The sequence below is a fragment of the Stenotrophomonas sp. ZAC14A_NAIMI4_1 genome (assembly GCF_003086915.1).
Taxonomy (GTDB): domain Bacteria; phylum Pseudomonadota; class Gammaproteobacteria; order Xanthomonadales; family Xanthomonadaceae; genus Stenotrophomonas.
The window spans coordinates 114,765-172,435 of the sequence record NZ_CP026002.1 but is presented as its reverse complement, the minus strand read 5'-3'; the positions used below and the strand labels follow the sequence as shown (position 1 = coordinate 172,435).

Sequence of the window (57,671 nt, the reverse complement as noted above, 5' to 3'; positions counted from 1 at the left end):
CTAAACGTTACTACCATGCCGATCCAGTCGTTCGCCTGCAAACGCACGCAGGCGCTGTTTGATGGCCAACGCGTGCCGAGGTGGCGCCACATCGAAGCCGCTGCTCTGCGTAAGTTGGCGATGCTCAACGTTGCGGCCGATCTGCGGGATCTGCGCATACCTCCGGCCAATCGCTTGGAGCCATTGCACGGAAACCGGTGCGGCCAGTACAGCATCCGCATCAATGATCAGTTCCGGTTGTGCTTCGTCTGGACCCGAGAAGGCCCGGCTGAAGTTGAAATTGTCGATTACCACTGAAGGAGCCGCGCGCATGCGAACCGTCCCCTACCCCGCTCCCGGCGAGATCCTGCTGCATGAGTTCTTGCAGCCGCTGGGTATCACCCAGTACCGCCTGGCCAAGGCAATCGGCGTGTCGCAGCGCCGGATCGGCGAGATTGTTACCGGCCAGCGTGCCGTGACGGCAGACACCGGACTGCGGCTGTCCCGTTATTTCGGCGTGTCCGACAAGTTCTGGATCGGACTGCAGGCGGATTTCGATGCGGCCATGACCAAGGAGAAGCTGGCCGAGGTGCTGGCGCGGATCGAGCCTTACAACGCGGTGGCATGAATCTGCCCGGGGTCGGATCCCTTTCCGTCAGGCAAGGGATCTGACCCCTGCCGCAGGTCGAGCAAGCTCGACCACTACCGGATGCGTGGCCGGGTTACAGCTTCATGTTCAGGCCGACGAACACGCTGCGGCCCGGGGCCGGCGAGAACATCGGGTGGGCGCTGTCCCAGAAGAAGCTGTCGTACCAGGCGTAGGCGTATTCGCGGCCAGTGACGTTCTTCAGCTGCAGGTCCACGCTCCAGCGCGGGTTGATCTGGTACGCGGCGCTGAGGTCGAGCACGGCGAAGCCACCGAACTTGCCGGCCTCGTTGCGCTCTTCCAGGTAGTAGTCGCCCTGCGCGCGTGCCTGCAGGCCCAGGCGCAACGCGTCGCTGGCGCGATAGTCCACACCGAGGTTGCTGATGTGGCGCGGGGTGGCGGCCACTTCCCTGCCCTGCAACGAAATGCCGGCATCGCGGTCGTCGCGGGTGATCTTCGCTTCCTGGTAGGCGTGCGAGGCCCACACCGTCCAGTCGTCGCCCAACTGCAGGCTCAGCTGCGCATCCACGCCGCGGCGGCGGGTCTTGCCCAGGGTGACCGTGGTGCCGGTGGCCGGCATGTTCGACACCTCGTTTTCCGCGTCCTGCTGCCACACCGCCAGGCGCGCCTGGCTGCCATGGAAGGGCTGGAACTTCAGGCCCAGCTCCATGCCGGTATTGGTGGACGGCTGCACCGGCGCCTGCCCCGGGGTGAGATAGGCCGGTGCGGTGGAGCCGGTGAGCACCTGGAAGGTGCGGCCCCAGTTGGCGTAGACGTGGGTGGTGTCGCCCAGGCTGTGGATGACGCTCAGCTTCGGCTGGCCGATGGTGCCGTAGTCCTGCAGGCGGCCGCTGATGCCGTTCATCAGGTGCGTGCTGCCACTGAAGCTGTCGATACGGTAGGCCGGCACGATTTTCCACGCCTCGGCAGGCTGGTAGATGGCCTGCACATAGGCACCCCAGTTGTCGAAGCTGTGGCGGTCGTCGTTCTGCACGCGCGCCGGTGCCTGGCTGAAATCGGTGGGTTCGGCGTAGGCGTAGCGCTCGCGGATATAGCCGTTGTCCTGCTGCTCGTAGTTCAGGCCGCCTTCGACGGTGAGCGCGGAGCTGGCCTGCCACGTAAGCGTGCTGAGCAGGCCGGTCTGGCGTTCATCCCAGACGCGGCGCTGGCGCGGCAGGTTGCCGGTGGGCAGATCGCTGAAGGTCACGCGGCGGTCGTCTTCATAACGGTTGTAGTACAGCCGCGTGCCGAAGGTGAGCGCGTCGGACAGCTTCAGGTCGACGTGCGCGGCGATCTGCCGCATGTCGCGGTCATCGCCATCGTTGCCGTTGCGCAGGTCGCTGCCACGGCGATGCGCGTGCAGTTCGTCTGCGGTCATGAAACCGGGTTCGTCGGCTTCGTGGTGGTACGCGCGCGCGGTCAGGCCCACGCGCAGGCCGTCGTCCAGCGAGCCGTAGAACCATTTGCCGCCCAGCGAGTACTTCTTCGAGGTGTCGTGGTCGCGGTAGCCATCGCTGGCCTGGGTGCCGACGAAGTAGTTCTGCGCAAAGCCATCCGCTTCGCGGCCCACTGCCAGCTGCGCGTCGCGGGTGTTGTAGCTGCCGTAGGCCAGCCGCGCATCGGTGTAGTTGCCGCCCTGGCGCGTGCCGAAGTTCACGTTGCCGCCGATGTTGTGCAGCCCGTAGCGCGGATCGTTGGTCCCGCGCACCACTTCGATGTAGCTGATTTCCAGCGGGAACAGCATGTCGATGAAGCGCTGGTTGCCGCTGTTGACGTTGCTGGGGATGCCGTCGATGAGGGTCTTGATGGCGTTGAGGTAGCCCTCGCCGTTGAAGGCGCGGAAACTGACCTTGCCCGATTCGGCACCCTGCCGCGTTTCGGTGAGCTGGATGCCGGGCATCTGCCCCAGCAGCTCCCAGCTGTGCGAGACGTTGCGGTCTTCGATCTGGTCCGCGCCCAGTACGTCCACCGAAGTCAGGACCTGGTGGGCGCTCAACTGGCCTTCGCCATGCTGGTGCACCTGCACCTTGCCGAGGGTGAGCGCGGCATCGGCCGACTGTGCGAAGGCTTCAGGGGCGAACGGGGCGGTCGCGAGGGCGGCCACCAGCGTGGAGGTTTTCATGGGGGATGGAAGGGCGCGGATGAAATGTAATCATATAACATTTCACGCGTCTGCCATGTAGAGTCGAGCCATGCTCGACTGCTCCTGGCAAACAGCAGTCGAGCATGGCTCGACTCTACAAGGGCGATAGGGCAGTCGAGCATGGCTCGACTCTACAAGGGCGATAGAGCAGTCGAGCATGGCTCGACTCTACAAGGGCGATAGAGCAGTCGAGCATGGCTCGACTCTACAAAGGCGGTGAAGCAGTCGAGCAAGCTCGACGCTACAAAAGCGGGGTGGAGCGGCGGCTTACACCGGGTAGCCGGTGGCTTCCCTGGCCTTCTTCCAGGCGCTTTCAAACTCGCGCGCGGAGATTTCGTCGTCCTCGTCGAAATCCAGGAACGACACCGGCTGGTCGGCCAGCAGGAAACGGTCATCGCTCTGGCCGTGCTCGTCGGCCCAGACCAGCTTGGTGCCGTAGATCTCCACCTGGCGCACGATCTTCTCGCCGCGGGCTTCCATCAGCACGTTGCCCTTGCCCAGGCCCGATTCGGCCCAGTGCTTGTAGTACTTCTTGGCGGTGTTGTTCTTGATGTTCTTCATTGCAGGGGTCCTGGCCGCAGCGGCGGCCGGAGAGTTCGGAATGGCGCCATTATCAGGCATCCGGGGTCAGAGCCCTTTCCTTCGGAAAGGGATCCGACTCCTGCCGGTTCAGTTCGGCAGGGGGGTGCCCTTCGGCCACAGCATCCAGAGGTTGCCCTGCTGCTTCATGTCACCGGCCAGCTTGCCGGCGGCATCGCCACTGCCCCAGTACAGGTCGGCGCGCACTTCGCCAGCGATGGCACCGCCGGTGTCCTGCGCGGCCACCGGGCGCACCACCGGGCTGCCGTCCGGGCGCGTGGTGGACAGCCACAGCAGGCTGCCCAGCGGCACCACGCTGCGGTCCACGGCCACGCTGTAGCCGGCGGTGAGCGGCACGTTCAGCGAACCACGCGGGCCTTCCGGGCTGTCGGCGCTGCGCACGAAGAACACGTAGCTGGGATTGCTGCGCAGCAGCTCCGGCACGCGCGCGGGGTGCGCCTTCGCCCAGCCGCGGATCGCGTCCATGGTGACGTCTTCCTTCTTCAACTCGCCCTGGTCCACCAGCCAGCGGCCGATGGCGCGGTAGGGGTGGCCGTTCTGCTCGGCGTAGGCCAGCCGCACCTGGGTGCCATCGGCCAGGCGCACGCGCCCCGAGCCCTGGATCTGCAGCAGCTGCAGGTCCATCGGGTCGGTCAGCCAGGCCAGCACGGGCGCTTTGGAACCCTTGCTGGCGATGGTGCCGGCGTCGTCATACGGCTTGAGCACCTTGCCGTCGAGGCGGCCGCGCAGGCGCTTGCCCTTCAACTCGGGGTAGAGGCTGTCCAGCTGCACCACGACCAGGTCATCGGGCGTGCCGTACACCGGCACCGTCGCGGTGGCCGTGCGGGTCAGGCTGCCGGGATAGATGGGTTCGTAGTAGCCGGTGATCAGGCCATCGGCCTGATGGCCGCCGGCGCGCAGTGCGTACACCTCGAGGTCGCGCTGCAGGAACTGGCGGATCGCCACCGGGTCCTGGTCGGACACCGTGGCGGCGGTCGCGCAGGGCCCGGCCCAGACCGCATCGTTCTTCAGCCGCGTGCAGCTGCTGCGCCAGGCGCTGAAGCCGGCCAGCAGGTCGGTATCGGAAACCGCCGGCAGCGCCTTCCAGTCCACCTTGGCGTAGGTGGCGGCAGCGGGTTTGGCCGCAGCCGGTGTTGCGGGGCGGGTGCCGGTGGTGGCGCAGCCGGCCAGCAGGGCAACGGCCAGGAGGGTGAGGAGCGCGCGCGGCGACGACGGAACAGTGATCATCGTCGCAATGTAGTGGGGCCGATGGTGGCGGGGCAACCTTTGGCAGCGCCGGGCCATGCCCGGCGAAAAGCAGATCCCGCGCAATGCGCTCGCCGGACATGGCCCGGCGCTACCATCAGATGGCTACGGCGTCTGCAGCAGCAACGAATGCAGGATGCGTGCGTCTTGGGCGTCCAGTGTCTTCGGCAGGTCGTCGCTGCCGCGGAAGCGGCGATGGAACGCCGCGACGGCCGCCTCGCGATCCTCCAGCGGGTAGCCGAAGCGGGCCATCGCGTTCCAGGCGTCGAAACCTTCCGGTGCGGGGCCATCGCTGGCACGGGGCCACACGCCGAAACCAGCCTGCGCCAATTGCTGCCACGGGAAGAAGCGGCTGGGATCGGCCTTGCGCGTCGGCGCCAGATCGGCGTGGCCGATCACCTGCCGCGGCGGGATGTTCAAGCGCTCGGTGAGGTCACGCAGCAGCAGGATCAGCGAGGCGATCTGCGCGGGTGGAAACGGCGTGCTGCCGTTGTTGTCCAGCTCGATGCCGATGGAGGCCGAGTTGAGATCGGTGATGGTGCCCCAGCGGCCGGCGCCGGCATGCCAGGCGCGGCGCTCGTCGCTGACCAGCTGGTAGCGATGGCCATCGGCACCGATGAGGTAGTGCGCGCTGACCCGGCCGCCACTGTTGGCGGTGCGCAGCGTGTGCAGGCTCTGCTGCACCGAATCCTGTTCGGTGTGGTGGATGACGATGACCACCGGATCGCGTGCGTTCTGGTTCGGCGACGGGACCCAGGTGGCCAGCGGATTGCGCGGCTCCTGCGGGGTGGAAGCACAGGCAGCCAGCAGCAGGCAGGCCGAGAGCATCAGGGACGTGCGGATCGGGTGCATATGCCCGATTGTGCGCGATCAGGCGCGACGATGCATGCCGCGGTACCGACGGCTGCAGTAGAGCCACGCCATGCGTGGCTGGAGGGCTGCAGTGCCGACCAACGGTCGGCACCCACCAGGGCAAGGGCAGTGCCGACCAACGGTCGGCACCCACCAGGGCTCATGGCACCCACCCGGGCAGAAGGCTGCCCGCCGTCACCTCAGGCCTCGTAGGCCGATTCGCCGTGCGAGGTGACATCCAGGCCGGTACGCTCGGCCTCTTCGGTCACGCGCAGGCCGACCACCACCTTCACCAGCAGCAGGATGGCCGCCGTCACCACCGCCGACCACACCACGGTGAGGCCGACGCTGACCACCTGCACCCACACCTGGTGGCCGATATCCAGATCAGCCTTGGTGCCGCCCAGCGACTGCGCGCTGAACACACCGGTGAGGATGGCACCGACGATGCCGCCGACGCCGTGCACGCCGAACACGTCGGCGGTGTCGTCCACCTTCAGCAGGCGCTTCAGGCCAGTGACGCCCCACACGCAGACCACACCGGCGACGAAGCCAATGACGATGGCGCCGAGCGGGCCCACGGTGCCGCAGGCCGGGGTGATGCCGACCAGGCCGGCCACCGCACCCGAGGCGGCACCCAGTGCCGACGGCTTGCCCTTGGTGATCGCTTCGGTGAGGGTCCAGCCCAGCACCGCCGCGGCAGTGGCCAGCACGGTGTTGAGGAAGGCCAGCGAGGCGACGGTGTCGGCCGCTGCGGCCGAGCCGGCGTTGAAGCCGAACCAGCCCACCCACAGCAGCATCGCGCCGATGTAGGTGAACGGCACGTTGTGCGGCTTCAGCGCGGTCTGGCCATAGCCCAGGCGCTTGCCCAGGAACCAGGCACCTACCAGGCCGGCCACGCCCGCGTTGATGTGCACCACGGTGCCACCGGCGAAATCGATCGCGCCCATCTCACCCAGGTAGCCGCCACCCCAGACGATGTGCGCCATCGGGATGTAGCTGAGGGTGAACCACAGCGCCGAGAACAGCAGCACCGCGCGGAACTTGATGCGTTCGGCGAAGGCGCCGACGATCAGCGCGGTGGTGATGCCGGCGAAGGTCGACTGGAACGCGACGAACAGGTAATCCGGCAGGCCCTTGATGGGCGTGTTGCCAACCGAATCGGGGCTGAAGCCCTTCAGGAAGGCGAACTCGGTGAACGAACCGAAGAACGGATTGCCGGCACTGAACACCGCGCTGTAGCCGTAGGACACCCACAGCAGCAGTACCAGCGAGAACACCACCAGGATCTGGCTGAGCACCGACAGCACGTTCTTCGAACGCACCAGGCCGCCGTAGAACAGGGCCAGGCCGGGCACCACCATCAGCAGCACCAGCAGGGTGGAGGTGAGCATCCAGGCCACGTCGCCATGGTCGAAGGCAGGGGCGGCGGCTTCAGCGGCGGCGGGCGCGGCGGCGACCGGGGCCTGCAGCGGCTCGACCGCGACGGTTTCGCTGGGCAGCGGTGAAACCTCGGCCTGGGCGTGGGCAGTGCCCGGCCAGGCACCGGCGGCGAGCGCGCTGAGCAGCATCAACAGGCACACGAGATGGAACCGGGCTTGCCACCCGGTGAGAAGGCGCATCTTCATTGGGGGAGTCTCCGGAAGGGGTTACAGCGCGTCGGCACCGATTTCGCCGGTGCGGATGCGGATGACCTGCTCGACGGCAGTGACGAAGATCTTGCCGTCGCCGATCTTGCCGGTGCCTGCAGACGACTGGATCGCTTCGATCACCGCGTCGGCACGCTCGTCGGTCACGACGGTTTCGATCTTGATCTTGGGCAGGAAATCGACGACGTACTCGGCACCGCGATACAGCTCGGTGTGGCCCTTCTGGCGACCGAAACCTTTCACTTCGGTCACGGTGATGCCCGACACGCCAGCGTCGGAGAGGGCCTCGCGGACCTCGTCGAGCTTGAACGGCCGGATGATGGCGGAGATCAGTTTCATGCGCATGTCCCGATGGTGGATGGGGCCAACGCGCGAGCGCGCGATGGCATCAGGCAACCACGGGCCATCGTGGTGATGGCCATGGCTGTTGCACCGGACACGCAATGGGCCGGGACGGCCGTGCCTCTCTCCTTGCACGACCGACGCGGGAGGGAGGGCGGCCCATGTCGCGTATCCGGTCTCTCTTGCCCCTGTTGCAGCGGGCCAGCGGCCCGCGTTTCCAATGCAGCGGACCAACGGTCCGCTCTACCACGACGGGCCTGGGCCCGCCATGCGGCTCCCCAGCCGCGACGAACGGAGGCGATGGCGGCGGGTGGGAGGGAGGTCCCACCGCCATCGCCGCCCGATCAGTTGGCGTAGTACAGCTGGTATTCCAGCGGGTGGGTGGCCGCGCGGAACTTGGTCACTTCCTGCATCTTCAGCGCGATGTAGCCGTCGATGAAGTCATCGCTCATCACGCCGCCGGCCTTGAGGAACTCGCGGTCCTTGTCCAGCGCTTCCAGGGCCTGGTCCAGCGAGGAGCAGACCTGCGGGATCAGCTTCTCTTCTTCCGGCGGCAGGTCGTACAGGTCCTTGTCGCTCGGTGCGCCCGGGTCGATCTGGTTCTTGATGCCGTCCAGGCCGGCCATCATCAGCGCGGTGAAGGTCAGGTAGCCCGACTGGATCGGATCGGGGAAGCGCATTTCGATGCGGCGCGCCTTCGGGTTGGACACCCACGGAATGCGGCACGAGGCCGAACGGTTGCGGGCCGAGTAGGCCAGCATCACCGGGGCTTCGAAGCCCGGCACCAGGCGCTTGTAGCTGTTGGTGCCCGAGTTGGCGAAGGCGTTGATGGCCTTGGCGTGCTTGAAGATGCCGCCGATGTACCACAGCGCCATCTGGCTCAGGCCGCCGTAGCCGTCACCGGAGAACAGGTTGGTGCCGCCCTTGGACAGCGACTGGTGCACGTGCATGCCGCTGCCGTTGTCGCCGACGATCGGCTTGGGCATGAAGGTGACGGTCTTGCCGTTGCGGTGCGCCACGTTCTTGATGACGTACTTCATGCGCAGCAGTTCGTCGGCCTTCTGCACCAGGGTGCTGAACTTGGTGCCGATCTCGCACTGGCCGGCGGTGGCCACTTCGTGGTGCTGCACTTCCACTTCGATGCCGACCTGTTCCAGCGTCTTGCACATTTCAGCGCGCAGGTCGTGCAGGGTGTCGGTCGGCGGAACGGGGAAGTAACCGCCCTTCACGCCCGGACGGTAGCCGCTGTTGGCGCCGTCGTACTTGGCGCCGCTGTTCCAGGCCGCTTCTTCCGAATCGACCTTGAAGAAGGTGTTGCCCATTTCATTGGCGAAACGGACCGAATCGAAGATGAAGAATTCCGGCTCCGGGCCGAAGAACGCGGTTTCGGCGATGCCGGAGGACTTCAGGTAGGCCTCGGCGCGCTTGGCGATGCCGCGCGGGCAGCGGCCGTACGGCTGCATGGTGGCCGGGTCGAGGATGTCGCAGCTGATCACGATGGTCGGATCGGCGTAGAACGGATCGACATAGGCGCTGGCCGGGTCCGGCAGCAGGACCATGTCCGATTCGTTGATGCCCTTCCAGCCGGCGATGGAGCTGCCGTCGAACATCTTGCCTTCTTCGAACAGCGACGGTTCGATGATGCTGACCGGGAAGGTGACGTGCTGTTCGACGCCACGCATATCCACGAAACGCAGATCGACGAACTCGATCTGGTTGTCCTTGATCAGCTTCTCAACGGTTTCCACGGACATCGGTACGACCTCGGATGGGGATGAATGCCTACTGAGGTGGAGCAATGACCGTGCCAACTTTTTCTAAACTGCAAGTTGTTGATTTCAAAAAGCCCGCACCGGCGGGGTGCGGGCCGGTGCGCACCAAAGGGGTGCATGCACGCCCCCGCGCACCCGTTTGGTGCGGCAGGGATCGTCTATCCTCTCGACCTTCTTCCTTCCGCTGCCGGCGCCTATTCCACCCATGTCCGATCTGCTCTCCGCCCTGTTGCTGGGCATCCTCGAAGGCCTCACCGAATTCCTGCCGATCTCCAGCACCGGCCATCTGCTGATCGCCCAGCACTGGCTGGGCGCGCGTTCGGACTTCTTCAACATCATCATCCAGGCCGGCGCGATCCTGGCCGTGGTGCTGGTGTTCCGCCAGCGCCTGCTGCAGCTGGCCACCGGCTTCGGCCAGCGCGAGAACCGCGAATACGTGTTCAAGCTGGGCGCTGCCTTCCTGGTGACCGCCGTGGTCGGCCTGGTGGTGCGCAAGGCCGGCTGGTCGCTGCCGGAGACCGTGGGCCCGGTGGCCTGGGCGCTGATCATCGGCGGCGTGTGGATGCTGCTGGTGGAGGCCTACACCGCACGCCTGCCCGACCGTGACCAGGTGACCTGGACCGTGGCGATCGGCGTGGGCCTGGCGCAGGTGGTGGCCGGCGTGTTCCCGGGTACCTCGCGCTCGGCCTCGGCGATCTTCCTGGCCATGCTGCTGGGCCTGAGCCGCCGCGCGGCGGCCGCCGAGTTCGTGTTCCTGCTGGGTATTCCCACCATGTTCGCCGCCAGTGCCTATACCTTCCTGGAACTGGCCAAGGAAGGAAACCTCGCCAGCGAGAACTGGACCGACGTCGGCGTGGCCTTCGTTGCCGCCGCCATCACCGGCTTCGTCGTAGTGAAGTGGCTGATGGGCTACATCAAGTCGCACAAATTCACCGCGTTCGCCGTCTACCGCATCGCCCTGGGCGCTGCACTGCTGCTCTGGTTGCCTGCCGGTAGCTGAACAGCGCCGGCGCCGGGCAACCCCATCGCCGGCGCCGGTCCGTTTTCCCTGGTTCCTCAAGGAGACTCATCACCATGAACCGCAAGCTCACCCTGCTCCTCCTCCCGCTGGCCCTGCTGGCCGCGTGCAGCCAGACCCCTGCCCCCGCCGGCACCGGCGGCGACGACGTGGCCCCGGCCGCGACCAAGGCGGCGGACCAGCAGACGCTGGCGCATCTGGATGCGCAGCGCCTGCAGAGCCAGCACTGGTTGCTGAAGCAGGCCACCGCGGCCGACGGCAAGCGCATCGATGCGCTGTTTGCCCGCGATGACAAGCCGGTCACCCTGGACTTCGCCGACGGCCGCCTGTCGGTGAGCAACACCTGCAACCGCCTGGGCGGTGGCTACACGCTGGAGAACGGCACGCTGAAGGTGGGCGCGATGGCATCGACCATGATGGCCTGCACCGACAAGGCGCTGATGGCGCTGGACGAAGCGGTGTCCAGCCGCCTGCAGGGCGAGTTGAAGGCCGCGCAGGATGCCGACGGCACGCTGACCCTGACCACCGCCAAGGGCGACGTGCTGGTGTTCGCGCCGGAGCCCACCGCCGAAACCCGCTTTGGCGGCCCGGGCGAAACCGTGTTCCTGGAAGTGGCCGCGAAGACCGAGAAGTGCTCGCACCCGCTGATTCCGGATTACCAGTGCCTGCAGGTGCGCGAAGTGAAGTTCGACGACAAGGGCCTGAAGCAGGGTGAGCCCGGCAAGTTCGAGAACTTCTACGGCACCATCGAGGGCTATACCCACGAAGACGGCGTGCGCAACGTGGTGCGCGTGAAGCGCTTCGCGGTGAAGAACCCGCCGGCCGACGCCCCCTCGCAGGCCTACGTGCTGGATATGGTGGTCGAGTCGGCCACCGAGCGGTAAAGCCGACGATAGCGCCGACGGTTGGTCGGCTGGCTAATGGTAGAGCCGACTGCTGGTCGGCTTGCTTCTGGAGGGCGGAACGCAGCCGGCCAGCGGCCGGCTCTACCCACCACGGAGGGATCGTGCCGACCAACGGTCGGCACCTACCAGAGCGGTAGATCCACGCCATGCGTGGATGGATGCCGACGGGTGGCCGGCTCTACCACCCGACGCGGTTGCGTAGCGTCCGGAAAGGCAACGCCGGCCAGCGGCCGGTGCTACCTGGGTTACAGCGCCGGGTTCAGCGTGTAGGTGCCGTGCAGCGTAGCTTCGGCAAGCACGTGGCCGTGCATGGCGCGGTAGGCATCGGCGGCGGTGAAGCGCTGCGGCAGATCGAGCGTCGCCACGTCCAGCGCGAACATGCGGAAGAAATAGCGGTGCAGGCGCTCGTCGTTGAACGGCGGGTACGGGCCGTCGTAGCCCAGGTAATCGCCAGCCATGTCCGGGTTGCCGGCAAACCAGCCGGTGAAGTCGTTCACGCCCTGGCGGCTGCCCGCCGGGCCGGCCGGTGCCGGCTTGCCCTTGGCAACGAAGCCATCGCTGCAGCTGCCCGCGGCGATCTCCTGCACCGAGGCCGGGATATCGGCCATCACCCAGTGCACGAAATCGCAGCGCGGCTGGTCGCGCGGCACGGTCATGTCGGTGCGGCCGACCGTGTCCGGCACGGTCGGCACGTCCGGGTCGACGCACACCAGCAGGAACGAGCGCGTGCCATCGGGCACGCCACTCCACGCCAGGTGCGGGTTGCGGTCCGGCGCGAAGCCGTCGGCATCACCGGCCGCGAACTCGCGGTCGATCGGGGCTCCTGGGGTGATGCTGTTGCTGTTCAACTGCATGCAATGGCTCCTTACGCTTCGGGATAGCCCAGTCGCACCGCGACCGGGGTCAGCAGATCGAACGCGGCACTCATGACGTCGCTGTAGTGGCGCCAGTGACCGGCCGGGAAACGCGGCGGACCGATACGCTCGGCCGGCGGGATGGAGGTGTTGAACAGCTCCTGCAGCATGCCGGCAACCACGCGCGGGTCATCGCCCACGTCGTCCATGCGCATCAGCAGGTGCGGGTACAGGTCCTGTTCGTGCAGGGTGGCCACCTGGGCCATCGAACGGGCCAGCCACTCCGCCACTTCGGCCACGTTGTTGACCGCGAACGGGGCCGGCGCGCCGTAGGCGATCCAGTCCAGCAGCATGTCGCGCGGGTCGCGCAGCACCACCAGCAGGCGGCCCTGCGGCAGGTGCGGGCGCAGCGACCACAGCAGGGCGTTGTCCCACCACAGCAGCCAGTCGATGACGGTGTCGTTCTGCAGGCCGCGCTTGCGCAGCGTGTCACGCCAGCCGCTCACCAGGCCGTCCGGGCTGAGGTCGCCCGAGGCCAGCTTCTGCAGGGTGAAGTAGTTCTGGAAGGCATCGTCCGGCGGGGTATGGCCGAAGCGGTCGCTGCGCATTACCGGGCTGGCCCCGGTGAGGGTGACCGCCACGCGTTCCACGCCCGAGCCCGGTGCGCCCCACAGGAAGATCGGCGCGGACGCAGCGCTTTCTGCGTCGACCTCGCCAAGGTCGGGCCAGCTCGGCGGTGCCTTGGCCTGCGGCGGCAGCGGCAGGCGCTGCGCACTCTGTTCGGACTGCAGTTCCAGCCAGGTGCGCAGCGCGTCACGCGGCTGGCCGGCCTGGTCCAGGATTTCGCCCAGCCAGGTGCGCAGCTCGATGCGGCGGCCTTCAGGCGCAGTGTCGATCAGGCCCTGCACGTGGGCGACGGCTGCCGCCGGATCACGCGCCAGCAGCGCGGCGACCAGGCGGGTTTCTCCACTGATGCGGCCCGGCTCCACGGCGATGATGCGACGGGCGATCGCCTCCACGGCGTCACCTTCGCCGGCCGCTTCATGCAGGCGCAGGCGCGCTTCCAGGGCAGGCACGAACTCGGGCATGGCCTCGATCCAGCGATCGGCCACGGCCACCGCGCCCGGGCTGCCGAAGCCCTCCGGTGCCAGCCGCGCCAGCCACAGGTGCGGCAGCTGGGTGTGCTCGGCCAGTACGGCGTCCAGTTCGGTGCGGGCTTCTTCTTCGCGGCCCAGGCGCTGCCAGCAGGCCAGCAGCAGCTCCACCGTGCGACGGTCGTCCGGGTTGGCCTTCAGCATCGGCCGCAGCTGCTCCAGTGCCTGCATCGGCTGGTCGGCCTGCAGCGCGATCTCCGCGCCCAGCCGCTGCAGCGCCGGCGTATCCAGGCCCGGCACCTGCAGCGCCTGCTGCAGCTGCTGGTGGGCGGCTTCGACATTGCCCTGGCGCAGCGCCAGCTGCACCACCTGGCCATGCAGGCTGGTCATCTTCGGGTTGATCTCGATCACGCGGCGGAAGGCCTGCTCGGCGAAGGCCAGCATGTCCTTGGCCTGGTAGGCCGAACCCAGTGCATACAGCACGCGCGGATCGTTGGGCATCTGCCGGGCGGCTTCGGACAGCAGCTGCACGGCACGGTCGGCGTCGTCGCGGTACAGGGCCACCATGCCCTGCAGCGCCATCACTTCCGGATGTTCCGGCTCCAGCCTGGCAGCCATCGTGGCCTGCCGCGCGGCGGTATCGATGTCGTTGCGGCCGATCGCCAGATGCGCCTGCATCAGGTAGGCCTCGAAGGCGTTCGGGTTGAGTTCGGTGGTGCGCAGCAGTGCTTCGTCGGCGCCTTCGTAGCGATGCTGGGCCAGCAGCAGGCCGGCCTGCTGCAGGTGCAGCTGTGCATCGTCCGGGGCCAGCTGCAGTGCCTGCTGCAGGGCGTCCATTGCGGCTTCGGGCTGGTCCTGCTGCTGCAGCGCAAGCGCCAGCCAGCGGTGGGCCTGGGCCTGGCCGGGTTCGTCGTGCACCCACGCCTGTGCCAGCTGCACGGCCTGTGCGGCATCGTTCTGGCGCAGGGCCTGGAGGATCTGGTCTTGCATGGCAGTCCGCTTCAATGGCAAACCCGCATTGTAGCGGGCTGCGCGCCGGCGCCGGTTCAGCCCGCCAGCACCCGCTGCAGGCGCTGGGCCACCCAGCGTTCGGAGAAGCCGTCGCCGCGCCAGTTTTCCAGGAACCCGCAGTGGCCGCCCCAGCAGGCGGTTTCCAGCCGCGCCTGCTGCGGCAGCTGCCAGTTGCTGAAGGTGGCATAGGGAATGACCGGATCATCCTGGGCCATCAGGATGTCGGCCGGCACCTGCAGGGTGGACAGGCGGTCGCCCGCGATCGAGTAGCCATCGAAGTACGCCTGCAGCGAGCCGAAATCGGTATGCCGTTCCACCAGCCACGCGGTCAGCGCGCGGATGTCCAGCTTCAGCACGCGGTCGTCGCAGTCGCTCAGTTCGGGGAACAGGTCGCGCTTGCGGCGCAGCGAGCCGGCCCACTTGCGGCGGAAGTACCAGTCGTACATCGCCGGGCCGCTCTCGATGCTGTCCATGGTCAGCGCCGGGTCCAGCACCGGGCACACCGAGGCCACCCGCTGCAGCGGCACGCCGGCCGCCGGCGCGCGCAGGGCCAGGCGCAGCACGAAGTTGCCGCCCAGCGAATAGCCCGCCGCCACCAGCGGCAGGTCCGGCCAGCGCCGGGCGATGTCACCGGCCGCCTGCACCACTTCGTCGATGCGGTTGGAGTGGAAGATGCCGGGGTTGAGGTGGTGGGTGTTGCCGTGGTCGCGGAAGTTCAGCCGCACCACGTCGAAGCCCTGGTCGATCATGCGCGCGGCCGCCATGCGCATGTAGCTGGATTCGGCGCTGCCCTCCCAGCCATGCAGCAGCAGGGCCATGCCCTTCGGCTCGCGGCCTTCGATGTGGCTGTGCCAGCCCTGCAGGCGCACGCCGTCGCCGCCATCGAGGATCAGTTCTTCACTGACCGCACCGGTGGCGGCCAGCAGCAGCAGGCCGCGCTGGAGGCGCATGCGGCTGGAGCTGAGCATGGACTGCAGGTGCGGATTCCGCAGCCAGCGCGGCGGCTGGTAGTCAGCCGCATGCAGCGTCGGCGTGCCGGCGTCCAGCAGGGGTGGCGGGATCAGTGCCACCGCACGCTCACTCCCCGCTCATCGCCGCCACGATGCGCGCGCGCGAGGTTTCCGCGATGCGTCGACGGCCTTCCAGGTCCTGGGCACCGATCGGTGCCAGGAAGTGCACTTCCGCACGTCGCGCCGGCTCACCGAGCAGGCGCAGGAAATTGGCGAAGAAACTCTCGCCCGGCCCGAAGGCCACGATGGTCTGGGCATCGCCACCGGTGCCGTAGACCAGGGCCACGGGCTGCACCGGCACGCCGGTTTCAACCGCGGCCTGGAAGATGCGCGCATGGAACGGACCCACTTCGTGGCCGCCACGGGTACGCCCTTCCGGGAACACGCCCACCGCCTTGCCATCGCGCAGGCGGTCGGCCATCACCTGCATCACCCCGCCGAGCGATTCGGTGTTGCCACGCTGGTGGAAGATGGTCTGCCCGCGCGCGGCCAGCCAACCCACTACCGGCCAGCTGGCGATCTCGCGCTTTGCGACAAAGCCCATCATGCGCTGGCTGTGCAGGATGGAGATATCCACCCAGCTGACGTGGTTGGCGACGAACAGCACCGCGCCCGGCAGCGGCGTGCCGATCTGCGCCAGGCGGAAGCCGAAGATCCACATCAGGCCGCCCTGCCACCAGTTGACGACCTTGGCACCGAAGGTGGCGTCGCCCACGCGCAGTTCGCCCCACGGCGGAAGCATGCCGATCAGGATCAACGGCAGGAACACGAGGATGTGGACCAACAGCAGCGGTACGCGGTACAGGTAACGGCACACACGCGCCACGCCGCCACGGGGGGCCGGAGTGGGGGAAGTCATCCGCGCACGATACCGGAGGGCTGCAGCGGCTGCCAGCCGATTCTGGCCATAAGTCCTATTGACCGCGGCCATGGGCGGGAACACGGTGTCCTGTTGGCGGGTCTGGCGGGGGGCGTAGAGCCGACCTTGCCTTGGCATTTTGTAGAGTCGAGCCACGCTCGACTGCTCTTGGCGCCACATCAACAGCCGTCGAGCATGGCTCGACGCTACAGGGTCGCGGCGGGCCGCCACTGGCCGCAATGGGCCGGCACCAGCTGCAGGTCGCTGACCTGACGCTGGGTGTGCTGCAGCCGCTGCAGGGTCTGCCGGTAAGTGGCGGTGTGGCCCAGCAGGGCAGTGACCAGGCGCGGTGGTGGCACGCCATCGGTGATGGCCGCGCTGGACCAGGCCGCGTCGGCCACCAGGAACACCGGGCGGCCATCGGCACCTTCGAACAGCAGGCCATGCTGGCCGACCGCGTGGCCCGGCAGCGGCACCGCCAGCAGGCTGCGGTCACCCAGTACGTCGCGTCCGCGGCCAAAGGCATCGAAGGGGCGCGGCAGGTCCACCTCCGGCAGGCTTTCCAACCAGCCCATGCGTGGCGCCGCATCGCGGGTCAACGCCGGCAGAAGGCCCACGCTGAGCGCGCGCAGGCGCCCGCGCGCGGCCTGGTCCTGCCATGCCGCGCGCGAACACAGCAGCGGCACCCCGGGGAAATCGAGCACGCCACCAACGTGGTCACCATGCAGGTGCGAGAGCACCACCAGGCCGATGTCGGCTGCGGCGATGCCGCGCTGCTGCAGCTGCGCGCGCACGCTCTGGCCCGGGCCCAGGTGCACCGGCGTGACCCAGCGGTAGAGGCGCTCCGGGAAGCGCGCGGTCGCCTGCAGTAACGCGTCCGAGTAGCCCGTATCGAACAGGATCGGCCCGCGCTGCGGGTGGTGCAGCAGGGCCACCAGCGCGGGGAATTCGCAGCGGTGCCAGCTGGCGCCCTGGCGGACGGCGCGCTGCGGGTGCACGCAGTGGCCGGCCTCGATCAGTTCCCACTCAAGCCGTGCCATCGGTGCCCCCGTGCTGGTTGCAGGCGTGCTGCTTCCAGTGCGCGGCGAAGGCCTGCAGGGCCGCCTGCACGCCGGTGCGCGGGTCGTAGCCGAGGTCGCGCCGCGCCGCGCTGATATCCAAGGTCTGCGAGTAGCCCAGCACGCCCACGCCATAGCGGGTCAGGCGCGGCTCGGGGCGCCCGGGCCGCAGGCGGGCCACGGTCTCGGCCAGCCCCGCCGCTGCCAGTGCCAGCGTGCGCGGCACCGTGCGCAGGCGCACCTGCAGGTCCATCGCCTCGAACAGGCCGTTGACCAGCGCATGCACGTGCAGCGGCGTGCCGGCACTGATGTTGTAGGCGCGCCCGCTGCAGCGCGCATCGGCCTGCAGCGCCAGGCCCACCGCCTGCACTGCATCGTCGATGGGGGTGACGTCGATCAGCGCGCGGCCGCCGTGGATCAGCGGGAAACGGCCGCTGGCGGCCACCGCCAGCAGGCGCGGCAGGATCGCGCGGTCGCCCGGCCCGAACACCGCGCGCGGGCGCAGCACCACGGTGTGCAGCCCCTGGCGTGCGGCAGCGGCCACGGCCACTTCCGATTCCCATTTGCTGCGGGCGTACTCGGTGATCCAGCGGCGTGGCGGCTGGAAGCGTTCATCCACGCCGTACTGGTCGGCAAAGCGGAAGTAGATGCTGGGCGAGCCCAGGTGGACCAGGCGGGCGACGCCGGCCGCCTGTGCGGCCTGCAGCAGGCGGGTGGTGGCCAGCACGTTCGCCCGCTGGAAAGCGGCCGCCGTGCCCCAGGGTTGCGACATCGCGGCGCAGTGCACGACCGCATCGCAGCCCTGCAGCAGCGGCCCCAGCGCATCGTGGGCGAGATCGGCGCTGGCGGTCTCGATACCGTGCGCGGCCAGCGCCTGCAGCCGGCGCGCATCGCGCCCGCTGCCACGCACCTGCCAACCCTGCGCCGCCAGCGCGAGCGCGACATGCTGGCCGATGAAGCCACTGGCGCCGGTGACCAGGACCGTGCGCATCAGTAGCGCAGTACCGCGCCGCCCAGCGCCAGGCCGGCGCCGGTGCCGATCAGCAGGGCCTGGCCGCCGCGCGGCAGGCGACCGTCGATGAGCGCCTGGTGCAGGGCCATCGGCAACGACGCTGCCAGCTGGTTGCCGTGCTCGCGCAGGATGCGCACCAGCCGCTGCGGCGGCAGGCCCAGCACGCGCTGCAGGTGGTCCAGGGCCTGGCCGCTGGCCTGGTGCGGCACGATCACATCACACGCGTCCAGCGCGGTGCCGGCGCTGTCCAGCAGGTCCTGCAGGAAACCGGGCAGGCGCCGCGCGGCTTCGCGGTACAGCGCCTTGCCCTGCATCTGGAAATGATGGGCCGCGCGGTAGGCATCGACATCATCGAACAGGCGCATGCCGGTGCCACAGGTCGGCACCTGGCACAGTCCGGCGCCGTCGCCATAGGTGCGCAGGCGGGTCGCCAGCAGCGCCGAGGCCTGGCCGTCGGCGGCGCGTTCAACCAGCATCGCCACCGCGCCATCGCCGAACAGCGGTGCGGTCAGCGGGTCGTCCGGGTCGAGGCCGGCACTGGGAACATCGCTGCAGACGATCAGCACGCGGCGGTAGCGGCCCAGCGCCAGCAGGCTGCCGGCCATTTCCAGCGCCACCACGAAGCCCAGGCAGGTGGCGTTGACGTCGAAGGACGGGATCCCGCTGTCGCCCAGGCCAAGGGCGCGCTGCACCAGCACGGCCTGGCAGGGAATGGCCTGCTCCATCACCCCGCAGGCGGAGACGATGCAGTCGATATCGGTGGCGACCAGCGCGGCCTGCTGCAGGGCCTGCCGTGCCGCCTGTGCGCCCATCCATGAGGCGCGCTCATCGGCTTCCGCATGGCCGCGGCTGGCTACGCCACTGTGCCGCTCGACCCAGCCGGCCGGCTTGTTCCAGCGCCGGTCGAACTGCTCCGATGGCAAGCGCTGGCGTGGCAGGTAGGCGCCGCTGGCGATGATCCGCAGCGGCAGCGCAGCAGGGGCAGCCGGGCCAGGCATCGGCCTCAGCCGTGGCCTGCGGCCACCACCGCCAGGGTCAGCCGCGAGATGCACACCAGCCGGCCCTGTTCGTCTTCAATGCGGATTTCCCACAGCTGGGTGCTGCGGCCCACGTGCACTGCACGCGCGGTGCCGGTGACGGTGCCGCTGCGCACGGCGCGCACGTGGTTGGCGTTGATCTCCAGGCCCACGCAGACCTGCTTGCCGGTATCCACGCAGAGATTGCCCGCGCTGCTGCCCAGGGTCTCGGCCAGCACCACCGAGGCACCGCCGTGCAGGATGCCGTACGGCTGGCGGGTGCGCTCGTCGACCGGCATGGTGGCCTGCAGCCAGTCATCGCCGGCGGCGGTGAAGGTGATGCCCAGGGTATCGATGGCCGTGCCACGGCTGAGCGTGTTGAGCTGGTCGATGGAGACGGCTTCGCGGAACACCTGGGTCATGCGGGTACCTTCAGAGGATGGGGACGAGGCCGGCGCCGAATGCCGTCAGCATGCGCACCAGCAGCCACTTCGGGCCGACGTTCACTTCGGGGAAATCACCGACGGGCACGTAGCAGCGGTGGAAATCCGGGCTCTGCCGCGGCAGCGGCTGCGGGCAGTCCACGCCGGGCTGGAACTCGTAATCGGTGGCGTAGCGCCACGGCCAGAAGTCGAGGATGGGCAGCGCCTCGGAGGCCTTGCCCACGCTGTAGTTCAGCCCGGACAACACCGGCGGCTTGGCGCGCGGCGCCACCGTCCAGGAGTTCTGCGGGTGGGTATCGCGCAGGATGCTCTGCGCCAGCTGTTCGGCGAACACCGGGTCATCGATGATCACCGCGCCTTCGGTGTTGTAGTTCTCGCTGCGCGGATCGAAGTTGTGCGTGCCGACCACGCCGATGCGGCGATCGACCACCAGCGACTTGGCGTGCAGGCCCATGCGCGCGCCCTTGCGGGTGACCGGCAGCGGCTTGTTGACGGCCTTGCTGCCCAGGAACGACGGTCGCGTCTCGGTACGCAGCAGGCGCGTTTCCACTTCACTGCCGGCGGCACGGCGGCGCGCGCGGCTGTTTTCGTAGGCGCTGCCCAGCCGCGGGTGCTCCACTGCCGGGCGCGTGTCCTGCGCGTCCACGTCATCGCCTGGGGCGGCCAGCGGGGCCGGTGCCGCGTCATCGCCGCCGCCGGCATTGCTGCCGGCCGCACTGCCGCCGATCAGCGGGTTGCGCACGCCCTGGCCGGCCGTGGCGCTGCCACCGCTGCCCAGCGGATCGGGCAGCAGGTTGCGGTAGTCCACCGGCGCATCCAGCGGGAACGGCTTGTATTCGAAGATGTTGAAGCCCAGTTCGCGCATGTTGCGCCGCTTGTACTTGTACGACAGCGCATACACGATCGGGTTGTCGGTGGCCGCCAGGCTGTTGCTGGACACCACCACGCGCGGCGGCTCGGGCCGCTTGCGCAGCTCGCGGAACAGCTTCTGCGCCGGCTTGGACAGCACCAGGTACGGCGTCTGCAGGATCACTTCCTTCTGCGCGCCGGAAATGAGTGCATCCAGCTGCGGTTCGGTGACGTGCTGCCCGGCCAGCGGTGCATCCGCGCGCTCGCGGCGGTGCTTGCGTGGCAGGTCGGCCACATAGCGCACCGAGTGCACCGGCAGCGCGGTATCGACGAACGAACGGGTGACGAAATCGCTGTCGTTGGCCTCCTCGCTGACCCGCTCCACCCGCTCGGGGCGGCGGAACTGCGCCGGCGGCATGGTCGGCACGCCCTGCTTGAGCAGCGTACGGCCGACATCGTTGAGGCGCTCGGCGGGCACGCTGCGCGGCGCGCGCCAGAACGCATCGAAGTTGGCGGCCATCGCGCGCGCTTCCGGGCCGGCGATCAGCACGTCGCGGTCGCGGAAGTTGTACTCGCGGTCCCAGTCGTAGTAATCGTCCTGGTAATTGCGGCCACCGACCACGCCGATCGCGTCGTCGATGACCAGCAGCTTGTTGTGCATGCGCTGGTTGAAGCGGCGGAAGCAGCACAGCACGCTGCCGGCATAGTCGAAGTAGTTCAGCCGGGCCTTGCCGAAGGTGGGGTTGTAGACCCGCAGTTCGAAGTTCTGGTGGGCGCCGGACAGCGCCCCCAGGATCTCCAGGTCGGAAATCGCCGAGAGCTGGTCGATCAGCACCCGCACCTTCACCCCGCGGCGCGACGCGGCCAGCAGTTCGTCGATGATCAGCCGGGCGCTGTCGTCCTTGTCGAAGATGTAGGTCTGCAGGTCGATGCTGCGGGTGGCACTGCGCAGCAGGTTCAGGCGGGCGACCAGGGCGCCCTCGCCTTCATCGAGCAGGGTGGCGTAATGCAGCGGCTGCGCTTCGGTCGATTCGCTGAATGCGCGGCCGGCCAGGGATCGCAACGGTGAATCCAGCGCACAGCGGTCGGCGCGCTGGCAGTCGACCTGGGCCGAACGGGCCTGCACCGCGATCGCCTGGGCACGGTCGCGCTCGGCGTGCGACAGCGACGCGCAGCCGCTGCCCAGCAACACGGTTGCCAGCGCCAGTACACGCAGCAGGAGGTTCACGGTTTAGGCGCCTCGCTCAGGCGGGCTCGTAGTACGAAGGTCACTCGGTCACTCAAGGCAAGCTGCCAGCTGTCCATGCCGTACCGGCCTCGTTGCACGGTACCGCGGCTGACGACGTCGCAATCATAGCCGGGTCGGGAACATTCCGCTTTCTCCACCCGCAGGGTCTCCGGGTGGCTGACCCCGCGCAGGGTGAGCCGGCCCTGGATGTCGCCGCCGTCACCGATGGTGTCCGGCCAGTAGGGCAGCGAGTCGAACTCCACCGACGGGTAACGCCCGGCGTCGAAGAACTCCGGCCCGCGCATCCAGCCGGTGTAGCGCTCCTTGCCCGGGATCTCCACCGAACGGGTGAACATCTTCAGGTGCACCTGGTGGCGGCCATCGGACAGCACTTCGACGCGCCCGTCGAAATGCGGGAACAGCCCTTCGATGCGTTGGCCGAAGCGGGTGCGCACCTCGAAGCCGATCCGTGAACGCTGCAGGTCCAGCTGCAGCACGCGCGCCGACGCGGCCGACGCCAGTGCTTCCACCGGCGGCAGCGGCGTGGGCGGTGGCGGGGCAGCCCAGGCCGGGCTGCAGGCCAGCAGCACCGGCAGCAGGCAGCGGCCGGGCCGTGCCAGGATCATCGACTCACGGCCACCAGAAGGCGTTCAGGCTGGCCACGCCCGGCTCGATCGCCGCCTCGCGCGGGAACCCGAGCACGGCCACGGCGGCCGGCGGCATGCCCCGGTAATCGCTGCTGGTGCCTTCGGTCATCAGCGCCACCAGCCGTTCCAGGCCGGGGTTGTGGCCGACGATCAGCACCCGGTCGAGGTCACGGCGCTCATCCACGAGCGCGGCCAGGGTGCCGGGGGTAGCTTCGTAGATACGGTCTTCGAGGCGCTTTTCCACGTAGCCGATGGTCGCCAGCACCGCTTCCAGGGTCTCGCGGGTGCGCCGCGACGGCGAGCACAGCACGCAGTCCGGCAGCAGGTTGTTTTCCTTCATCCACTTGCCGGCAGCCTCGGCTTCGGCAAGACCCACCGGCGACAACGGCCGATCGAGGTCGGCCTGGCCGGGGGTGGCCGGTTCGGCATGGGCATGGCGCAGCAGGATCAGTTCACGCATCGCGAGGTTCCATGAAAGTGAGGGTGCAGTAAAACGGGTGACGTACGCGTCACAGCTTCAACCAGGCCAGCAGCGGCTCCCAGTCGGCCTGGTGCTCGCGCACCTGGGCCGAGCGGTAATCGAACAGGCTGCGGCCGAGGCCGGTCATCACCACGTAGCTCTGGCTGTCGCGCAGCTGGGCAACCACCGGGTAGGGCCACTCGCCCAGCATCTGCAGCGCCTGCTGCGAGGTCTGGGTCCACGGCTTGGTGCGGTTGAGGACCAGGCCCACCGGCAGCTTGCGGCTGTGCACGCGCGGGTTCTGCGCCAGGCTGTTGAGGAAGCCGACGATGGCTTCGATGTCCAGCGCCGAGGGCAGCACCGGTACCACCACGGCGTCGGCGGCATCGAGGAAATGGGGGATATCGTCGGCCAGCGCGCCGGCGGGTGCATCGATGATGACGGTATCGGTGCCGTCCGGCAGCTTCTGCGCCCACTGCTTCTTTCGATATACGTCGATGGGCAGGACGGCGCTGTCCAGCCCGGCCCGGCGCTGCGCCCAGCGGGTGCTGGAGCCCTGCGGGTCGGCATCGGCGATCACCGTGGCCTTGCCCTGCAATGCCGCGTAAGCGGCCAGGTGGGTGGCGACGGTGGTCTTGCCCACCCCGCCCTTGGAACCGGCCACCAGGATCGTCTTCATGCCAGCCTCGCTTCCGGGTACGTGCCCCGAGCGTACACCGCCGATGGTGACGGAAGGTAGAGACGGCCTGAATCAATCTGCCACGGCTTTGCTATCGTGGCGCCCCCGAAGGATCGAACCGGCATGAGCGAACTGCAGGACCTGAGCGCGTTGATCCGCGCCAATACCCCCCTGATCGTGATCGAGACCCAGGACGAGGCTCGCATCGTCGAACTGTTCCGGCAGACGCTCATGCACGTCTGGCGCGCCCTGCACCGCTGGTCGATCACCGAGGGCCTGCGCCGCATCGACCTGGAACGCGAGGACGATGCGATCGGCCCGCCCGATGCCAGCGCCGCCCTGCAGATGATCCGCCACGCCGAACAGCGCGGCATCTACCTGCTGCTCGATTTCCACCCCTACCTCGGCTACGCCAGCCACCAGCGTGCGCTGCGCGACCTGATCCAGCGCCGCCACAGCCAGCCGCACGTGCTGGTGCTGATCGGCGCCAAGGTCGAGCTGCCGGCCGAACTGGAAGCGCTGGCGGTGCGGTTCAACCCGCGCCTGCCCGATGCCAACGCCCTGCTGAAGATGCTGCGCGAGGAGGCCGACGCCTATGCCCGCGAGCATGGCGGCCGGCGCGTGGAAGTGGACAGCGAAGCGGTCAAGAAGATCCTGAAGAACCTGCAGGGCCTGAGCCTGGTCGATGCCCGCCGCATCGCCCGCCAGCTGATCTATGCCGATGGCGCGCTGCGCGACGACGACCTGCCGCAGCTGGCGCGGCTGAAGTTCGAGCTGCTCAACCGCAGTGGCCACCTGTTCTTCGAACATGACAGCGCGCGTTTCGGCGACGTGGCCGGCGCCAACCGGCTCAAGCGCTGGATCAACCAGCGCCGGGTGGCCTTCATCGCCGGCTCGGCCCCGGCCGGGCTGGACCCGCCGCGCGGCATGCTGCTGCTGGGCGTGCAGGGCTGCGGCAAGTCGATGCTGGCCAAGGCCACCGCGGCCGGCTTCGGCGTGCCGCTGCTGCGCCTGGACGTGGGCGCGCTGTACAACAAGTACCACGGCGAGACCGAAGCCAACCTGCGCCAGGCGCTGGCCTCGGCCGAGCAGCTGGCCCCGTGCGTGCTGTGGATGGACGAGATCGAGAAGGGCCTGGCCAGCGGTGGCGACGATGGCGGCGTGTCGCGCCGCGTGCTGGGCCACCTGCTGACCTGGATGGCCGAGCGCAAGGCGCCGGTGTTCATCGTGGCCACCGCCAACCAGGTGCACGAGCTGCCGGCCGAGCTGCTGCGCAAGGGTCGCTTCGACGAGATCTTCTTCGTCGACCTGCCGCCGCCGGACGTACGGGTGGAGCTGCTGCGGCTGCACCTGGGCCGGCGCCAGCTCAACGCGGATGATTTCGCCCTGCCGGCGCTGGCCGCGGCGGCGAACGGGTTCTCCGGCGCGGAGATCGAGCAGGCGATCGTGGCGGGGCTGTATTCGGCGCATGCCGAAGGCCGGCCGCTGGATACCGAGCTGCTGATGACCGAGATCCGCGCGACGCGGCCGTTGTCGGTGTTGATGGCCGAGCAGGTGGCGGCATTGCGCGAGTGGGCGTCGGGGCGGACGGTTTCTGCGGACGACTGAGGGGGTTTTCGGCCAACGGCGGAGCCCCTCGTGGCTGGCGGTTGGTCGCCAACGGCGGGTCATGCGCGTGGCCGGGCGGGTAGGCCGCGCGGGGGACGCCGTGAATCCGTCCCTGGAGGCTTGTGAGCGCCATCCATGGCGCTCGCACCCCCGCGCAACCTACCCGCCCGACCCCTGACAGTTTCCGTGTGCGGTCAGCCACGGAGAAGAAAAGAAGAGCAAGAGCAGAAGCCGGTCGCTTCGCTCCGTGCCGACCAACGGTCGGCACCCACCAACAGCAGCAAGTTCCGACAGATCGCGGAAGTCTGTCGAAGGCGGGGTGGGTCCGGTTGAGGGGGTGTGAGCGGCATGGATGCCGCGACCAAGCCCCCATGGATGGGTTTACGGCGTCCCCCTCAACCGGACCCACCCCGCCATCCCACGGAATGCAGGCTTTTGACGTTGATTCGGCGGGTGCAGGGCTGCAAGCCCTGCAGATGAACCATCACCCCAGTACCCACATCCACGCCGGCAGCGTCACCAGCGACAGCACGATCCCATACCCCACCAGCGCCGCCGCCAACCGTGGCGCCAGCCGGTGCGAGATCGCCAGTGCGGCAGCGGTGATCATCGTCGGCATCGCCGATTCCAGGACGTTGGCCTTCAACATCAGGCCCTGCATGCCCAGCGCCCACGACAGCGGCAACGCCAGCGCCGGCAGCACCAGCAGCTTCAACAGCAGGCCCACCGCCAGCGGCCGCAGCTCCTCGCGGCGCAGGCGCAGCTGGATCGACAGCCCCACCGCCAGCATCACCAGCGGCAGCATCGCATCGGCCAGCTGCTTCAGGGCGGTACCAATCCACAACGGTGGCTGCGCCGGCATCAGCACCAGGGCGAACAGCAGTGCCCACAACGGGGGGAAGCGGCCAATGCGGGCCATCACCTGCAGGGCGGTCGGCGGGCGGTCGCCGCTGTAGCGCGCCAGCACCAGCAGGCCAAAGGTCGACAACAACAGGAAGGTGCCGAACTGGTCGTAGACCACGGCATAAGGCAGCGCCGCATCACCCAGCAGCGCACGCACCATCGGGTAGCCGATGAAACTGGAGTTGGCCAGGGCCACGCAGATCAGCAGCACCGCGTGCACGTCGCGGGCGAAGCCGAACACGCGGGTCGCCAGGCTGACCAGCGCCCAGGTGGCCAGCATCAGCAGCCACGGCGTGGCCATCAGCCCCAGCAGGCTGGCATCCAGCTGCAGGCGCGGCACGTAGGTCAGCACCGCCGCGGGCAGGCAGACGTACAGCACCACTTTGTTCAGCGTCTCGGCGGCGTTGTCCGGCAAGGCGCGCAGGCGGGCGAACAGCATGCCCAGCCCGAGCATGGCCAGGATCAGGGCGAAGGCATCGAAGGCCATGGGCATCTCCCCCTCAGGCAGATGCCTGCGACCTTTTCGATTGTGCGATGCAGCACCGCAGGCGGCAAGCGCCTGCGGTCGTGGCTCACGGCCAGGCCGGCGGCGCCGCGACCCAGGCCTGCTGCACTTCAGCCAGGCTGGCCCGCTCATCATCGCGCCAGCCCGGCAGCAGCTGCGCATAGCGGCTGCTGTCGCTCCACTGGCCAGGCTCGGTGCGCACGGCGGCGGCATACCACTTCACCGCTTCCTGCTGCTGGCCGGCCCGCCACAACGCCAGCGCGTAGGTCGGTGGGATCCAGGCCGCGTTGCTGCGCAGGTTGTTGGCCACCGATTGCCACTGTTCCAGCGCAGCCAGTGCCTGGCCCTGGCGCAGCAGGTCCCAGCCGTAGTTCCAGCGCACGCTGCGGCCCAGGCTGCTCTGCACGGGGGCTTCGGCCAGCGCCTCGCGGTAGAGCTGCTCGCCCAGCTCCGCACGGCCCTGCGCGATGGCCACCGAGGCCAGCTGCACCGAGGCCTCCAGCGTCTTGCGCCCACGCTCGCGCTGCTTCAGCAGCTGCGCGACCAGGTCGTCGCCGCTGCCGGCCACCACGATGATCGGCGCGGCGGCAGCATCATTGTCGAAATAGAACTCCTGCGGTACCGGCAACGCCGGTGCGGCCCACGCGCACGCCGCGCCCGAGACCAGCAGCACGCCGGCCACGAACTTTCCTGCAACTGACATCAAAAATCCCCCAGGTTTAAACACCAACCTCCCCTCTCACCCCGATCCTAACCCCAGCACGGCCACCGATGCGAGTGCCGGGCCTTCCGGGCCCCACTGTTACAATCCGCGCCTTTCCCGCCGCGTGCCCGCACGCGGCCGGTGCCAGCCGATCCTACCGGGCCAGCCATGACCAGTACCGCGCAACTCACTTCGCCCTCTTCCGCCGACCTGATCGACCGTGATTACACGCTCGACCACAAATACACCCGCAACGAGGGGCGGATCTACCTGAGTGGCGTGCAGGCGCTGGTGCGGTTGCCGCTGATGCAGCGCCTGCGCGATGCGCACGAGGGCATCGACAGCGCCGGCTTCGTCAGTGGCTACCGCGGCAGCCCGCTGGGTGGCTTCGACCTGGAGCTGTGGCGCGCGCGCCAGCACCTGGAAGCGGCCAAGGTGAAGTTCACCCCGGGCCTCAACGAGGATCTGGGCGCCACCATGGTGTGGGGCACGCAGCAGACCAACCTGTTCCCGGGCGCCAACGTGCAGGGCGTGTTCGGCATGTGGTACGGCAAGGGCCCGGGCGTGGACCGCTGTGGCGACGTGTTCAAGCATGCCAATGCCGCCGGCACGTCGCGATACGGCGGCGTGCTGGCGCTGGCTGCCGATGACCATGCCTGCCGCAGCTCGACCCTGCCGCATGGCAGCGAGGACGAATTCGTCAGCGCGATGATGCCGGTGCTGAACCCGGCCGGCGTGCAGGACATCCTCGACATGGGCCTGCTCGGCTGGGCGATGAGCCGTTACACCGGCCGCTGGGTCGGCTTCAAGACCATCGCCGAGACGGTGGAATCGTCGGCCTCGGTCGAGGTCGATCCGCTGGCCCGGCGCATCGTGCTGCCCGAAGACTTCGACATGCCCAGCGGCGGCCTCAACATCCGCTGGCCGGACCCGCCGCTGGACCAGGAAATGCGCCTGCACCGCTATGCGGTGAAGGCCGCGCAGGCCTTTGCCCGCGCCAACGGCATCGACAAGGTGGTGATGGACGCGCCGCGTGCGCGCCTGGGCATCGTCACCACCGGCAAGAGCTACCTGGACGTGCTGCAGGCGCTGGAATACCTGGGCCTGGACGAAGCGGCCTGCGCCGACATCGGCATCCGCGTGTACAAGGTCGGCATGACCTGGCCGCTGGAGCCGGAGGGCATCGCCCGCTTCGCCCAGGGCCTGGAAGACATCATCGTGGTGGAGGAGAAGCGCGCCTTCATCGAGCGCCAGATGAAGGAACAGTTCTTCAACTGGCCGGTGAGCTGGGGCCAGCGCCCGTCCATCGTCGGCAAGTACGACGAAAGCGGCGAGTGGATCCTGCCGTCCACCGGCGAACTGACCCCGGCCACCATCGCCGGGGTGATCGGCCGCCGCATCCAGAAGTTCTTCAACAACGAATCGATCGAACAGCGCCTGCAGTGGATGCAGGAAAAGGAAGCCGAGCTTGCGTTGCCGCGCGCCAGCTTCCCGCGCGTGCCGCACTACTGCTCGGGCTGCCCGCACAACACCTCCACCCAGGTGCCGGAAGGTTCGCGTGCGCTGGCCGGCATCGGTTGCCATTACATGGTGACCTGGATGGACCGCAGCACCGACACCTTCACCCACATGGGCGGCGAAGGCGTGACCTGGGCCGGGCAGGCGCCGTTCACCGACACCGCGCACGTGTTCCAGAACCTGGGCGACGGCACCTATTTCCACAGCGGCTCGCTGGCGATCCGCCAGGCGGTCGCCGCCGGCGTCAACATCACCTACAAGATCCTCTACAACGATGCGGTGGCGATGACCGGCGGCCAGCCGGTGGACGGCCCGCTGAGCGTGCCCGACATCGCCAGGCAGATGCGCGCCGAGGGCATCCACACCATCGTGGTGCTGTCGGACAACATCGGCAAGTGGACCGGCCAGCGCGAGCATTTCCCCAGCGACGTCGAATTCCACGACCGCAGCGAACTGGATGCCGTGCAGAAGCGCCTGCGTGAAGTGAAGGGTGTTTCGATCCTGATCTACGAACAGACCTGCGCCACCGAGAAGCGCCGCCGCCGCAAGCGCGGCAAGCTGGAAGATCCGCAGAAGCGCGTGCTGATCAATTCGCTGGTCTGCGAAGGCTGCGGCGACTGCGGCAAGAAGAGCTTCTGCGTGTCGGTGCTGCCGAAGGAAACCGAGTTCGGGCGCAAGCGCGAGATCGACCAGTCCAACTGCAACAAGGACTATTCCTGCGTGAATGGCTTCTGCCCGAGCTTCGTCACCGTGCACGGTGGCCAGCCGCGCAAGGGCAGCAAGCGCGATGCCTCCACGCTGCTGGACAACCTGCCGGCGCCGACCATCCGCGGCACGCTGGAACAGCCCTGGAACATCCTGATCACCGGCGTCGGCGGTACCGGCGTGGTGACCATCGGCGCGCTGCTGGGCATGGCCGGCCACCTGGAAGGCAAGGGCGCGACCGTGCTCGACCAGACCGGTCTGGCGCAGAAGGGTGGCGCGGTGACCACGCACATCCGCATCGCCCGCCGCCCGGACGACATCCACGCCGTGCGCATCGCCGCCGGTGAGGCCGACCTGGTGCTGGGCTGCGACATGGTGGTGGTGAACGATTACTGGGCGCTGTCGAAGGTGCGCGCCGGCCGTTCGCAGGTGGTGCTCAACACCTATGAAGCGATGCCGGGCACCTTCACCACCCGCCCCGACATGCAGTTCCCGGCCGCCGACATCGTGGCCGGCGTGCGCGTGGCGCTGGGCGGCCAGGAACCGCTGCAGCTGGACGCCACCCAGCTGGCCACCGCGCTGCTGGGCGATGCCATCGCCGCCAACCTGTTCATCCTCGGCTACGCGTGGCAGCAGGGCCTGGTGCCGCTGTCGTTCGACTCGCTGATGCGGGCCATCGAACTGAACGGCGCCGCCGTGGCGATGAACCAGCAGGCGTTCGCCTGGGGCCGCCTGGCCGTGGTCGACCCGCAGGCTGTGCAGCAGGCGGCCGGCCTGGTGCGCAACCGCCACACCGATACCGAATCCACCCCGGGCCCGCTGCACCCGCTGCCGCCGGGCGAATGGGAAGGCAACGAATGGGGCGCCACCGCCGCACCGCGCAACACCGCCGACGAACGCGAACTGCGCGGCCTGCCCTCGCACGGTGGCGACGTGGCCTTCCTGCCGCTGGACGACGCGCGGCTGTCGCGTTCGCTGGATGAAATGATCGAGCGCCGCAGCGCGTTCCTGGTCGAGTACCAGGATGCTGCCTATGCCAACCGCTACCGCAGCCTGGTCGAGCGCGTGCGCGCCGCCGAGGCCGAGCGCATCGGCGGTTCCACCGCGCTGACCGAGACCGTGGCCCGCTACCTGTTCAAGCTGATGGCCTACAAGGACGAGTACGAAGTGGCCCGCCTGTACACCAGCGGCGATTTCCAGCGCCGCCTGCAGCAGCAGTTCGAGGGCGATTACCAGCTGCGCTTCCACCTGGCGCCGCCGCTGTTCGCCAAGAAGGATGAGCAGGGCCGCCTGCTGAAGAAGGAATACGGCCCGTGGATGTTCAAGGCCTTCGGCCTGCTGGCGAAGCTGAAGTTCCTGCGTGGCGGCCGCCTGGATGTGTTCGGCCGCACCGAAGAACGGCGCATGGAGCGCCAGCTGATCGCCGACTACGAAGCCACTGTGCAGCAGCTGCTGGAAGGCCTGGAAGACGGCCGCCTGGCACTGGCGGTGGAAATCGCCAGCGTGCCCGAGCATATCCGCGGCTTCGGCCACGTCAAGGAAGCGCACTACGCACAGGCCAAGGCACGCGAAGCTGCGCTGCTGGCGCAGTGGCGCAACCCGAAGGCGCTGCACATCGTGCAGGTGGCTTGAAGGCCGCAGAACAGGTAGTGCCGGCCGCTGGCCGGCATCCCTCCAGGCAATCGGTTGCCGGCCAGCGGCCGGCACTACCCGCGGTTCAGCCCAACCGCCACAGCAGCAGGCGGTTGTTGGCCGGCATCGCCACGTCGCGCAGGCGGGTGAAGCCGTTGTCCTCGGCCAGCGCCTGCACCGCTTCGCTGTCGCGGATGCCGCTGCGCGGGTCGCGTGCCTTCAGCCAGGCATCGAACTGCGCGTTGCTGTCGCTGGTGTAGCGGCCGCCGTAGTTGAACGGCCCGTAGACCGCCAGCAGCGCACCGTGGCGCAGCAGCGGCGGCAGCGCGGCGAACAACGCCTGCACGTGCTGCCAGCCCATGATGTGCAGGGTATTGGCACTGAACGCCGCATCGAACGTGCTGCCTGCGGGCAGCGCCAGGCCCGCTGCGGGCGGCAGTTCCACCTGCAGCGGCACCGGCGGCAGCAGGTTGAGCAGCGCGGCCTCGGCGCGCCAGGCCTCGATGCCGGACAGATGATCCGGGTGGTCGCTGGGCTGCCAGCGCAGCCACGGCCAGCGCTCGGCGAAAAAGGCCGCGTGCTGGCCGGTGCCACTGCCGATCTCCAGCACCCTATGGCGGTCGCCCATCCACGGGTCGAGCGCCGCCGCGATGGGTTCGCGGTTGCGTTCGCAGGCTTCTGAATACGGCTTGCTCGACATCGGGGAACGTCCAGGCGGGGTCGGCCCATTGTGCACGAGGGGGGTGTTCTGGGCAGGGCTTGCAGCCCTGCACCTGCTTCAAGCCAGGGCAACGTCAACGTCAAATGCCTGCATTCCGTGGGTTGGCGGGGTGGGTCCGGTTGAGGGGGACGCCGTAGACCCATCCATGGGGGCTTGGTCGCGCCATCCATGGCGCTCACACCCCCTCAACCGGACCCACCCCGCCTTCGACAGTTTTCTGCGGCCTGTTGGAACGGCATTCTGCTTTGGTGGGTGCCGACCGTTGGTCGGCACGGGGTCGGATATCGATATCTGACAGATGTGCCGACCAAGGTCGACACCCACCAACAGCCGCACGTCCCAGTAGATCCACGCCATGCGTGGATGAATTCATTCGATATCCGACAGATGTGCCGACCAAGGTCGACACCCACCAACAGCCGCGCGTTCCAGTAGATCCACGCCATGCGTGGATGAATTCATTCGATATCCGACAGATGTGCCGACCAAGGTCGACACCCACCAACAGCCGCGCCCCAGTAGATCCACGCCATGCGTGGATGAATTCATTCGATATCTGACAGATGTGCCGACCAACGGTCGGCACCCACCAACAGCCACCGGCCAACTGTCAGAGGTGGGGTGGTGTGGGTGGGCAGGACCGTTGGCGCCATGGATGGCGCCATCGAGCCCCCATGGACGGGTTTACGGCGTGTCCTGCCCACCCACACCGCCCCGCCATCCCACGGAACGCCGCTATGGCTTTGGCCGTTGCCGTTGCATTGAGCAGGTGCAGGGCTGCAAGCCCTGCCGAAACCCTCCCCTACCATGACTGCAGTCACTTGCCCGATTGCCCCGCGCTGGCGAAAGTCGAGCAGTTGACGTGATCGGAGCGGTCCTTTGCCCTCCGCACGGTTGTGAGAAGAGAGAGAGACGCTGTGCAACGACGTGAGTTCCTGGCTTATTCCGGTCTGGGCCTGGCGGGCCTGGTGCTGCCGCATTCGCGGCTGATCGCGGCCGAGCAGCTGCTTGCGCCCGTGCATACCGCGCAGCGCCGGCGGCTGGCCGAGGTCGCCCTCGCCGCCGCACGCACCGCCAAGGCCAGCTACTGCGACGTGCGCATCGGCCGCTACCTCAACCAGTCGGTCATCACCCGCGAACACCAGGTCGGCAACGTGACCAACCGCGAGTCGTCCGGCGTGGGCGTGCGGGTCATCGTCAACGGCGCCTGGGGCTTCGCCGCCACCCACCAGCAGACCGAGGCAGCCGTGCGCGGCGCGGTCGAGCAGGCCACGGCCATCGCCCGCGCCAATGCCGGCATCCAGACCCGGCCGGTGCAGCTGGCGCCGACGCCGCCGGTCGGTGAGGTGCGCTGGCAGACCCCGGTGCGCAGGAACGCCATGGAAGTGCCGATCCAGGACAAGATCGAACTGCTGCTGGCGCTCAACAGCGCCGCGCTCGATGCCGGCGCCGACTTCATCAATTCCACCCTGTTCCTGGTCAACGAACAGAAGTACTTCGCCTCCAGCGACGGCTCCTTCATCGACCAGGACATCCACCGCATCTGGCTGCCGTTCACCGCCACCGCCATCGACAAGGCCAGCGGCAAGTTCCGCACCCGCGCTGGCCTGTCCTCGCCGATGGGCATGGGCTATGAGTTCCTCGACGGCGATGCGCGCGGCAAGGTGCAGCTGCCCGGCGGCATCACCGCCTACCGCGATTCCTATGACCCGGTCGAGGACGCCATCGCCGCCGCCCGCCATGCGCGCGAGAAGCTGAAAGCGCCGTCGGTGAAGCCCGGCAAGTACGACCTGGTGCTGGACCCGTCCAACCTGTTCCTGACCATCCACGAGAACGTCGGCCACCCGCTGGAGCTGGACCGCGTGCTCGGCTACGAGGCCAACTACGCCGGCACCAGCTTCGCCACGCTGGACAAGCGCGATGCCGGCTTCCGCTGGGGCAGCGACCTCGTCACCTTCTTCGCCGACAAGACCCAGCCGGGCAGCCTCGGTGCGGTCGGCTACGACGATGAAGGGGTGAAGACCCAGCGCTGGGACCTGGTGCGGGATGGCGTGCTGGTCGATTACCAGGCTACCCGCGATGAGGCCCACATCCTTGGCCGCGACGCCTCGCATGGCTGCAGCTATGCCGATTCCTGGTCCAGCGTGCAGTTCCAGCGCATGGCCAATGTCTCGCTGGCGCCGGGCAAGGCACCGCTCAGCGTCGAGGACATGATCAAGGACGTGGAGAACGGCATCTGGATCCACGGCCGCGGCTCCTATTCCATCGACCAGCAGCGCTACAACGCGCAGTTCGGCGGCCAGCTGTACTACCAGATCAAGGACGGCAGGATCGCCGGCATGGTCGAGGACGCGGCCTACCAGATCCGCACGCCGGAGTTCTGGAACGCCTGCACCGCGATCTGCGACCAGCGTGATTTCCGCCTCGGCGGTTCCTTCTTCGACGGCAAGGGCCAGCCCGCGCAGGTATCGGCGGTCTCGCACGGGTCGTCCACCACCCGCTTCAACGGCATCAACATCATCAACACCGCGCGCAGTCTCGGCGCCTGAGTCGTCCCATCCTTCGACGTGGAGAGCTGCCTTGCAGAGACGTGACTTCCTCGCCCTGACCGGGCTTACCGCGGGCGGCCTGATCGTGCCGTCATTCTTCGGCAAGGCCATCGCCGCCGAGCAGCTGCAGTCCAGCCTCGACCTGGGGCTGAAGAAGCGCCTGGCCGACGCCGCGCTGCAGGCCGCTCGCAGCGCCGGCGCCACCTACTGCGATGTGCGCATCGGCCGCTACCTCCGGCAGTTCGTCATCACCCGCGAGGACAAGGTGCAGAACGTGGTGAACACCGAGTCCACCGGCGTCGGCATCCGCGTGATCGTCAACGGCGCCTGGGGCTTCGCCGCCACCAATGCGCTGGGCACCGCCGACGTGGCGCGCGCCGCGCAGCAGGCTGCTGCCATCGCCAAGGCCAATGCCGGCGTGCAGACCGCACCGGTGCAGCTGGCCAAGGCGCCGGGCGTGGGCGAAGTGAGCTGGCGCACGCCGATCCGCAAGAACGCCATGGACGTGCCGATCAAGGAAAAGGTCGACCTGCTGCTGGACGTCAACGCCGCCGCGATGGGCGCCGGTGCCAGCTTCGTCAATTCGATGCTGTTCCTGGTAAACGAACAGAAGTACTTCGCCTCCACCGATGGCTCCTACATCGACCAGGACGTGCACCGCATCTGGGCGCCGATGACGGTCACCGCCATCGACAAGGCCAGCGGCAAGTTCCGCACCCGCGAAGGCCTGTCCGCACCGATGGGCCTGGGCTATGAGTACCTGGACGGTGCCGCCGCCGGCAAGGTGCTGACCCCCAATGGCGTGGTGAACTACGGCTCGTCCTACGACATGAAGGAAGATGCCATCGCCGCGGCGAAGCAGGCACAGGAGAAGCTGAAGGCACCGTCGGTGAAGCCGGGCAAGTACGACCTGGTCCTCGATCCGTCGCACACCTGGCTGACCATCCACGAATCGATCGGCCACCCGCTGGAACTGGACCGCGTGCTCGGCTACGAAGCCAACTACGCCGGCACCAGCTTCGCCACGCTGGACAAGCGCGAGCAGCACTTCCAGTACGGCAGCGAGCACGTCAACATCTTCGCCGACAAGACCCAGCCGGGCAGCCTCGGTGCGGTCGCGTACGACGATGAAGGCGTCAAGTGCAAGCGCTGGGACCTGATCAGCAACGGCAAGCTGGTGGATTACCAGACCATCCGCGACCAGGCCCACATCCTCGGCAAGACCGAGTCCGATGGCTGCTGCTACGCCGATTCCTGGTCCAGCGTGCAGTTCCAGCGCATGGCCAACGTATCGATGGCGCCGGGCAAGACCCCACTCAGCGTTCCGGACATGATCAAGGACGTCGAGAACGGCATCTACATCATCGGCGACGGTTCGTTCTCCATCGACCAGCAGCGCTACAACGCGCAGTTCGGTGGCCAGCTGTTCTACGAGATCAAGAACGGCCAGATCACCCGCATGCTGGAGGACGTGGCCTACCAGATCCGCACGCCGGAGTTCTGGAACGCCTGCACCGCCGTGGCCGACGAACGCGACTACCGCCTGGGCGGTTCGTTCTTCGACGGCAAGGGCCAGCCGGGCCAGGTCTCGGCGGTCTCGCACGGTTCGTCCACCGCGCGCTTCAACGGCATCAACGTCATCAACACCGCACGCAGCCTCGGCTGACCGGTCAGGAGCCCTTACACCATGAGTATCTTCACCGAAGCCCAGGCCAAGGCCATCCTCGACAAGGTCATCGCCCTGTCCAAGGCCGATGAGTGCACCGCCGTGCTGGCCGGTTCCATCAGCGGCAACATCCGTTTCGCGCTGAACAACGTCTCCACCAGCGGCATCGTCGACAACACCGAGCTGGCCGTCACCGTGGCCTTCGGCAAGCGCGTGGGCACCGCCTCGATCAACGAGTTCGACGATGCCGCGCTGCAACGCGTGGTGCGCCGCGCCGAGGACCTGGCCCGCCTGGCCCCGGAGAACCCGGAGTTCATGCCCGCCATCGGCAAGCAGAGCTACCGTCCCAGCCCGACCTTCAGCGAATCCACCGCCGCGATTGATCCGGCGTTCCGCGCCAAGGTCGCCGCCGATTCCATCGCGCCGTGCCGGGGCAACGGCCTGATTGCTGCCGGCTTCCTCGAAGATGGCCAGGGATTCCAGGCCACCGCCAACAGCAACGGCAACTTCGCCTACCAGCGCACCACCAGCTTCGACTACACCTGCACCGTGCGTACCGAAGATGGCCGCGGTTCGGGCTGGGTCGGCCGCAACCTGAAGGATGCGGCGGACTTCAAGGCCGACCAGGACATCCGCATCGCCATGCGCAAGGCCACCGAATCGGCTGAAGCCAAGGCGCTGGAGCCGGGCAAGTACACGGTGATCCTGGAGCCGGCGGCGGCTGCGGGCCTGATCAGCTTCATGATGAACTTCTTCAGCGCGCGCTCGGCCGATGAAGGCCGCAGCTTCCTGTCGAAGAAGGGTGGCGGCAACAAGCTGAGCGAGCAGGTCTACGACCCGCGCGTGAGCATGTACGCCGACCCGTGGCATGCCGAGGCACCGGTGCTGCCGTGGGATGGCGAAGGCATGCCGCGCGAGCGCATGGCCATCATCGAGAACGGAAAGATCGCCAACCTGGACTACTCGCGCTTCTGGGCGCAGAAGCAGGGCAAGACCGCCAAGGCCACGCCGGGCAACCTGCTGATGAGTGGCGGCGACAAGAGCACGGCCGACCTGGTACGCGGCACCCAGAAGGGCATCCTGGTCACCCGCACCTGGTACATCCGCATGGTCGACCCGCAGACCGTGCTGCTGACCGGCCTCACCCGCGATGGCACCTTCTACATCGAGAACGGCCAGATCAAGCACCCGGTGAAGAACTTCCGCTTCAACGAATCGCCGGTGATCATGCTCAACAACATCGAGGAACTGGGCCGGCCGGTGCGCGTGGCCGGTGATGAATCCAGCTTCGTGATGATGATCCCGCCGATGAAGCTGCGCGATTTCACCTTCACCTCGTTGTCCGACGCGGTCTGATGGATCGCCGGGCCTGCCTGCGCTGGCTGGCCGCTGCCGCTTCGGCGGCGGCGCTGCCCGCTTTCGCGCAGGCAGGCCCGCGCAGTTCGCGCTACGACTTCTGGTTCACCCGCCTGCAGTACGACTCCGGCGATTGGGACGTGGATGCGCGCATGCCGTCCAACCTGATCACCTCGCTGATCGACTACACCTCGCTGCGCGTGGACCCGCAGGAACACGTGGTGGCACTGGCCGACCCGCGCATGCTGGAAGCGCCGTTCTGCTACCTGGCCGGGCACACGCTGGTGGAGTTCAACGCCGCTGAGCGGCAGAACTTCGTGCGTTATGTACGCAATGGCGGCTTCGTCTTCGTCGATGACTGCAACCACGACATCGACGGCCTGTTCGCCACTTCGTTCGAGGCGCAGATGGGCCGCCTGTTCGGGCCGAAAGCCCTGCAGAAACTGCCCAACACCCATGCGCTGTACCGCAGCTTCTTCCGCTTTCCCGATGGCCCGCCCGCCACCGGCTTCGAGCTCAACGGCTGGGGCGACGACCTGGTGCATGACTACCTGAAAGGCATCGAGGTGGATGGCCGCCTGGGCCTGCTCTACAGCAACAAGGACTACGGCTGCGAGTGGGACTACGACTGGCGCAACAAGCGTTTCCTTGCCGAAGACAACACCCGTTTCGGCGTCAACATCGTGATGTACGCGCTGAACAACTGACAGGACCTGCACGACCATGACCAGCCCCGACCTCGATTCCCTGTTGCCGCGCCTGGATGAGCTGCGCGCGGCGCTCGCGCGTGCGGTGGTCGGCCAGCACACGGTGGTCGAGCAGCTGCTGATCGGCCTGCTGGCCGGCGGCCACTGCCTGCTGGAAGGTGCGCCCGGCCTGGGCAAGACCCTGCTGGTGCGCTCGCTGGGCCAGGCACTGGAACTGCAGTTCCGCCGCGTGCAGTTCACTCCCGACCTGATGCCCAGCGACATCCTCGGCACCGAGCTGCTGGAAGAGGACCACGGCACCGGCCATCGCCATTTCCGCTTCCAGCAGGGCCCGATCTTCACGAACCTGCTGCTGGCCGACGAACTGAACCGCACCCCGCCCAAGACCCAGGCGGCGCTGCTGGAAGCGATGCAGGAACGCACGGTCAGCCATGCAGGCACCACGCGCGAGCTGCCCGCGCCGTTCTTCGTGCTGGCCACGCAGAACCCGATCGAACAGGCCGGTACCTACCCGCTGCCAGAAGCCCAGCTGGACCGCTTCCTGCTGCACGTGCTGGTGGATTACCCGAGCGAAGACGAAGAGCGCCGCATCATCGAGCAGACCACGGGCGGCGCCACCGGGGCGGTGCCGAAGGTGATGGATGGCGACGCGGTGATCGCGCTGCAGGCCGCCGTGCGCCAGGTGCATGTCAGCCCCGATGTGCTGGCCTGGATCACCCGCCTGGTGCGCGCCAGCCGTCCCGGCGACGGCGCACCGGCCGCCATCAACCAATGGGTGAAGTGGGGCGCTGGCCCGCGCGCCGGGCAGTCGCTGGTGCTCGCGGCGAAGGCACGCGCGTTGCTGCAGGGCCGCTTCGCCGCCACCCGCGAGGACGTGCAGGCACTGGCTGCACCGGTGATGCGCCATCGCCTGCTGCTGTCTTTCGCCGCCGAAGCCGAACAGAAGCGGGCCGACGACGTGGTCGCCGCCCTGCTGCAGGCCGTGCCGTTCCCGGGTTGAAGCACACGTGAGCACCGGCACGCCGCTGACCCTGCCACCGGAACTGCGCGCGCGCCTGCGCACGCTGCGGCTGCGGCCGCGCCTGGCCAGTGGCGCACGCGGCATCGGCCAGCACGCCAGCCGCAGCCGCGGTGCCGGCCTGGAGTTCGCGCAGTACCGCGCTTACGAGCCGGGTGACGAACTGCGCCAGATCGACTGGAAGCTGTACGCCCGCTCGGACCGCTTCTTCGTGCGCGAATCCGAACGCGAGAGCCCGATCACCGTCTGGCTGCTGCTGGACGCCACCGCCTCGGCCGGCCAGGCCGACCGCGCGGCGCCGCAGCGCACCCGCCTGGACCACATGCGCGGGCTCGCCGCCTGCGTGGTCGAACTGGCCCTGCAGCAGGGTGATCGCTTCGGCCTGCTGGCGGTCAACGGCGATGGCCTGCAACTGGTACCGGCCGGCAACGGCGCACGCCAGCGTGATCGTGTGCACCTGCAGCTGCATGCCCTGCAGGCGCGCGGTGGCTGGCCGGCGGCCGACCGCCTGCGCCCGCTGTGGGAGCGCGTTCGCCCCGGCGATCTGCTGCTGGCCATCGGCGATGGCTTTGATGAGGCCAGCATCGTGCTGCTGGAACAGCTGGCCAGCGCACGCCGCGAGGTGATGCTGCTGCAGGTGCTGGGCGCCGACGAGCGTGATTTCCCGTTCGATGCCGGCCACCGCTTCCGCGAGCCGGAAACCGGCGAGGAACTGCTGGGCGATGGCGCCGCGATCCGCGCCGACTACCTGCAGCGCTTCGCTGCCGCACACAGCGCCCTGCAGTCGCGCCTGCAGGCCAGCGGCATCGCCAGCGCCACCGGTTGGCTCGACCAGCCGTTGGACCAGCCACTGCAGGTGGTGTTCGGCCGCGGGGGCGGCGCATGACGCTGCTGTTCCCGCTGGGCCTGGCGGCGCTGGCCGCATGGCTGCTGCCACTGCTGATCCACCTGGCGCGGCGCCATCCGTATACGCCGCTGGATTTCGCCGCACTGCGCTGGCTGCGCGCGCAGGTCCGCCCGCGCCAGCGCATCCGTTTCGATGATTGGCCGCTGCTGCTGGTGCGCCTGCTGTTGCTGGCTGCACTGGCGCTGCTGCTGGCGCGCCCGGCGCTGACCGGCAGCGCACCGCCCCCCGGCGCGTGGACGGTGGTGGCGCCCGGCCTGGATGCCCGCGCACTGCGCGGCAGCAGCGAAGCAGCCCACTGGCATTGGCTGGCGCCCGGCTTCCCGTCCGTCGACCAGCCGGCGCCCGACGTGGCTGCGCCGCTGGCCAGCCTGCTGCGCGAGCTGGACGCGCAGCTGCCCACCGGCACCGCGCTGACCGTGCATGTGCCCGATCCGCTGCCGGGCCTGGATGGCGCACGCCTGCAGCTGTCGCGACCCGTGCACTGGCAGCCGCACCCTGCAGCCCCCGCCAGCACACAGGCCATCGTGGCGCCGCCACGCCTGCGCGTGCATGCCGACGCACCGGCCAGCGCGCGGCAGTGGATCAGCGCCCTGCAGCGTGCGTGGAGCACCCAGCCTGCACCCGCCGAGCTGCCTGCCGATACGCTGCCCGCGCGCGGCGAGATTGCGGTGTGGAGCGGTACCGGTGCATTGCCGCCTGCCTGGCAGGCCTGGCTGCGCGACGGCGGCAGCGTCCTCACCGCGGCCGCTCCTGCGCAGGGCGCCAGCGTGCGCCTGCGCACCGCCGAGGGCGCGCCGCTGCTGTGGCAGCAGCGCGTCGGCCAGGGCCGCCTGCTGTCGCTGCCCGGCGAGTGGGACGCCGCCCACAACGCCGCGCTGCGTGATGCACGTTTGCCGCAGTCGCTGTTGATGGCCCTGCAACCGCCGCCGCCCGCGCGCGTGGCCGATGCGCAGGACCAGGCACCGCAGCAGGCAGTCCTGCCCGCGAGCGTTGCCGCACCGCGTGAATCCACGCCCTGGCTGCTGCTGGCCATCGTGCTGCTGTTCGCGCTGGAACGCGGGATGGCCAGCCGCCGCGCGCGGAGGCCGGCATGACGTCGCTGCAACGCACCTGGCAACGCGCACGACGCCGCCGCGCCAGCATCACCCTGCTGCTCGGGCTGCCGTGGGCGCTGGCCGCCACCGCGCTGGCCCTGCGGCTGGCCGGCTTCGATGCCGCCAGCGTGGTCGCCACGCTGGCCCTGCTTGCCTGCGCGGGCGTGGCAGTGGCGCGGGCGCGTCGGATGGACCCGCGCTGGCTGCAGCGCCAGCTCGACGGCAGCGGCCGCAGCGAGGACAGCGCCGACCTGCTGTTTGCCGATGTCGCCCGCCTCAACCCGTTGCAGCAGCGCCAGCGCGCGCATGTGCTGGCCACGCTGGAACGCACGATGCCGGACCTGCGCCCGCGCTGGCCGCGCGCCGCACTGGCGCTGTGCTGGGCCGGCGGCCTGGCCATCGCCCTGCTCGCACTGGGCTGGCCGCGCAGCACGGGCATGCCTGCAGGCAGCAGTGCCACGGCAACGGCGCCCGCTGCGGCCGTCGGCCCGCTGCAGCTGCAATCAACCCGCCTGCAGATCGATGCACCGGCCTACACCGGGCAGGCCACCCGCACCCAGAACGCGCTGGATGCCAAGGTGGCCGCGGACAGCCGGCTGTCGTGGTCACTGCGTTTCGACCGTGCGCCCAGCAGCGCCTGGCTGCAGTTCCACGATGGTCGCCGGCTGCCGCTGCGCGAGAACGATGGCCAATGGCAGGCGCAGGACGTGGCCCGCACGCCGGTGCTGTACCGCGTGGTGAGCGAGCCGGCGCTGGCCAGCACCCGCCTGTACCGGCTGGATGTGGTGGCCGACCGCGCGCCCAGCGTGCGCGTGCTGGAACCGGCCGCCAGCCTGGTGCTGGGCACGCCCGGGCAGCGGCAATGGGCGCTGCGCTTCGAAGCCAGCGATGACTATGGCGTGGCCGCGCAGGCAAAACTGTCGATCACCACCACCCAGGGCAGCGGCGAGAACATCACCTTCGTCCAGCGCAACGTCACCCTCACCGGCAGCGGCGAGCCCACCACGCGACGCTTCGCCCACACGCTCGACCTGGCCGCGCTGGGCGCGCAGCCCGGCAACGATGTGATCGCCCAGCTGGAAGTGCGCGACAACCACGCCCCCAGCGCGCAGACCGGGCGCAGCAGCAGCGTGATCCTGCGCCTGCCGACCACCGAAGTCGCGCTAGGTGCGGAGCTGGAAGGGCGCATCAAGAAGACCCTGCCGGCGTATTTCCGCAGCCAGCGGCAGATCATCATTGATGCCGAAGCGCTGATCCGCCAACGCCGCAGCCTGGCCGCCGATGACTTCATCAAGCGCAGCGATGCGATCGGCGTCGACCAGCGCATCCTGCGCCTGCGCTACGGCCAGTTCCTCGGCGAAGAAAGCGAGGGCGCGCCAAAGCCGCCGCCGACCAGCGACCTGCCCACCAGCGATACGCCCGCAGCCGATTCGCACGATCACGACGACGAACATCAGCACGCGCAGGACGATGGCCATGATGCGCATGGCCACGACCACGGCGGCACCGCCGGCAATGCCGGCACGCCGCCGGTGTTCGGCAGCGCCACCGACGTGCTGTCCGAGTACGGCCACACCCACGACCACGCCGAGGCCGCCACCCTGCTCGACCCGCAGACCCGCGCCACCCTGAAGGCCGCGCTGGACCAGATGTGGTCGGCCGAAGGCGAGCTGCGCCAGGGCCGGCCCGAGCAGGCGCTGCCGTTCGCCTACAAGGCGCTGGGCTTCATCAAGCAGGTGCAGCAGGCCGAGCGCATCTACCTGGCCCGCGTCGGCCCCGAGCTGCCGCCCATCGACGAAGGCCGCCGCCTCGGCGGCGACCGCACGGGACTGGCCAGCCGCGAGCTGCCGCTGGCCGCAGGCACAGCGCCGGACCCGGCCATCGTCGAGGCCTGGCAACGGCTGGGCGACGGTGACGGCACGCCCGACCTGGACGCTTTGGCGGCTTGGCAGCAGCGCAACGCCGCCTTCCTGCCCGACGCCCTCGACCTGGCCGTCGCCATCGAGCAGCTGCGCATCGAACCGGACTGCAGCGACTGCCGCCAGCGTCTGCGCGCGCAGTTGTGGCGCGCCCTGCAGCGTCCGCTGCCGCAGGTGATGCGGCGCAGTGCGGCCGATGCGATGGGCCAGCGCTACCTCGATGCGCTGGAGGTACAGCCATGAACGCCCCACCGTTGAACCTGTGGCTGGCCGTGGCCCTGGCGGCGATCGTCGTCATCGCCAGCGCGCTGCAGCTGCACGCGCCTACCGCGCATCGCGGCCGCCGCGCGGTCCGGCTGGGCGTGCAGGCCATCGCCGCGGCGCTGCTGTATTTCTGCCTGCAGCCACCCAGCCAGCAGCAGCCTGCGGGCGGCCTGGTCGTGCTCACTGCCGACGCCTCCGCTGCCGGCGCATTGCCTGCCAGCGATGGCCCGCTGCTGCTGTTGCCGGAAGCGGCGGATGTGCCGGGCGGCCAGCGCGTACCTGATCTGGCGACGGCGCTGCGCCAGCACCCGGCCTCCACGCTGACCCTGGTCGGCGCCGGCCTGGCCGCGCGTGACCGCGACACCGTGCTGCCGGCGCACGTACAGTGGCAGGCGCCGCCTGCGCCGCGCGGCTGGATTGCGCTGCAGCCGCCGGCCGACGCAGCGCCCGGTGCGCGCTTCGAGGTGCACGCGCAGGCGCACGGCATCAGCGCTGGCCGCGCCGAACTGCTGGACCCGGCCGACACCGTGGTTGATCGCGCGGACCTGGCCGCCGATGGCCGCGTGCAGCTCAGTGGCATCGCCCGCGCGCCGGGCCGCAGCGTGTTCCATCTGCGCCTGCTCGACGCGCAGTCGCACGTGCTGGACAGCGTGCCGGTACCGCAGCAGACGCTGGCGGCGGCACCGCTGCGCATGCTGGTGCGTGCCAGCGCGCCCGGGCCGGAACTGAAGTACCTGCGCCGCTGGGCTACCGATACCGGCCTGCGCGTGCAGGTGCAGGCCGACACCGGCGCCGGCCTCAGCGTGGGCGATGGCGCGGTGCCGCTGGATGCGGCCGCGCTGGCGCGCAGCGATCTGCTGCTGCTGGACGAACGCAGCCTGGCAGGTTTGAGCGCGGTCCAGCTGGCGGCGGTGCGCCAGGCACTGCGCGATGGCCTCGGTGTGCTGGTGCGCAGCGCCGGTGCACCCTCGGCCAGCGCGCGCCAGCGCCTGCGCGATCTCGGTCTGCCGGTGCAGGGCGATGGCAGCAGCCACGTGGTCGATCTGCCCGCCGATGGTGAGAGCACGATGCTTGCCGCACGGCGTGGCCCGCTGGGCTCGACCACCCTGCCCAGCGCCGACGGCGAAGCGGCCGACCGCAGCTCGCACAGCGCCGCCCTGCCCACGCTGGAGGTGCTGGCACTGCAACCCACCGATGGCAGCGCGCTGCTGCATGACCGCGCGGGCAAGGCACTCGGTGGCTGGCGCAGCGTCGGCAAGGGCCGCATCGGCCTGCTGCCGGTCACCGACAGCTGGCGCTGGGTGTTGGCCGGCCGCGATGATCGCCACGGCGAACTGTGGAGCGGTGTGATCGCCACGCTGGCACGCGCACAAGCCAGCGCGGATGCACTGTGGTCAGCGCAAGCGATTGCCTGGGCAGGAGAGCGGCAGGCCCTGTGCGGCGTGCAGGCGCCGCTGCAGGCGTTCGATGCGAAGGGCGCGGGCGTGCCGCTGGTGGTTGATGGCGCGACGGCGGCGCTGCGCTGCGCCGGCTGGTGGCCGCGCGCGGCAGGTTGGCAACGCCTGCAGCATGGTGAGGCGACCGTCTGGCGCTATGTGTTCGACGCGAATGAGGCAGCGGTGCTGCATCGGCAGGCGATGATCGATGCAACCACGCAGGCACTGGCAACGGCCACGCCTGCGGGTGCTGCGGCGATGCAGCCGGTGCCGGGCCCGCGCTGGCCGTGGTGGCTGGCGTTCGTACTGTGCGTGTCGCTGCTGTGGTGGCTGGAACGGCGCAGATGACAGCCGGGGGTCGGATCCCTTTCGCGCACGAAAGGGCTCTGACCCCATCGATGGAATCGCAGACGGCATCCACGCATGGCGTGGATCTACTGATCCCGGCGGGGTCGGATCCCTTTCGCACGCGAAAGGGCGCTGACCCCATCGATGGAATCGCAGACGGCATCCACGCATGGCGTGGATCTACTGATCCCGGCGGGGTCGGATCCCTTTCGCACGCGAAAGGGCTCTGACCCCATCCCTCACCGCGCCCCGGTACGCCGGTACACGCCGTCGAACCGCACGTTCATGCCACCGCATTCGCTGTTGTCGGACACCACCAGCACGTCGCCCAGCACCTGGGCGTGCACCGTGCAGCTGTCCTCGACGAAATCCACCTGGCTGCCACGCGGCGTCGCCTGCGCTTCCACCTGGCCCATGTTCGGGCCATACGGCCGCTGTTCCGGCGTGGGGTTGGCCGAGGGCCAGTAGGCATCACCTTCGACATGAAGCTGGCCGCCACGCACAGAGATGCGCAGGCCGTTGTCGCCATCCTTCCAGTCACCGGCCCAGTCCTGCAGGGACGGCGTTGCCACCGGCAACGGCTGCAGCTTGCTGCGGTCGACCCAACCCGCGCTGCCGCCCACCTTGTTCGGATAGAACGCGCAGCGGTACGCGCCCAGGTCACGGCCGGTCACCACGGTATCGCCGCTCACCACGTAGCTGCGCTGGCGGCAGGCCGGTTCGCCCTTGGCCGGGCAGCCGTCCATGTCGCCCAGCAGGTACAGGCGCTGCGTGCCCACCACCCTGGCCAGCGCGAAACCAGACTGCGCGGACGGGAACAGGCCGTTGCGGCAGGAGCCACCGTCGGCCAGGTCGCTGGCCGCCGCAGCCAGCGGGCTCAGCGTGGCAAGCAGGAGAAGGGAGCGCAGCAGCATCCAGGCAGCCTCGGAAGGAAAGGCGGCAGGATAGCGCCTACTTCCCGGCCGGGGGATCGCAGCCCTCCTGCTGCTCGCAGAACTGCTGTGCACGGCGCTGCTGCTCGGCGGTCAGTTCCGGTGGTGGCCGGGCAATGGCGGACTGGATCTGGTCGGGGCCACCGGTCAGCTTGTTCAGGCCTTTGCCAGCGGCAGTCAGGCCTTTCACCACGCCCATCATGATGTAGCCACCGCCCATGCTCACCTGTTCGGGCGACGGCGGCTCGCTCCAGTCGCGGCTGAAGCGGTTGTCACCGAACTTCACCGGGTTCTTGAAGCGGTACAGATCCAGCGGCTCGTCATCTTCGGGCTTGATCGCGCGCACTTCGCCGAGGGTGGTGACATCTTCCTGCGGCGGCGCAGGCAACGGCGATGGCGCACTGGGCTCGACCACCGGCGTGGCCTGCTGCGCCTGCGCGGTGGCGGCCAGCATCATGCCGGCCAGAAGTGCTCCCTGCAGTTCCCGTCGTGCCACAGCCATCGCCCTGCCTGTTGCGTGCAATCCTCGAGGATACGCATCACGGCTTCAGATTTCGTTGCCTGCGCTGCCGGCATTCAGCCAGCGGTGTCCGTGCCGCCGCACTGAATGATTCACTGCATCCCGGCACGCGGTCTCACACCCTGAGACCCATCTGTGGTGCCATGTGACCCCTCGCAAACCGTCCCGGCTTCACCTTCCATGGCCTACGAACTCGCCAAGCGCACCGCCGACGCCGAGCAGAAGCTCGCCACCCGCGACGGCCTGCCCGCCCGCGATGGCGCCCTGCTCAGTGCGCGCCTGCAGCGCCGCTACCACGACCGCATCACCGGCAGCTTCGCCATTCCCGGCCGCGAGGGCCGCTATGCGCCGCTGCCCGGTTCGGTGCCGCCCGCCCTGGCTGCAGCGCTGAAGGCACGCGGCATCGAACAGCTCTACAGCCACCAGGCTGAAGCGTGGGAGGCCAGCCAGCGCGGCGAGCACGTGGCCATCGTCACCCCCACCGCCAGCGGCAAATCGCTGTGCTACACCCTGCCGGTGGTCAGCGCGGCCATGCAGGACAAGGCCAAGGCGCTGTACCTGTTCCCGACCAAGGCGCTGGCCCAGGACCAGGTGGCCGAGCTGCTGGAGCTCAACCGCGCCGGCGACCTCGGCGTGAAGGCCTTCACCTTCGATGGCGACACGCCGGGCGATGCGCGCCAGGCCATCCGCCTGCACGGCGACATCGTGGTGTCCAACCCGGACATGCTGCACCAGGCCATCCTGCCCCACCACACCAAGTGGGCGCAGTTCTTCGAGAACCTGCGCTACATCGTCATCGACGAGGTGCACACCTACCGCGGCGTGTTCGGCAGCCACGTCACCAACGTGCTGCGCCGGCTCAAGCGCATCTGCGCGTTCTACGGCGTGCAACCGCAGTTCATCCTGTGCTCGGCCACCATCGGCAACCCGCAGGCGCATGCCGAAGCGCTGATCGAGGCGCCGGTCACCGCCATCACCGAATCGGGCGCGCCCAGCGGCCCCAAGCAGGTGCTGCTGTGGAACCCGCCGGTGATCAACCCGGACCTGGGCCTGCGTGCCTCGGCGCGATCGCAGAGCAACCGCATCGCCCGCATCGCGATCAAATCCGGGCTGAAGACGCTGGTGTTCGCGCAGACCCGGCTGATGGTGGAGGTGCTGACCAAGTACCTGAAGGACATCTTCGACCACGACCCGCGCAAGCCGCCGCGCATCCGCGCCTACCGCGGTGGCTACCTGCCCACCGAACGCCGCGAGACAGAACGTGCGATGCGCGCGGGCAACATCGACGGCATCGTCAGCACCTCGGCGCTGGAACTGGGCGTGGACATCGGCAGCCTGGACGTGGTGATCCTCAACGGCTACCCCGGCAGCGTGGCCGCCACCTGGCAGCGCTTCGGCCGCGCCGGTCGCCGCCAGCAGCCCGCGCTGGGGGTGATGGTGGCCAGCTCGCAGCCGCTGGACCAGTACGTGGTGCGGCATCCGGATTTCTTCGCCGAGGCCTCGCCCGAACACGCGCGCATCGCACCGGACCAGCCGCTGATCCTGTTCGACCACATCCGCTGCGCGGCCTTCGAACTGCCGTTCCGGGTGGGTGATGGCTTCGGCCCGATCGATCCGGAAGTGTTCCTGGAAGCGCTGGCCGAGACCGAGGTCATCCATCGCGAAGGCGAGCGCTGGGAATGGATCGCCGACAGCTACCCGGCCAACGCGGTCAGCCTGCGCGCGGTGGCCGATGGCAACTTCGTGGTGGTCGACCGCAGCGATGGCCGCCAGCAGATCATCGCCGAGGTCGACTATTCCGCGGCCGCGCTCACCTTGTACGAAGGCGCCATCCACATGGTGCAGTCCACCCCGTACCAGGTGGAAACGCTGGACTGGGAAGGCCGCAAGGCCTACGTCACGCGCACGCATGTGGACTACTACACCGACAGCATCGACTTCACCAAGCTCAAGGTGCTGGACCGCTTCGACGGCGGCGTGGCCGGCCGTGGCGACTCGCACCATGGCGAAGTCCACGTCGTGCGCCGCGTGGCCGGCTACAAGAAGATCCGCTACTACACGCACGAGAACATCGGCTACGGCCCGGTCAACCTGCCCGACCAGGAACTGCACACCACTGCAGTGTGGTGGCAGCTGCCGCAGGCATTGCTGCTGCGCGCGTTCGCCAGCAAGCAGGATGCGCTGGATGGCTTCCTCGGTGCCGCCTACGCACTGCACATCGTCGCCACCGTGGCGGTGATGGCCGATGCGCGCGACCTGCAGAAGTCGGTCGGCAACGGCGACGGTTCCTGGTTCGCGATCGCCGACCAGACCGGTCGCGGCCAGCTGCGCGGCGGCGAGGGTGATCCGGGCATCGTCGAGCTGCTGCAGGAATTCGTGCCGACGGTGTACCTGTACGACAACTTCCCTGGCGGCGTCGGCCTCAGCGAGCCCTTGTGGCAGCGCCAGGCCGAGCTGGTGCAGCGCGCGCGCGAACTGGTGCAGCGCTGCGACTGCAAGGCCGGCTGCCCGGCCTGCGTCGGCCCGGTGCTGGCCGCGCAGGAAGAAGATGAAACTTCGCCGCGTGCGCTGGCGCTGCGCGTGCTGGACCTGTTCGATGCGCAGGCCTGCCAGCACGTGCGCGACGTGGTGGTGACCCCGCGTGACCCGATGGAGCTGCTGGCACCGTGAGCCTGAGCCTGGACAAGCTGCGCCTGCTGCGGAAGCAGGCCGGCGACCCGAAGGCGAGCGCCCCTGCCGCGCCCGAGCCGCCGCCCACGGCATCTGCTCCGGTAGCTGCCAACGACGCGCGGCAGCCCGCCGCCGAGCGCTCGGTGTTCGCCTGGGTCGAGCAGGAAATCCGCCACAAGCCGACCGGCACGGCGGCACCTGCGACGGCCGCGGCACCGGCACCGCTGCGGCGGCCGGAAGTGGGCGGCCTGCGTCGCCTGCTGGGCCTGCGCACGCGCGGTAGCGCCGCCCCGGCACGGGCCAGCGCGCAGGACCGGCAGCTGCCCGGCGAAGAAATCGCACCGGGCCTGTTCCTGATCGAATCGCTGCAGCCGCAGGCGATTCCCCCGCAGCCACTGTCACTGGATTTCGCGCGCCGCGAGGGCGAGCACGTGGCCGCGCGCGACCTGCTGTTCTTCGATACCGAAACCACCGGCCTCGCCGGCGGCACCGGCACCCGCGCCTTCATGATCGGCGCTGCGGACTGGCATGCCTGCCCGCAGCGCGGCGAAGGCCTGCGCATCCGCCAGCTGCTGATGTCCACCATGGCGGCGGAAGACGCGATGCTGGCCACCTTCGCCAGCTGGCTGCAGCCGTCTACGGTGTTCTGCAGCTACAACGGCCGCAGCTACGATGCGCCGCTGCTGAAGGCGCGTTACCGGCTGGCCCGGCAGCGCGATCCGATCACCGCGCTGGACCACGTCGACCTGCTCTATCCCACCCGCCGCCGTTATCGCGGCAGCTGGGAGAACTGCAAGCTGTCCACCATCGAGCGCCAACTGCTGCGCGTGGTGCGCGAGGATGACCTGCCCGGTTCGGAAGCACCCGCGGCGTGGCTGCGCTACCTGCGCGGCGGCGATGCAGTGAACCTGCGCCGCGTGGCCGACCACAACCACCAGGACGTGGTGACCCTGGCCCTGCTGCTGCAGCGGCTGATCCGCGAGGAACAGCGCGAGCGCGAAACGCTGGCGCTGGTGCAGCCCTGAGCGCGCGCGGGTTCAGGCGGCGTTGACACCGCTGACACGCGCAGCGGCGACACTGCCCGCTGTCCCTTCACCGGAGCCGTGCCCATGCGCCGTACAACCCTGTTGCCGCTGGCCAGCATCCTGCCGCTCGCGGCCTGCAGCCATGCCGGTGCCAACAGCACCGCCGACACCGGCACCCTGCCGGCCAAGGGCGCCGAAGGCCCGCACGAATGCCGTCCGGAGGCACTGGAGGCCTTCACCGGCAAGACGGCCGACGAGGCCACGATCAAGAAGCTGGTGGCCGACAGCGGTGCGCGCAACGCACGCGTGGTGAAGCCGGGCATGGCGGTGACGATGGATTTCCGCCAGGACCGGGTCACCGTGCGCGTGGACGAGCAGAACCGGATCGAGCGCGCCAGCTGCGGTTGATGGGGTAGCGCCGGGCCATGCCCGGCGGGTTCCATTCGCATACGCGCCGCTGCGCTCGCCGGGCATGGCCCGGCGCTACCGCTCTGTCAGAGCTGCTGGGCCTTGCCGCTGGCCATCGCGCGGGCGATCACCTGCTTCGCCTGTGCCGACGCCTGCGCCTGCAGCTGGGCCTGGCGTTCACCCAGTTCGGCCTGCTGGCTGCCCAGCGCGGCCTGGCGCAGGCCCAGCTGGGCCTGCTGGTTGGCCAGTTCGCTGATGTCGTGGCTGTGTGCGTCCTGCACCGCCTGCACTTCACGCATCGCAAGACGCGCCTCGGCTGCGGCCTGGCGGGCAATCGCGGCGTCATCCACCGCACCACTCGCCGCCCTCGCGGCTTCCGCTGCGCCCTGGCGGTTGATGTCGCTCTCGCGCACTGCCCTGCTTGCCGCCTGCGTCGCCACACGGCTGATTTCCCGGGCATGCACGGCCTGCTTGCGGCCCAGCTCACCCTGCTGGCGCCCCAATACCCCCTGCTCGCGACCGAGCTGGCCCTGCTGGCGGCCCAGTTCGGCCGATTGCGCATAGACGCGCTGCAGCGGCTGGATCAGGGCCGGATCACGCACGGCATAACGCTTGTTGCCTTCGCGGAACCACAGCACCGGGCCATCGCGGCCGACATCACGACGGGCCTGCTGGATGTCATCGATCGTCGCACTGGCATAGCTGCGGCCGTGGTCGATCAGCACGTGGCCACGTTCCATATCGTTGCCCAGGTGCAGTTCGCCCACCGTGGTGTAGCTGTCGTCATCCTCGGCAGGCGGTGCCGGAGGCGCGGGCGGTGCAGACGGCGCAGCGGGGACGGACGGCGCGGCGGGCGGTGCCGGCGGCTTGGGCATCACCAGATGGACCCCGTTGGCCGGCACAGCGGGCGCGGCCGGCGGTGCGGGCGGTGCAGGGACCACCTTCGGCGGTGCCGGCGGCGCAGGCGGTGCCGGGGCAGCCACCAGGCGCATCGGCGCTACGCCCACCGCAACCACCAGGGCGGTCAGGCCGATGGCGAGGATGCGCGGGCAGGCACGGCGCGGCTGCAGGCTCATCAGGCGGCGCTTCAGGCTGGTGGTGCTCGGCGCGGCACTGGCCACGCCCAGGTGCGGTTGCGGTGCCACGCCCAGCTGCAGCAGCAGGCGGCCATAGGCATGGCGGCTGGCACCGTGCTGGCCGACCACCGCCGCATCCACCGCTTCTTCGCGGGCCTGGGCGTATTCGCGCACGGCCAGGCGCAGCAGCGGATGGAAGAAGAACAGGTGCTGGGCCAGTGCGGGCAGCAGGCCCCACTGCAGGTCACGGCGCTGCATGTGCTGCAGCTCGTGGGTCAGTGCCAGATCCAGCGCATCGCCCTGCAGGGCATTGGCACCGGCCGGCAGCAGCAGCACCGGGCGCAGCGGGCCGACCAGCTGCGGTGCGTCCACCTGCCCGCTCATCCACAGGCGCGGTGCGCGGCGCAGGCCATGGGCATCGGCAGCCAGTTGCAGCGCCTGCACCAGGGCCGCGTCTTCGCAGGGATGCGAGGCCGCCAGCAGCGCGCGGCACTGGCGCCACTCACCGAAGGTGCGCCACGCCATCACCAGCACGCCGGACAGCCACAGCGCGGCCAGCGCCATCGCCCACCAGGCCATCGGCGATACGCCGCTGCCGATTGACGCGGCGATGTCAGGGGCCTGGTCGATCGGCGCCGTGGCCAGCAGGTTCGCGGAGAGTTCCGGCGCCATCGGATGGATCGCATCGGCGGCCAGATCGGTGGCGCTCATTGCCACGGCCTGCGGCGCCGGCAGCCAGGCCAGCTGCAGCGGCTGGCTCCAGAACAGGCCCAGCACCGCCTGCAGCGACACCAGCCACCACAGGCGGCAGCGGGTGCTGGCCGACAGCGAGGGCAAGGCGCGGCAGAGGCCGTAGACCAGGGCCACCAACAGCACGGTCTGCAGGCTGGTCCAGCCCAGGCGTTCCAACATCGGGATCAGCATCGTGGTGTCCATGGCTCAGCCCTCGTGGCGACGCGATTGGAGTTGGGCGACCAGCGCTTCCAGTTCCGCCAGTTCGTTGTCACTGACTTCCTGGCGTTGCGACAGGTAGGCCACGAACGGCGACACCGAGCCCTGCAGGGTGTTGTCGACGAACTGGGCCACGGCGCCCTGCAGCACGCTGTCCGGGCCACGGGTGGCCTGGTAGCGGTAGACGCCCTCCTGCTGCTCGCGCTGAAGATACCCCTTGGCGCGCAGCCGCTCCATCATCGTCAGCACGGTGGAACGGGCCAGCCCGCGGGCCTCGCCGTAGCCACTGGCGACCTCGCCGACGCTGGCCGGCGCATGTTCATCGATGTACTGCAGCAGGGCCAGCTCCTGGTCCCCGATGGTCTTGCCACGCATGACACCACTCCCTTGACTACACGTGTCGTCACTGTCTGCGTGACGACAGTTGTAGTCAACCCCCCGGAAGTCATGGGCCGACGAACGGTAGGGGTGGGGGATGGGCCTACTGAAATGGCTGCGGTTCTTGCCTTGTAACCGAGGCTTCATTGGCGAGCCCCGTAACCAGCCGGACATGCTCCGTACTTTGGAATTCGGTTGGCAGCCGGATTTTCCTCAGGCTGTAGTTGACCAAGGAGTGAAATGCTGAGGCTGAAGCCAAGCGGCGAACCTGTTGTGGACCAACTATTCCTGAAATTTACCAGTGACCGAGTAGAGCGGCTCAAGTAACCACTCATAGAGCCGTCGACGTTCCCCCATGATGTCCGCTTCAAGTTGCATGCCAGGACGCAGCGGCTCGCGGTTTCCGTATGCCAGTACGTCCTGATGGTCTAGCGAAACGAGGACACGATACAGGGATTGCTTTGGATCGCTGCTCTCTTTGCTATTCATCATCGCGCTTCGGGAGATACGAACTACGGTCCCCTGATGAGTACCGAATTTCTGGTAGGGGTATGCTTGGTACCTCAGCAGAACTCGATCGCTCACTTTTATGAAACCTATCGCGGAGCTTGGGACAAGCAGCTGTGCTCTAAGCTCAGACCCTTCGGGTAACAAGCTGAGAATTGCTTGACCCGGCTGAACGGCCTGACCGGCCTCAACCAGGCGGCTCGCGACGAGACCCGCTACGGGAGCGCGAAGAAGGAGCTCGCCATCGGCTTCCATTCGAATGGTTTCCTGGCTCAGTGCCGCCAGGTCAAGCTCAGCCGCAGCCTTGGTCGACAGCCTCTGTTGAGGAATCTCCGCCAGCCGCTGCTCCAGTTCAGCCAGATTCCGCCGAATGGATGTCGCCTGACGTCGGAGCGCCTGCTGTGCGTTGACCATTTCGAGAGTCGATTGCTCCTGCTGGTTGATCTGAACAAGACTCACATAGCGCTGATCCTCAACGCTTCTGTATCGAGCCAACGTCTCGCGCCCGATCCTTACCTGCTCTCCCCGTGTCTCGATCTCGGACTCAATCTGATCTAGCTCTTGCAGCATCGCGCTGCGCTGTGCTTTCGCGCCGTCCTGCTGGACTGAAAACTGTCTATCCTGGAATTCACTTATCGCGCTCACGCTTGCGATTCTGTTCTTCTGGGCTTTGAGCAAGGTAGAGACAGCATCGCGACCGGAGGAAGTGACTCTTGGAACAGTCACTGTCAGCAGTCCATCTTGAAGACGAACATGGTCACCCTCTTCGACATTCAATCTTGCCACGACCCCTGCAGAGGGAGCGACGACTGTGGACAGCCCAAGATCTGGTACCAGCTCACCAAGCACCCGCGACCTATGCGAGTACTCACCCAAGCACAGGAAGCAGACAACTGCAGAGGTAGCTAACGCTGCGAAGAGCGCCAGAATCCATAATCGAACAGGCTGCGCAAGTGATATGGAGCCGAGCCAGCTGCGCCGCTGTGCATCCACCGCTTCCCTGCGAAACAAATCGCTCATGTCGTCGCCACTTTCTCACCCTGCTCTTCGTCTGCCACAGAGTTGGAAGGGCTTCGCTTCAGCCCCCGGACAACCGTGCCCGCATGCATGACGAGAACTCGGTCAGCACTAGCAATTGTCTCAGGGCGATGAGCAATGATCACTCGGGTGAGGTCGAGCTTCCGCACAGCATCATTGACCAACCTCTCTCGATCCACATCCAGATGACTTGTCGCCTCGTCAAGAAAGAGCAAGCGAGGATTGCGGTACAAGGCTCTTGCGAGAATTACTCTCTGCCTTTGGCCTCCCGACAAGGATGTTCCCATGTCTCCGATCAGGCTGTTGTATCCCATTGGCATTGCAGTGATATCGTCGTGCACGGCAGCTAGCCGAGCGGCCCCACGCACTCGATCTTCGTCCAAATCGTCATCCTCGAAGGAAATGTTATCACTGACACTTCCTGCGAAAAGCTGGTCGTCCTGCATTACAGCACCGATCACTCTACGATAGGCGTCCATGTCAATATTCGAAAGAGGCACACCGCCGACTAGAATCTCGCCTTCGGAGGGTTGCAGAAGGCCGAGCAGAAGTTTCAGTAAGGTTGTCTTCCCACAACCAGAGGGACCGATGATGGCAACCGATTCACCGGCCTCAATCGCAAAGCTGCAGTCCCTGAGTACCCACGGCTCGCCAGAAGCGTAGCGAAAGCCAAGACCGTCGACCTCGATGCGCAGATCCTTAGTGGGCAGGCTACCTGACCTGGAAGTTTGGCTTTCTGGCTCCATGAGAACAATGTCAGAGAGCCGCTCGCCATGTAAGCGAAGCATGCGGAACTCTACCCACTTATCGATCAAGGCACCCATGCGCTGTGAGAACTGATCCTTGTAGGCAAGGTAGGCGATCAGCATGCCCACTGAGAACACGCTCTCCATTGCCAGAAGTGCGCCAATCCAAATGACCGCGATGCGTTCCAGACCAAACACCAACTGGCTTGCGCAAGTGAAGCTCAATCCGAACTTCGAGAGCCAGATACTGCGATTCGTCGCGTCGTTCATCAGGTTGAAGTAGCCAGCTTGACGAATTGACTCTCGTCCCGAGATTTTCACTGACTGAACCCCGCGGATTGACTCAAGCAGGTGGCTTTGCTGCCTAGCTTCCGCGATCAGCTGGTTCTCGGTTCCGCGTCTAAGAGGACCAAACGCTAATGCGCGCGCGGCTGCGTACAGGCCAACGGCGAGCAGGGTAACCAGCGCGAGCTTCCAGCTGTACAGCAGCATCATGCCAAGCGTCACTACCATCATCAGACCGTCGATCAGTGCCTCAACAAAGCTTGTCGTCAGTGTTCGCTGGATAACTTGGATGCTGCCCATTCTTGAGTTCAAGTCACCCAGATGCCGTTTCTCAAAAAAATCCAAGGGCAGGCGCATGAGGTGCTGAAATACGTTCCCAGTCCACTGCAGACTCAACCTGTTCGACAGGTAGATTACCGCTCTGCCGCGAACCTGCCCGATACATATCTGAAGCAGAGTCGCCAAGCCGAAGCCCAAGCCGAGTACGGTCAGAAGATCCTCATCGGAAGCAACTAGAGCCTGATCAACTGTCCATTGCATGAAGAATGGTGCTATCAGAACGAAAACTTGAAGCGCAATTGACAACAACAGGAGCAAGCCGATCGATCGCCACAGCCCTTCAATCTTACCGGTCAATTGCTTGATCGACACCGCAGCCGGAGATGGTGTGACTTGAAATTCTGCAGTTGGATGTAGCTCAAGTGCGATGCCGGTGAAGTGTCGGGAGACCTCGGCGAACGATAGCTTACGCTTACCAAAAGCTGGATCCAGGACAGTGACACTTTTTTGATGGACCTTCTCAATCACCACGAAGTGATTGAGATCCCAATGCACGATGCAAGGCAGGCACAACTGGCTTAGATGCTCCATATCCAGGCTCAAGGGGCGGCATCGAAATCCGAGCTTTGCACCAACGTCAATGATGTGAGAAAGGGCGGCTCCCCTGAGGGAGAGCGGATGTCGGCGACGAAGCTCCCGAAGCCCGATCTTGTTGCCATGATGTGCCGCGATCATTGCCAAGCATGCAAGACCACACTCGGCCACCTCAGATTGAGTCAGGGCATCCATCCATCGCCCCCGGCATCTTTAATATATTCCATTGAATACCTTCTGAACCGCCCCGCATGCGATCGCACTCATCGCCTCCAGCGGATGTTCAGCCTGATCAGGAAACTATCGCGCAAAGCTCAAGATTAAGTTTGAGAGAAGGATGTACATCTCTCCACCTTGACTCCAGAGGAACCAGAGAAAAGCGATCACGCAAAGAAGATGGATGTCTCGCTTTTTTATCCGAAAAATGTAGAAATCGCCATTTTTTCTCTTACCTCGTGAATGGTCCGGCTGCACTGTTGGCTCCGCAGAAGAAAATGGAAGATGCCGGGCAAAAGTGCCCGGCATCCGGCGCCACAAGAGCAACTAGACTATGACGTCAGTCGAAGACTCGTCAGAGGCCGCATACTCTTTCATTGAATTCCAAGCGCCGCCTAGTGCCGACCCAACCATCCTTCCCCAGTTCCAGGTTTGCCAGTCTCCGCCGGAGATCGCGTCGATCTCATCGCCATGCAGCTCTCGAATTTCCTTCATTTAGCTTGGCTCCATATGGTTGGTTCCGTTGAATCCATCCAGAACACCTCCGACAAAGTCCGCGATTTCATTTCGTTCGTAATAGACAGCTGCGCCCAGAGCAGCCCAAGGCAGCCATCCGCCTGAAATGCAATCAACCTGATCTGCAGAAATTTCCTTCATGTAGTACTCCTTTTCTTGATGGATGGATCGTCATCTGCGGCAACACAGCGAGCAGAATCTAGTGCAGTGCTGCGTATCTACACCGCAATTCACGATGTACCTCAAGAAAAGCTCATGTACATAGAAATAGTTGCAGACTGTCAGAGGGCAAGCTTCAAGGTGTGCACTCCACAGAGATTGCGTTGACCTCCCGGATACGACCTGTATCGGATGGCGTTTCCGGGTCCGAGTCATCTGCATGGTTGTGCTGCGTTGGCAGGAATGCACTCGCTGCCGCCGTTCTCAGCTCTGCCGCCGAGAGAGGCAACGAGGGTCGTCGATGTGCAGCACTCCAAGATCCAGCAGCCTCCGGACCAAGTCATAGGAAGCAGGAGCTGAACTCTCTGCCAGATCGAGTGAGTACCGCCGCAGGTTGATGCAGCAGCACCACACGCCAAAGGCGTCACGCAGCGCGCTTTG

General features: G+C 67.8%; 47 protein-coding genes. 18 read left to right on the top strand and 29 right to left on the bottom strand.

Annotated elements, in window-relative coordinates:
• Positions 1-15 precede the first annotated feature (15 nt).
• Together C1926_RS00690 and C1926_RS00685 are read left to right on the top strand one after the other, a co-directional pair.
• Positions 16-297 (top strand): type II toxin-antitoxin system RelE/ParE family toxin, encoded by a 282-nt coding sequence (locus C1926_RS00690; protein WP_108757929.1) that lies wholly within the window; start codon positions 16-18, stop codon positions 295-297.
• 13 nt (positions 298-310) lie between these two features.
• Positions 311-607 carry a HigA family addiction module antitoxin gene (locus tag C1926_RS00685; RefSeq protein WP_049455939.1) on the top strand — a complete coding sequence of 99 codons (297 nt, stop codon included), beginning with the start codon at positions 311-313 and terminating at the stop codon, positions 605-607.
• Positions 608-701: 94 nt separating this feature from the next.
• Here C1926_RS00685 and C1926_RS00680 read toward each other — a convergent pair whose 3' ends face one another.
• From C1926_RS00680 to glnA, 7 genes are all read right to left on the bottom strand, one after another.
• Positions 702-2,747, bottom strand: coding sequence for a TonB-dependent receptor (locus C1926_RS00680; protein ID WP_108757928.1), 2,046 nt, complete (start codon positions 2,745-2,747; stop codon positions 702-704).
• 288 nt (positions 2,748-3,035) lie between these two features.
• Positions 3,036-3,329 carry a hypothetical protein gene (locus tag C1926_RS00675; RefSeq protein ID WP_108745661.1) on the bottom strand — a complete coding sequence of 98 codons (294 nt, stop codon included), beginning with the start codon at positions 3,327-3,329 and terminating at the stop codon, positions 3,036-3,038.
• Between the two features lie 108 nt (positions 3,330-3,437).
• On the bottom strand, positions 3,438-4,595 hold the full coding sequence (locus C1926_RS00670; protein ID WP_108757927.1) for an MltA domain-containing protein: 1,158 nt from the start codon (positions 4,593-4,595) through the stop codon (positions 3,438-3,440).
• A gap of 123 nt (positions 4,596-4,718) precedes the next feature.
• Complete coding sequence (locus C1926_RS00665) at positions 4,719-5,465, bottom strand: N-acetylmuramoyl-L-alanine amidase (protein ID WP_108757926.1); 747 nt, start codon at positions 5,463-5,465, stop codon at positions 4,719-4,721.
• Positions 5,466-5,665: 200 nt separating this feature from the next.
• Positions 5,666-7,093: an ammonium transporter gene (gene amt / locus C1926_RS00660; RefSeq protein ID WP_108757925.1), complete on the bottom strand. Its 1,428-nt coding sequence runs from the start codon at positions 7,091-7,093 to the stop codon at positions 5,666-5,668.
• Between the two features lie 21 nt (positions 7,094-7,114).
• Entirely contained in the window at positions 7,115-7,453 is a 339-nt protein-coding gene (locus tag C1926_RS00655) for a P-II family nitrogen regulator (RefSeq protein ID WP_004134334.1), read from the bottom strand.
• A gap of 347 nt (positions 7,454-7,800) precedes the next feature.
• Positions 7,801-9,210, bottom strand: a complete 1,410-nt coding sequence (glnA, locus tag C1926_RS00650; protein WP_079224668.1) for a type I glutamate--ammonia ligase — start codon at positions 9,208-9,210, stop codon at positions 7,801-7,803.
• A gap of 223 nt (positions 9,211-9,433) precedes the next feature.
• Here glnA and C1926_RS00645 point away from each other — a divergent pair, with 223 nt between their 5' ends.
• Both C1926_RS00645 and C1926_RS00640 read left to right on the top strand, forming a co-directional pair.
• The gene (locus C1926_RS00645; protein ID WP_079224666.1) at positions 9,434-10,228 is read left to right on the top strand and encodes an undecaprenyl-diphosphate phosphatase; all 795 of its coding nucleotides are present in this window, start codon (positions 9,434-9,436) and stop codon (positions 10,226-10,228) included.
• A 74-nt stretch (positions 10,229-10,302) separates the two neighbouring features.
• A complete protein-coding gene (locus tag C1926_RS00640; protein WP_108757924.1) occupies positions 10,303-11,130 on the top strand; it encodes an META and DUF4377 domain-containing protein in 828 nt (275 codons plus the stop codon).
• Positions 11,131-11,396: 266 nt separating this feature from the next.
• Here the strand turns inward: C1926_RS00640 and C1926_RS00635 are convergent, their stop codons facing one another.
• The 12 genes from C1926_RS00635 to C1926_RS00580 all read right to left on the bottom strand — a co-directional run bounded on the left by C1926_RS00635 (position 11,397) and on the right by C1926_RS00580 (position 23,371).
• A complete protein-coding gene (locus C1926_RS00635; RefSeq protein ID WP_108757923.1) occupies positions 11,397-12,005 on the bottom strand; it encodes a YbhB/YbcL family Raf kinase inhibitor-like protein in 609 nt (202 codons plus the stop codon).
• A gap of 11 nt (positions 12,006-12,016) precedes the next feature.
• Entirely contained in the window at positions 12,017-14,089 is a 2,073-nt protein-coding gene (locus C1926_RS00630) for a tetratricopeptide repeat protein (protein ID WP_108757922.1), read from the bottom strand.
• A 56-nt stretch (positions 14,090-14,145) separates the two neighbouring features.
• Positions 14,146-15,135, bottom strand: a complete 990-nt coding sequence (locus tag C1926_RS00625; protein ID WP_174214111.1) for an alpha/beta fold hydrolase — start codon at positions 15,133-15,135, stop codon at positions 14,146-14,148.
• 52 nt (positions 15,136-15,187) lie between these two features.
• The gene (locus tag C1926_RS00620) at positions 15,188-15,979 is read right to left on the bottom strand and encodes a lysophospholipid acyltransferase family protein (RefSeq protein WP_079224657.1); all 792 of its coding nucleotides are present in this window, start codon (positions 15,977-15,979) and stop codon (positions 15,188-15,190) included.
• Positions 15,980-16,185: 206 nt separating this feature from the next.
• Positions 16,186-17,019, bottom strand: a complete 834-nt coding sequence (locus C1926_RS00615) for an MBL fold metallo-hydrolase (protein WP_108757920.1) — start codon at positions 17,017-17,019, stop codon at positions 16,186-16,188.
• A complete protein-coding gene (locus tag C1926_RS00610) occupies positions 17,006-18,028 on the bottom strand; it encodes an NAD(P)-dependent oxidoreductase (RefSeq protein ID WP_108757919.1) in 1,023 nt (340 codons plus the stop codon). Before C1926_RS00610 ends, C1926_RS00615 begins: the two co-directional genes overlap by 14 nt.
• Entirely contained in the window at positions 18,028-19,047 is a 1,020-nt protein-coding gene (locus C1926_RS00605; protein WP_108757918.1) for a 3-oxoacyl-[acyl-carrier-protein] synthase III C-terminal domain-containing protein, read from the bottom strand. The genes C1926_RS00610 and C1926_RS00605 overlap by 1 nt, the downstream gene beginning before the upstream one ends.
• Before the next feature lie 5 nt (positions 19,048-19,052).
• Entirely contained in the window at positions 19,053-19,487 is a 435-nt protein-coding gene (locus C1926_RS00600) for a hotdog fold thioesterase (RefSeq protein WP_079224649.1), read from the bottom strand.
• Between the two features lie 10 nt (positions 19,488-19,497).
• Entirely contained in the window at positions 19,498-21,585 is a 2,088-nt protein-coding gene (locus C1926_RS00595; RefSeq protein WP_108757917.1) for a phospholipase D family protein, read from the bottom strand.
• Complete coding sequence (locus C1926_RS00590) at positions 21,582-22,211, bottom strand: YceI family protein (RefSeq protein ID WP_108757916.1); 630 nt, start codon at positions 22,209-22,211, stop codon at positions 21,582-21,584. Before C1926_RS00590 ends, C1926_RS00595 begins: the two co-directional genes overlap by 4 nt.
• Before the next feature lie 4 nt (positions 22,212-22,215).
• Positions 22,216-22,692 (bottom strand): histidine phosphatase family protein, encoded by a 477-nt coding sequence (locus tag C1926_RS00585; RefSeq protein ID WP_079224644.1) that lies wholly within the window; start codon positions 22,690-22,692, stop codon positions 22,216-22,218.
• Between the two features lie 49 nt (positions 22,693-22,741).
• A complete protein-coding gene (locus C1926_RS00580; RefSeq protein WP_108745648.1) occupies positions 22,742-23,371 on the bottom strand; it encodes a ParA family protein in 630 nt (209 codons plus the stop codon).
• 123 nt (positions 23,372-23,494) lie between these two features.
• Between C1926_RS00580 and C1926_RS00575 the strand changes: the two genes are divergently transcribed.
• The gene (locus tag C1926_RS00575) at positions 23,495-24,979 is read left to right on the top strand and encodes an AAA family ATPase (RefSeq protein ID WP_108757915.1); all 1,485 of its coding nucleotides are present in this window, start codon (positions 23,495-23,497) and stop codon (positions 24,977-24,979) included.
• A gap of 484 nt (positions 24,980-25,463) precedes the next feature.
• On the opposite strand, the gene C1926_RS00570 is transcribed toward C1926_RS00575, so the two are convergent.
• Together C1926_RS00570 and C1926_RS00565 are read right to left on the bottom strand one after the other, a co-directional pair.
• Positions 25,464-26,369 (bottom strand): AEC family transporter, encoded by a 906-nt coding sequence (locus C1926_RS00570; protein ID WP_108760595.1) that lies wholly within the window; start codon positions 26,367-26,369, stop codon positions 25,464-25,466.
• Positions 26,370-26,454: 85 nt separating this feature from the next.
• Positions 26,455-27,090, bottom strand: coding sequence for a hypothetical protein (locus tag C1926_RS00565; protein ID WP_108757914.1), 636 nt, complete (start codon positions 27,088-27,090; stop codon positions 26,455-26,457).
• Positions 27,091-27,258: 168 nt separating this feature from the next.
• Between C1926_RS00565 and C1926_RS00560 the strand changes: the two genes are divergently transcribed.
• Positions 27,259-30,945, top strand: a complete 3,687-nt coding sequence (locus C1926_RS00560) for an indolepyruvate ferredoxin oxidoreductase family protein (RefSeq protein ID WP_108757913.1) — start codon at positions 27,259-27,261, stop codon at positions 30,943-30,945.
• Positions 30,946-31,030: 85 nt separating this feature from the next.
• Here the strand turns inward: C1926_RS00560 and C1926_RS00555 are convergent, their stop codons facing one another.
• Complete coding sequence (locus C1926_RS00555; RefSeq protein ID WP_108757912.1) at positions 31,031-31,645, bottom strand: DUF938 domain-containing protein; 615 nt, start codon at positions 31,643-31,645, stop codon at positions 31,031-31,033.
• Between the two features lie 938 nt (positions 31,646-32,583).
• On the opposite strand from C1926_RS00555, the gene C1926_RS00550 reads away from it, so the two are divergent.
• The 9 genes from C1926_RS00550 to C1926_RS00510 are packed head-to-tail and all read left to right on the top strand — an operon-like array spanning position 32,584 to position 44,930.
• Complete coding sequence (locus tag C1926_RS00550) at positions 32,584-34,215, top strand: TldD/PmbA family protein (protein WP_174214070.1); 1,632 nt, start codon at positions 32,584-32,586, stop codon at positions 34,213-34,215.
• A 31-nt stretch (positions 34,216-34,246) separates the two neighbouring features.
• Positions 34,247-35,881: a TldD/PmbA family protein gene (locus C1926_RS00545; RefSeq protein ID WP_079224631.1), complete on the top strand. Its 1,635-nt coding sequence runs from the start codon at positions 34,247-34,249 to the stop codon at positions 35,879-35,881.
• Positions 35,882-35,902: 21 nt separating this feature from the next.
• Positions 35,903-37,237, top strand: a complete 1,335-nt coding sequence (locus C1926_RS00540) for a TldD/PmbA family protein (protein WP_108757911.1) — start codon at positions 35,903-35,905, stop codon at positions 37,235-37,237.
• Entirely contained in the window at positions 37,237-37,944 is a 708-nt protein-coding gene (locus C1926_RS00535; protein WP_079224628.1) for a DUF4159 domain-containing protein, read from the top strand. The genes C1926_RS00540 and C1926_RS00535 overlap by 1 nt, the downstream gene beginning before the upstream one ends.
• Before the next feature lie 16 nt (positions 37,945-37,960).
• Positions 37,961-38,944 (top strand): MoxR family ATPase, encoded by a 984-nt coding sequence (locus tag C1926_RS00530; protein ID WP_108757910.1) that lies wholly within the window; start codon positions 37,961-37,963, stop codon positions 38,942-38,944.
• A gap of 7 nt (positions 38,945-38,951) precedes the next feature.
• Positions 38,952-39,848 (top strand): DUF58 domain-containing protein, encoded by an 897-nt coding sequence (locus tag C1926_RS00525; RefSeq protein WP_108757909.1) that lies wholly within the window; start codon positions 38,952-38,954, stop codon positions 39,846-39,848.
• Complete coding sequence (locus tag C1926_RS00520; protein WP_108757908.1) at positions 39,845-40,963, top strand: BatA domain-containing protein; 1,119 nt, start codon at positions 39,845-39,847, stop codon at positions 40,961-40,963. Before C1926_RS00525 ends, C1926_RS00520 begins: the two co-directional genes overlap by 4 nt.
• The gene (locus C1926_RS00515; protein ID WP_108757907.1) at positions 40,960-43,125 is read left to right on the top strand and encodes a hypothetical protein; all 2,166 of its coding nucleotides are present in this window, start codon (positions 40,960-40,962) and stop codon (positions 43,123-43,125) included. The genes C1926_RS00520 and C1926_RS00515 overlap by 4 nt, the downstream gene beginning before the upstream one ends.
• Positions 43,122-44,930, top strand: a complete 1,809-nt coding sequence (locus C1926_RS00510; protein ID WP_108757906.1) for a hypothetical protein — start codon at positions 43,122-43,124, stop codon at positions 44,928-44,930. The genes C1926_RS00515 and C1926_RS00510 overlap by 4 nt, the downstream gene beginning before the upstream one ends.
• A 239-nt stretch (positions 44,931-45,169) precedes the next feature.
• On the opposite strand, the gene C1926_RS00505 is transcribed toward C1926_RS00510, so the two are convergent.
• Positions 45,170-45,844: a hypothetical protein gene (locus C1926_RS00505; protein WP_108757905.1), complete on the bottom strand. Its 675-nt coding sequence runs from the start codon at positions 45,842-45,844 to the stop codon at positions 45,170-45,172.
• A 37-nt stretch (positions 45,845-45,881) separates the two neighbouring features.
• Positions 45,882-46,364, bottom strand: coding sequence for a hypothetical protein (locus tag C1926_RS00500; protein WP_108757904.1), 483 nt, complete (start codon positions 46,362-46,364; stop codon positions 45,882-45,884).
• Between the two features lie 198 nt (positions 46,365-46,562).
• Between C1926_RS00500 and C1926_RS00495 the strand changes: the two genes are divergently transcribed.
• From C1926_RS00495 to C1926_RS00485, 3 genes are all read left to right on the top strand, one after another.
• Entirely contained in the window at positions 46,563-49,052 is a 2,490-nt protein-coding gene (locus tag C1926_RS00495) for a DEAD/DEAH box helicase (RefSeq protein WP_108757903.1), read from the top strand.
• A complete protein-coding gene (locus C1926_RS00490) occupies positions 49,049-50,077 on the top strand; it encodes a ribonuclease H-like domain-containing protein (RefSeq protein WP_108757902.1) in 1,029 nt (342 codons plus the stop codon). Before C1926_RS00495 ends, C1926_RS00490 begins: the two co-directional genes overlap by 4 nt.
• Positions 50,078-50,161: 84 nt before the next feature.
• The gene (locus C1926_RS00485) at positions 50,162-50,485 is read left to right on the top strand and encodes an I78 family peptidase inhibitor (protein ID WP_108757901.1); all 324 of its coding nucleotides are present in this window, start codon (positions 50,162-50,164) and stop codon (positions 50,483-50,485) included.
• Between the two features lie 86 nt (positions 50,486-50,571).
• Here the strand turns inward: C1926_RS00485 and C1926_RS00480 are convergent, their stop codons facing one another.
• From C1926_RS00480 to C1926_RS21390, 5 genes are all read right to left on the bottom strand, one after another.
• Complete coding sequence (locus tag C1926_RS00480; protein WP_108757900.1) at positions 50,572-52,497, bottom strand: M56 family metallopeptidase; 1,926 nt, start codon at positions 52,495-52,497, stop codon at positions 50,572-50,574.
• A gap of 3 nt (positions 52,498-52,500) precedes the next feature.
• Positions 52,501-52,887 (bottom strand): BlaI/MecI/CopY family transcriptional regulator, encoded by a 387-nt coding sequence (locus C1926_RS00475; RefSeq protein WP_079224605.1) that lies wholly within the window; start codon positions 52,885-52,887, stop codon positions 52,501-52,503.
• Positions 52,888-53,172: 285 nt separating this feature from the next.
• Complete coding sequence (locus tag C1926_RS00470; protein ID WP_108757899.1) at positions 53,173-54,417, bottom strand: HlyD family efflux transporter periplasmic adaptor subunit; 1,245 nt, start codon at positions 54,415-54,417, stop codon at positions 53,173-53,175.
• Entirely contained in the window at positions 54,414-56,534 is a 2,121-nt protein-coding gene (locus C1926_RS00465; RefSeq protein ID WP_108757898.1) for a peptidase domain-containing ABC transporter, read from the bottom strand. Before C1926_RS00465 ends, C1926_RS00470 begins: the two co-directional genes overlap by 4 nt.
• Before the next feature lie 516 nt (positions 56,535-57,050).
• The gene (locus tag C1926_RS21390) at positions 57,051-57,212 is read right to left on the bottom strand and encodes a hypothetical protein (RefSeq protein ID WP_159095012.1); all 162 of its coding nucleotides are present in this window, start codon (positions 57,210-57,212) and stop codon (positions 57,051-57,053) included.
• Positions 57,213-57,671 lie beyond the last annotated feature (459 nt).

Bases quoted from the DNA above. Each gene is read 5' to 3' on its own strand.
- C1926_RS00690 (WP_108757929.1), top strand. From the start codon at position 16: ATGCCGATCCAGTCGTTCGCCTGCAAACGCACGCAGGCGCTGTTTGAT.
- C1926_RS00685 (WP_049455939.1), top strand. From the start codon at position 311: ATGCGAACCGTCCCCTACCCCGCTCCCGGCGAGATCCTGCTGCATGAG.
- C1926_RS00680 (WP_108757928.1), bottom strand. From the start codon at position 2,747: ATGAAAACCTCCACGCTGGTGGCCGCCCTCGCGACCGCCCCGTTCGCC.
- C1926_RS00675 (WP_108745661.1), bottom strand. From the start codon at position 3,329: ATGAAGAACATCAAGAACAACACCGCCAAGAAGTACTACAAGCACTGG.
- C1926_RS00670 (WP_108757927.1), bottom strand. From the start codon at position 4,595: ATGATCACTGTTCCGTCGTCGCCGCGCGCGCTCCTCACCCTCCTGGCC.
- C1926_RS00665 (WP_108757926.1), bottom strand. From the start codon at position 5,465: ATGCACCCGATCCGCACGTCCCTGATGCTCTCGGCCTGCCTGCTGCTG.
- amt (WP_108757925.1), bottom strand. From the start codon at position 7,093: ATGAAGATGCGCCTTCTCACCGGGTGGCAAGCCCGGTTCCATCTCGTG.
- C1926_RS00655 (WP_004134334.1), bottom strand. From the start codon at position 7,453: ATGAAACTGATCTCCGCCATCATCCGGCCGTTCAAGCTCGACGAGGTC.
- glnA (WP_079224668.1), bottom strand. From the start codon at position 9,210: ATGTCCGTGGAAACCGTTGAGAAGCTGATCAAGGACAACCAGATCGAG.
- C1926_RS00645 (WP_079224666.1), top strand. From the start codon at position 9,434: ATGTCCGATCTGCTCTCCGCCCTGTTGCTGGGCATCCTCGAAGGCCTC.
- C1926_RS00640 (WP_108757924.1), top strand. From the start codon at position 10,303: ATGAACCGCAAGCTCACCCTGCTCCTCCTCCCGCTGGCCCTGCTGGCC.
- C1926_RS00635 (WP_108757923.1), bottom strand. From the start codon at position 12,005: ATGCAGTTGAACAGCAACAGCATCACCCCAGGAGCCCCGATCGACCGC.
- C1926_RS00630 (WP_108757922.1), bottom strand. From the start codon at position 14,089: ATGCAAGACCAGATCCTCCAGGCCCTGCGCCAGAACGATGCCGCACAG.
- C1926_RS00620 (WP_079224657.1), bottom strand. From the start codon at position 15,979: ATGACTTCCCCCACTCCGGCCCCCCGTGGCGGCGTGGCGCGTGTGTGC.
- C1926_RS00615 (WP_108757920.1), bottom strand. From the start codon at position 17,019: ATGGCACGGCTTGAGTGGGAACTGATCGAGGCCGGCCACTGCGTGCAC.
- C1926_RS00610 (WP_108757919.1), bottom strand. From the start codon at position 18,028: ATGCGCACGGTCCTGGTCACCGGCGCCAGTGGCTTCATCGGCCAGCAT.
- C1926_RS00605 (WP_108757918.1), bottom strand. From the start codon at position 19,047: ATGCCTGGCCCGGCTGCCCCTGCTGCGCTGCCGCTGCGGATCATCGCC.
- C1926_RS00600 (WP_079224649.1), bottom strand. From the start codon at position 19,487: ATGACCCAGGTGTTCCGCGAAGCCGTCTCCATCGACCAGCTCAACACG.
- C1926_RS00590 (WP_108757916.1), bottom strand. From the start codon at position 22,211: ATGATCCTGGCACGGCCCGGCCGCTGCCTGCTGCCGGTGCTGCTGGCC.
- C1926_RS00585 (WP_079224644.1), bottom strand. From the start codon at position 22,692: ATGCGTGAACTGATCCTGCTGCGCCATGCCCATGCCGAACCGGCCACC.
- C1926_RS00580 (WP_108745648.1), bottom strand. From the start codon at position 23,371: ATGAAGACGATCCTGGTGGCCGGTTCCAAGGGCGGGGTGGGCAAGACC.
- C1926_RS00575 (WP_108757915.1), top strand. From the start codon at position 23,495: ATGAGCGAACTGCAGGACCTGAGCGCGTTGATCCGCGCCAATACCCCC.
- C1926_RS00570 (WP_108760595.1), bottom strand. From the start codon at position 26,369: ATGGCCTTCGATGCCTTCGCCCTGATCCTGGCCATGCTCGGGCTGGGC.
- C1926_RS00565 (WP_108757914.1), bottom strand. From the start codon at position 27,090: ATGTCAGTTGCAGGAAAGTTCGTGGCCGGCGTGCTGCTGGTCTCGGGC.
- C1926_RS00560 (WP_108757913.1), top strand. From the start codon at position 27,259: ATGACCAGTACCGCGCAACTCACTTCGCCCTCTTCCGCCGACCTGATC.
- C1926_RS00555 (WP_108757912.1), bottom strand. From the start codon at position 31,645: ATGTCGAGCAAGCCGTATTCAGAAGCCTGCGAACGCAACCGCGAACCC.
- C1926_RS00540 (WP_108757911.1), top strand. From the start codon at position 35,903: ATGAGTATCTTCACCGAAGCCCAGGCCAAGGCCATCCTCGACAAGGTC.
- C1926_RS00535 (WP_079224628.1), top strand. From the start codon at position 37,237: ATGGATCGCCGGGCCTGCCTGCGCTGGCTGGCCGCTGCCGCTTCGGCG.
- C1926_RS00530 (WP_108757910.1), top strand. From the start codon at position 37,961: ATGACCAGCCCCGACCTCGATTCCCTGTTGCCGCGCCTGGATGAGCTG.
- C1926_RS00520 (WP_108757908.1), top strand. From the start codon at position 39,845: ATGACGCTGCTGTTCCCGCTGGGCCTGGCGGCGCTGGCCGCATGGCTG.
- C1926_RS00515 (WP_108757907.1), top strand. From the start codon at position 40,960: ATGACGTCGCTGCAACGCACCTGGCAACGCGCACGACGCCGCCGCGCC.
- C1926_RS00510 (WP_108757906.1), top strand. From the start codon at position 43,122: ATGAACGCCCCACCGTTGAACCTGTGGCTGGCCGTGGCCCTGGCGGCG.
- C1926_RS00505 (WP_108757905.1), bottom strand. From the start codon at position 45,844: ATGCTGCTGCGCTCCCTTCTCCTGCTTGCCACGCTGAGCCCGCTGGCT.
- C1926_RS00500 (WP_108757904.1), bottom strand. From the start codon at position 46,364: ATGGCTGTGGCACGACGGGAACTGCAGGGAGCACTTCTGGCCGGCATG.
- C1926_RS00495 (WP_108757903.1), top strand. From the start codon at position 46,563: ATGGCCTACGAACTCGCCAAGCGCACCGCCGACGCCGAGCAGAAGCTC.
- C1926_RS00485 (WP_108757901.1), top strand. From the start codon at position 50,162: ATGCGCCGTACAACCCTGTTGCCGCTGGCCAGCATCCTGCCGCTCGCG.
- C1926_RS00480 (WP_108757900.1), bottom strand. From the start codon at position 52,497: ATGGACACCACGATGCTGATCCCGATGTTGGAACGCCTGGGCTGGACC.
- C1926_RS00475 (WP_079224605.1), bottom strand. From the start codon at position 52,887: ATGCGTGGCAAGACCATCGGGGACCAGGAGCTGGCCCTGCTGCAGTAC.
- C1926_RS00470 (WP_108757899.1), bottom strand. From the start codon at position 54,417: ATGAGCGATTTGTTTCGCAGGGAAGCGGTGGATGCACAGCGGCGCAGC.
- C1926_RS00465 (WP_108757898.1), bottom strand. From the start codon at position 56,534: ATGGATGCCCTGACTCAATCTGAGGTGGCCGAGTGTGGTCTTGCATGC.
- C1926_RS21390 (WP_159095012.1), bottom strand. From the start codon at position 57,212: ATGAAGGAAATTTCTGCAGATCAGGTTGATTGCATTTCAGGCGGATGG.